The sequence below is a fragment of the Aeromonas sp. MR7 genome, from assembly GCF_963899385.1.
GTDB lineage: Bacteria > Pseudomonadota > Gammaproteobacteria > Enterobacterales > Aeromonadaceae > Aeromonas > Aeromonas bestiarum.
Genome location: NZ_CAWQXH010000006.1, coordinates 1 through 57135 on the forward strand (window position 1 = coordinate 1; position 57135 = coordinate 57135).

The 57135-nt window shown below is 61.4% G+C and carries 50 protein-coding genes and 1 tRNA gene (1 of these 51 only partly in view); 29 read left to right on the top strand and 22 right to left on the bottom strand.

The window, feature by feature from the left end:
* Positions 1 to 30 precede the first annotated feature (30 nt).
* Positions 31 to 107 (top strand) — tRNA-Asp (locus tag AACW87_RS03250).
* Between the two features lie 141 nt (positions 108 to 248).
* On the opposite strand, the gene AACW87_RS03255 is transcribed toward AACW87_RS03250, so the two are convergent.
* Positions 249 to 581 carry a cupin domain-containing protein gene (locus tag AACW87_RS03255; protein WP_043142538.1) on the bottom strand — a complete coding sequence of 111 codons (333 nt, stop codon included), beginning with the start codon at positions 579 to 581 and terminating at the stop codon, positions 249 to 251.
* 227 nt (positions 582 to 808) lie between these two features.
* On the opposite strand from AACW87_RS03255, the gene AACW87_RS03260 reads away from it, so the two are divergent.
* The 5 genes from AACW87_RS03260 (at position 809) to AACW87_RS03280 (ending at position 6044) form a co-directional block, all read left to right on the top strand.
* A complete protein-coding gene (locus AACW87_RS03260; protein WP_241326551.1) occupies positions 809 to 2167 on the top strand; it encodes an NCS2 family permease in 1359 nt (452 codons plus the stop codon).
* Positions 2168 to 2398: 231 nt separating this feature from the next.
* A complete protein-coding gene (dhaK, locus tag AACW87_RS03265) occupies positions 2399 to 3469 on the top strand; it encodes a dihydroxyacetone kinase subunit DhaK (RefSeq protein WP_241326552.1) in 1071 nt (356 codons plus the stop codon).
* A gap of 15 nt (positions 3470 to 3484) precedes the next feature.
* Positions 3485 to 4114 (top strand): dihydroxyacetone kinase subunit DhaL, encoded by a 630-nt coding sequence (gene dhaL / locus AACW87_RS03270; RefSeq protein WP_241326553.1) that lies wholly within the window; start codon positions 3485 to 3487, stop codon positions 4112 to 4114.
* A gap of 1 nt (position 4115) precedes the next feature.
* Entirely contained in the window at positions 4116 to 4832 is a 717-nt protein-coding gene (gene dhaM / locus AACW87_RS03275; protein ID WP_241326554.1) for a dihydroxyacetone kinase phosphoryl donor subunit DhaM, read from the top strand.
* Positions 4833 to 4961: 129 nt separating this feature from the next.
* On the top strand, positions 4962 to 6044 hold the full coding sequence (locus AACW87_RS03280; RefSeq protein WP_043556024.1) for a glycerol dehydrogenase: 1083 nt from the start codon (positions 4962 to 4964) through the stop codon (positions 6042 to 6044).
* Between the two features lie 103 nt (positions 6045 to 6147).
* Here the strand turns inward: AACW87_RS03280 and dhaR are convergent, their stop codons facing one another.
* Together dhaR and AACW87_RS03290 are read right to left on the bottom strand one after the other, a co-directional pair.
* Complete coding sequence (dhaR, locus tag AACW87_RS03285) at positions 6148 to 8058, bottom strand: dihydroxyacetone kinase operon transcriptional regulator DhaR (protein WP_241326555.1); 1911 nt, start codon at positions 8056 to 8058, stop codon at positions 6148 to 6150.
* Positions 8059 to 8112: 54 nt separating this feature from the next.
* Positions 8113 to 9024: a LysR family transcriptional regulator gene (locus AACW87_RS03290; RefSeq protein WP_241326556.1), complete on the bottom strand. Its 912-nt coding sequence runs from the start codon at positions 9022 to 9024 to the stop codon at positions 8113 to 8115.
* Between the two features lie 162 nt (positions 9025 to 9186).
* Here AACW87_RS03290 and AACW87_RS03295 point away from each other — a divergent pair, with 162 nt between their 5' ends.
* From AACW87_RS03295 to AACW87_RS03305, 3 genes are all read left to right on the top strand, one after another.
* Positions 9187 to 10320 (top strand): agmatine deiminase family protein, encoded by a 1134-nt coding sequence (locus tag AACW87_RS03295; protein ID WP_241326557.1) that lies wholly within the window; start codon positions 9187 to 9189, stop codon positions 10318 to 10320.
* 412 nt (positions 10321 to 10732) lie between these two features.
* Entirely contained in the window at positions 10733 to 11563 is an 831-nt protein-coding gene (locus AACW87_RS03300; RefSeq protein ID WP_241326558.1) for a TIGR02391 family protein, read from the top strand.
* Between the two features lie 138 nt (positions 11564 to 11701).
* Complete coding sequence (locus AACW87_RS03305) at positions 11702 to 12361, top strand: hypothetical protein (protein WP_241326559.1); 660 nt, start codon at positions 11702 to 11704, stop codon at positions 12359 to 12361.
* 158 nt (positions 12362 to 12519) lie between these two features.
* Here the strand turns inward: AACW87_RS03305 and ydiK are convergent, their stop codons facing one another.
* Both ydiK and AACW87_RS03315 read right to left on the bottom strand, forming a co-directional pair.
* Positions 12520 to 13611 (bottom strand): AI-2E family transporter YdiK, encoded by a 1092-nt coding sequence (ydiK, locus tag AACW87_RS03310; protein WP_241280837.1) that lies wholly within the window; start codon positions 13609 to 13611, stop codon positions 12520 to 12522.
* Positions 13608 to 14987 carry a bifunctional NUDIX hydrolase/phosphatase PAP2 family protein gene (locus AACW87_RS03315; protein WP_098985010.1) on the bottom strand — a complete coding sequence of 460 codons (1380 nt, stop codon included), beginning with the start codon at positions 14985 to 14987 and terminating at the stop codon, positions 13608 to 13610. Before AACW87_RS03315 ends, ydiK begins: the two co-directional genes overlap by 4 nt.
* 195 nt (positions 14988 to 15182) lie before the next feature.
* Here AACW87_RS03315 and AACW87_RS03320 point away from each other — a divergent pair, with 195 nt between their 5' ends.
* Complete coding sequence (locus AACW87_RS03320; RefSeq protein ID WP_172955256.1) at positions 15183 to 15563, top strand: hypothetical protein; 381 nt, start codon at positions 15183 to 15185, stop codon at positions 15561 to 15563.
* A gap of 54 nt (positions 15564 to 15617) precedes the next feature.
* On the opposite strand, the gene AACW87_RS03325 is transcribed toward AACW87_RS03320, so the two are convergent.
* Complete coding sequence (locus AACW87_RS03325; protein WP_241326560.1) at positions 15618 to 16391, bottom strand: substrate-binding periplasmic protein; 774 nt, start codon at positions 16389 to 16391, stop codon at positions 15618 to 15620.
* 159 nt (positions 16392 to 16550) lie between these two features.
* Positions 16551 to 17732 carry a hypothetical protein gene (locus AACW87_RS03330; RefSeq protein ID WP_241326561.1) on the bottom strand — a complete coding sequence of 394 codons (1182 nt, stop codon included), beginning with the start codon at positions 17730 to 17732 and terminating at the stop codon, positions 16551 to 16553.
* Positions 17733 to 17947: 215 nt separating this feature from the next.
* Here AACW87_RS03330 and AACW87_RS03335 point away from each other — a divergent pair, with 215 nt between their 5' ends.
* Positions 17948 to 18274 carry a YnjH family protein gene (locus AACW87_RS03335; RefSeq protein ID WP_241326562.1) on the top strand — a complete coding sequence of 109 codons (327 nt, stop codon included), beginning with the start codon at positions 17948 to 17950 and terminating at the stop codon, positions 18272 to 18274.
* Positions 18275 to 18912: 638 nt separating this feature from the next.
* Here AACW87_RS03335 and AACW87_RS03340 read toward each other — a convergent pair.
* Complete coding sequence (locus AACW87_RS03340) at positions 18913 to 20361, bottom strand: catalase (RefSeq protein ID WP_241326563.1); 1449 nt, start codon at positions 20359 to 20361, stop codon at positions 18913 to 18915.
* Positions 20362 to 20524: 163 nt separating this feature from the next.
* Between AACW87_RS03340 and AACW87_RS03345 the strand changes: the two genes are divergently transcribed.
* Positions 20525 to 21010, top strand: coding sequence for a GNAT family N-acetyltransferase (locus AACW87_RS03345; RefSeq protein ID WP_043556093.1), 486 nt, complete (start codon positions 20525 to 20527; stop codon positions 21008 to 21010).
* Positions 21007 to 21864: an AraC family transcriptional regulator gene (locus tag AACW87_RS03350; RefSeq protein ID WP_241326564.1), complete on the top strand. Its 858-nt coding sequence runs from the start codon at positions 21007 to 21009 to the stop codon at positions 21862 to 21864. The genes AACW87_RS03345 and AACW87_RS03350 overlap by 4 nt, the downstream gene beginning before the upstream one ends.
* Positions 21865 to 21979: 115 nt before the next feature.
* On the opposite strand, the gene AACW87_RS03355 is transcribed toward AACW87_RS03350, so the two are convergent.
* Together AACW87_RS03355 and AACW87_RS03360 are read right to left on the bottom strand one after the other, a co-directional pair.
* Positions 21980 to 22879, bottom strand: coding sequence for a DMT family transporter (locus AACW87_RS03355; protein WP_043141489.1), 900 nt, complete (start codon positions 22877 to 22879; stop codon positions 21980 to 21982).
* A gap of 622 nt (positions 22880 to 23501) precedes the next feature.
* The gene (locus AACW87_RS03360; RefSeq protein ID WP_043141487.1) at positions 23502 to 23942 is read right to left on the bottom strand and encodes a DUF2214 family protein; all 441 of its coding nucleotides are present in this window, start codon (positions 23940 to 23942) and stop codon (positions 23502 to 23504) included.
* Between the two features lie 109 nt (positions 23943 to 24051).
* Between AACW87_RS03360 and AACW87_RS03365 the strand changes: the two genes are divergently transcribed.
* The gene (locus tag AACW87_RS03365) at positions 24052 to 25662 is read left to right on the top strand and encodes a sensor domain-containing diguanylate cyclase (RefSeq protein WP_241326565.1); all 1611 of its coding nucleotides are present in this window, start codon (positions 24052 to 24054) and stop codon (positions 25660 to 25662) included.
* A gap of 15 nt (positions 25663 to 25677) precedes the next feature.
* Here AACW87_RS03365 and AACW87_RS03370 read toward each other — a convergent pair whose 3' ends face one another.
* From AACW87_RS03370 to AACW87_RS03395, 6 genes are all read right to left on the bottom strand, one after another.
* Positions 25678 to 26337, bottom strand: coding sequence for an HAD family hydrolase (locus AACW87_RS03370; protein WP_098981703.1), 660 nt, complete (start codon positions 26335 to 26337; stop codon positions 25678 to 25680).
* Positions 26338 to 26402: 65 nt separating this feature from the next.
* Entirely contained in the window at positions 26403 to 27410 is a 1008-nt protein-coding gene (locus AACW87_RS03375) for an ABC transporter ATP-binding protein (RefSeq protein WP_043556044.1), read from the bottom strand.
* Positions 27411 to 27415: 5 nt separating this feature from the next.
* On the bottom strand, positions 27416 to 28192 hold the full coding sequence (locus tag AACW87_RS03380; protein WP_241326566.1) for an ABC transporter permease: 777 nt from the start codon (positions 28190 to 28192) through the stop codon (positions 27416 to 27418).
* Positions 28185 to 29084, bottom strand: coding sequence for an ABC transporter permease (locus AACW87_RS03385; RefSeq protein WP_241326567.1), 900 nt, complete (start codon positions 29082 to 29084; stop codon positions 28185 to 28187). The genes AACW87_RS03380 and AACW87_RS03385 overlap by 8 nt, the downstream gene beginning before the upstream one ends.
* Positions 29084 to 29917, bottom strand: a complete 834-nt coding sequence (locus AACW87_RS03390) for an alkaline phosphatase family protein (RefSeq protein ID WP_241326568.1) — start codon at positions 29915 to 29917, stop codon at positions 29084 to 29086. The genes AACW87_RS03385 and AACW87_RS03390 overlap by 1 nt, the downstream gene beginning before the upstream one ends.
* A 9-nt stretch (positions 29918 to 29926) precedes the next feature.
* Positions 29927 to 30973 (bottom strand): ABC transporter substrate-binding protein, encoded by a 1047-nt coding sequence (locus tag AACW87_RS03395; RefSeq protein ID WP_043141471.1) that lies wholly within the window; start codon positions 30971 to 30973, stop codon positions 29927 to 29929.
* 183 nt (positions 30974 to 31156) lie between these two features.
* Between AACW87_RS03395 and AACW87_RS03400 the strand changes: the two genes are divergently transcribed.
* A complete protein-coding gene (locus AACW87_RS03400) occupies positions 31157 to 31975 on the top strand; it encodes a UTRA domain-containing protein (protein WP_241326569.1) in 819 nt (272 codons plus the stop codon).
* Between the two features lie 138 nt (positions 31976 to 32113).
* Here the strand turns inward: AACW87_RS03400 and AACW87_RS03405 are convergent, their stop codons facing one another.
* Together AACW87_RS03405 and AACW87_RS03410 are read right to left on the bottom strand one after the other, a co-directional pair.
* Positions 32114 to 32878 (bottom strand): helix-turn-helix domain-containing protein, encoded by a 765-nt coding sequence (locus AACW87_RS03405; RefSeq protein WP_043556049.1) that lies wholly within the window; start codon positions 32876 to 32878, stop codon positions 32114 to 32116.
* Between the two features lie 438 nt (positions 32879 to 33316).
* A complete protein-coding gene (locus AACW87_RS03410) occupies positions 33317 to 34231 on the bottom strand; it encodes a LysR family transcriptional regulator (protein WP_043556051.1) in 915 nt (304 codons plus the stop codon).
* A gap of 257 nt (positions 34232 to 34488) precedes the next feature.
* Between AACW87_RS03410 and AACW87_RS03415 the strand changes: the two genes are divergently transcribed.
* The 9 genes from AACW87_RS03415 (at position 34489) to AACW87_RS03455 (ending at position 48248) form a co-directional block, all read left to right on the top strand.
* On the top strand, positions 34489 to 34821 hold the full coding sequence (locus tag AACW87_RS03415) for a hypothetical protein (protein WP_103472893.1): 333 nt from the start codon (positions 34489 to 34491) through the stop codon (positions 34819 to 34821).
* Between the two features lie 30 nt (positions 34822 to 34851).
* A complete protein-coding gene (locus AACW87_RS03420) occupies positions 34852 to 35538 on the top strand; it encodes a pirin family protein (protein WP_043141459.1) in 687 nt (228 codons plus the stop codon).
* A 40-nt stretch (positions 35539 to 35578) separates the two neighbouring features.
* The gene (locus AACW87_RS03425; RefSeq protein ID WP_043141457.1) at positions 35579 to 35971 is read left to right on the top strand and encodes a DoxX family protein; all 393 of its coding nucleotides are present in this window, start codon (positions 35579 to 35581) and stop codon (positions 35969 to 35971) included.
* Positions 35972 to 36202: 231 nt separating this feature from the next.
* A complete protein-coding gene (gene recC, locus AACW87_RS03430; RefSeq protein ID WP_241326570.1) occupies positions 36203 to 39595 on the top strand; it encodes an exodeoxyribonuclease V subunit gamma in 3393 nt (1130 codons plus the stop codon).
* The gene (gene recB / locus AACW87_RS03435; RefSeq protein ID WP_241326571.1) at positions 39595 to 43233 is read left to right on the top strand and encodes an exodeoxyribonuclease V subunit beta; all 3639 of its coding nucleotides are present in this window, start codon (positions 39595 to 39597) and stop codon (positions 43231 to 43233) included. Before recC ends, recB begins: the two co-directional genes overlap by 1 nt.
* Positions 43230 to 45338, top strand: coding sequence for an exodeoxyribonuclease V subunit alpha (recD, locus tag AACW87_RS03440; RefSeq protein ID WP_241326572.1), 2109 nt, complete (start codon positions 43230 to 43232; stop codon positions 45336 to 45338). The genes recB and recD overlap by 4 nt, the downstream gene beginning before the upstream one ends.
* A 334-nt stretch (positions 45339 to 45672) precedes the next feature.
* Positions 45673 to 46293 (top strand): hypothetical protein, encoded by a 621-nt coding sequence (locus tag AACW87_RS03445; RefSeq protein ID WP_241326573.1) that lies wholly within the window; start codon positions 45673 to 45675, stop codon positions 46291 to 46293.
* Positions 46294 to 46920: 627 nt separating this feature from the next.
* Complete coding sequence (locus AACW87_RS03450) at positions 46921 to 47571, top strand: hypothetical protein (RefSeq protein ID WP_241326574.1); 651 nt, start codon at positions 46921 to 46923, stop codon at positions 47569 to 47571.
* Between the two features lie 197 nt (positions 47572 to 47768).
* Complete coding sequence (locus AACW87_RS03455; RefSeq protein ID WP_241326575.1) at positions 47769 to 48248, top strand: GNAT family N-acetyltransferase; 480 nt, start codon at positions 47769 to 47771, stop codon at positions 48246 to 48248.
* Positions 48249 to 48481: 233 nt separating this feature from the next.
* Here AACW87_RS03455 and AACW87_RS03460 read toward each other — a convergent pair whose 3' ends face one another.
* On the bottom strand, positions 48482 to 48892 hold the full coding sequence (locus tag AACW87_RS03460) for a VOC family protein (RefSeq protein WP_241326576.1): 411 nt from the start codon (positions 48890 to 48892) through the stop codon (positions 48482 to 48484).
* 57 nt (positions 48893 to 48949) lie between these two features.
* Here AACW87_RS03460 and AACW87_RS03465 point away from each other — a divergent pair, with 57 nt between their 5' ends.
* The 3 genes from AACW87_RS03465 (at position 48950) to AACW87_RS03475 (ending at position 51654) form a co-directional block, all read left to right on the top strand.
* Positions 48950 to 49873, top strand: a complete 924-nt coding sequence (locus AACW87_RS03465) for a helix-turn-helix transcriptional regulator (protein ID WP_241326577.1) — start codon at positions 48950 to 48952, stop codon at positions 49871 to 49873.
* A 202-nt stretch (positions 49874 to 50075) separates the two neighbouring features.
* A complete protein-coding gene (locus tag AACW87_RS03470; protein WP_241326578.1) occupies positions 50076 to 51077 on the top strand; it encodes a sensor domain-containing diguanylate cyclase in 1002 nt (333 codons plus the stop codon).
* A 157-nt stretch (positions 51078 to 51234) separates the two neighbouring features.
* A complete protein-coding gene (locus AACW87_RS03475; protein WP_043141437.1) occupies positions 51235 to 51654 on the top strand; it encodes a hypothetical protein in 420 nt (139 codons plus the stop codon).
* 62 nt (positions 51655 to 51716) lie between these two features.
* Here the strand turns inward: AACW87_RS03475 and AACW87_RS03480 are convergent, their stop codons facing one another.
* The 3 genes from AACW87_RS03480 to AACW87_RS03490 form a co-directional block, all read right to left on the bottom strand.
* On the bottom strand, positions 51717 to 53711 hold the full coding sequence (locus tag AACW87_RS03480) for a methyl-accepting chemotaxis protein (RefSeq protein WP_241326579.1): 1995 nt from the start codon (positions 53709 to 53711) through the stop codon (positions 51717 to 51719).
* Positions 53712 to 53934: 223 nt separating this feature from the next.
* Entirely contained in the window at positions 53935 to 54285 is a 351-nt protein-coding gene (locus AACW87_RS03485) for a hypothetical protein (protein WP_241326580.1), read from the bottom strand.
* A 371-nt stretch (positions 54286 to 54656) separates the two neighbouring features.
* Entirely contained in the window at positions 54657 to 54983 is a 327-nt protein-coding gene (locus tag AACW87_RS03490; protein ID WP_445206843.1) for a hypothetical protein, read from the bottom strand.
* Between the two features lie 451 nt (positions 54984 to 55434).
* Here AACW87_RS03490 and AACW87_RS03495 point away from each other — a divergent pair, with 451 nt between their 5' ends.
* Entirely contained in the window at positions 55435 to 56157 is a 723-nt protein-coding gene (locus AACW87_RS03495; RefSeq protein WP_042873218.1) for a response regulator, read from the top strand.
* 10 nt (positions 56158 to 56167) lie between these two features.
* Positions 56168 to 57135: the 5' portion of an ATP-binding protein gene (locus tag AACW87_RS03500; RefSeq protein WP_043141529.1), read on the top strand. Its footprint extends 418 nt past the window's final position; the window shows 968 of its 1386 coding nt (coding positions 1-968); it begins with the start codon at positions 56168 to 56170; the stop codon falls past the right edge of the window.

Sequence of the window (57135 nt, forward strand, 5' to 3'; positions counted from 1 at the left end):
GACAATTTAGCAAAAAGCTAACCAGACAGCGGAGCGGTAGTTCAGTCGGTTAGAATACCGGCCTGTCACGCCGGGGGTCGCGGGTTCGAGTCCCGTCCGCTCCGCCAGTAAATTGAAAGGCCTTCCCATCGGGAAGGCCTTTTTGCTTTCTGATACCTCAAGTTCATCTGCTCAACTGCCCCCATTTTCCCTTTGCCGTATCAATTCGACTTCATTCAAGGGTTCTTGCCGTCCCTTTCTTATCCACCTCAGTAGAACACGCAGAGCCAGACTGTGGTCATGTCGGGGTGAGTCCACTCCACCCTGTGTTTCTGACGGGCGGGAATATTGATGTGATCGCCCGGGCCCAGCTGTACCGATTGTTGCTCCTGGGTCTGCGGATCGATGAACAGCAGGCTGGCCTCTCCCTGCACGACCAGGACCCACTCATGTTCATCCTGATCGTACCACTCTCCCGGCGCCGTCTGATGACCGTGGGAGAGAATACGCTCGATCCGCAGGTGGTTGGTGCTGACCAGATCCTGAAAGAGTTCGGTAGGCAGTGGCGAGGGAATATCGTTCAGCAGATTGCGCGTGTGCATGGGTCATCTCCCGTCTGGCAGTGCGAATGGTTCTCTGCAGTATAGAGGCCTGCCTCGTGGACGAAGGTGGGAACAGCAGCAAGCGGGCATGCAGATCTGTGCCCGAACGAGAACGATTACTGCCATTTTGATGAAAAAGTCAGGGAATTCGCTGCAATTTCGACAAATTCTTGCTATTTTGCGCGCCACAAAAGCAAACGATTTCCTTCACACTTTCAGGATGAGTTATGGCAAAGCAAGATATGGCCGCCCAATCAGGGAACGGCGGCTTTTTGGACTCTTATTTTTCCATTTCTGCGCGCGGCAGTAGTGTGCGCCAGGAGCTGTTGGCCGGGCTGACCACCTTCCTGGCCATGGTCTACAGCATCATAGTGGTGCCGAACATGCTGGGCGCGGCCGGCTTCGAGCAGGGCCCCGTCTTCGTGGCGACCTGCTTGATCGCCGCTTTCGGTTCCCTGCTGATGGGACTCTGGGCCAAGCTGCCCATGGCCATTGGTTGCGCCATCTCTCTCACCGCCTTCACCGCCTTCAGCCTGGTGCTGGGTCAGGGGCTGAGCATCCCGGTCGCCCTCGGCGCCATCTTCCTGATGGGGGTGCTGTTCACCCTGATCAGCGTGACCGGCGTGCGCCAGTGGATCCTGGACAACCTGCCCTCTGGCATCGCCCACGGCACCGGAATCGGTATCGGCCTGTTCCTGCTGCTGATCGCCACCAACGGCGTCGGCATGGTGATCAAGAACGAAGGGGCGGGTCTGCCGGTTCAGCTCGGTGAGGTGACCTCCTTCCCCGTCGTCATGACGGTACTGGGTCTGGCCGCCATCTTCGGCCTGGAGCGTCGCAAGGTGCCGGGCGGCATCCTGATGGTGATCATCGCCATCTCCATCCTCGGCCTCATCTTCGATCCGAACGTGGCCTGGCATGGCTTCTTCGCCATGCCGAGCCTGACTGGCGAGAAGGGCTCTCTGGTTGGCAGCATGGATCTGTTGGGTGCCCTCAACCCCGTGGTCATTCCGACCGTACTGGCGCTGGTGATGACAGCCGTGTTCGACGCCACCGGTACAATCCGTGCCGTAGCGGGTCAGGCGGGTCTCATCAATGAGCGTGGCCACATCATCAGCGGCGGCAAGGCCCTGACTGCCGACTCCGTCAGCAGCATGGTGGCTGGCGTCGTGGGTGGGGCTCCGGCCGCCGTCTATATTGAATCTGCCGCAGGTACCGCAGCCGGTGGCAAGACGGGTCTGACCGCAGCCCTGGTCGGCCTGCTGTTCCTGCTGATGATCTTCCTCTCGCCGCTCAGCTATCTGGTGCCGGCTTACGCCACAGCACCGGCGCTGATGTACGTCGGTCTGCTGATGCTGGGCAACGTCACCAAGCTGGACTTCAGCGACTCTGTGGATGCGTTGGCTGGCATGTTGTGCGCCGTCTTCATCGTGCTCACCTGCAACATAGTGACCGGCATCATGCTGGGCTTCGTGGCGCTGGTCGTGGGTCGCCTGTTTGCCGCCGAGTGGAAGAAGCTCAACGTCGGTACCGTCATCATTGCCGTGGCACTGGTGGTCTTCTATGCCGGTGGCTGGGCCATCTAAGGCTGCCGGTTGGCGTGAAGGGCTCCTGCGGGGGCCCTTTTTCATGGTTGTGAGGCCGCCTGCAGTTTCCCTCCCGTTTGCCTCTCGCCGTTTCAGATTGAAACGCCAATGGCCTTTCTCCTGTTTCAAATCCGAACCGAACCGGCCGTCATTTTTATCCCGATTTATCCCGTTAGACTGGCTTCATCAACCATTTGCCTACCCGTGCGGTGGCAAGCCAAGGAGTGAGCCATGAAGAAACTGATCAATGCCGTCGATGCCGTGGTCCGTGAACAACTGATGGGGATGGCAGCCGCCCACCCAGAGCTCAAGGTCCGTATCGAACCCCACTACATCACCCGCGCCGACTCTCCCGTGATGGGCAAGGTGGCGCTGGTCTCCGGCGGTGGCAGCGGCCACGAGCCGATGCACGGCGGTCTGGTGGGCAAGGGGATGCTGGATGGTGCCTGCCCCGGCGAAATTTTTACCTCGCCGACCCCGGATCAGATGTACGAGTGCGGTCAGGCGGTCGATGGTGGCGCTGGCGTGCTGTTCCTGGTGAAAAACTACACGGGCGACGTGCTCAACTTCGAAACTGCGGTCGAGCTGCTGCACGGTGACGGGGTCAAGGTCGGCTTCTCGCTGATCGATGACGACGTGGCGGTGAAAGACAGCCTCTACACCGCGGGTCGTCGCGGCGTCGCCACGACTGTGCTGTGTGAAAAACTGGTGGGGGCTGCAGCCGAGGCGGGCTACGACCTGGCCCGTTGCGAGGCGCTGGCCCGCCGCATCAACAATCAGAGCCGCACCATAGGCGTCGCCATGCACGCCTGTACCGTGCCTGCCGCCGGCAAGCCCTCCTTCACCCTGGCGGACAACGAGATGGAGTTCGGGGTGGGCATCCATGGCGAGCCGGGCATAGCGCGCCGCCCCTTCACCGACCTCGATACCCTGGTGGGCGACATGTTCAGCGAGCTGGCGGACAACACCCCCTATGGCCGTACCCTGCGCCATTGGGACAGAGCCTCCGGCAGCTGGCAGGAAGAGCACACCTTCATCGAGGCGCTCAACCGGGGCGATCGTGTCATTGCCCTGGTCAACAGCCTGGGTGGCACCCCGATTTCAGAACTGTATGGCGTCTATGGTCGCCTCGCGGCCCTGTGCGAAGAGGCCGGCATCCATCTGGTGCGCAACCTGATAGGCCCCTACTGCACCGCCCTCGACATGACCGGCATCTCCATCACCTTGCTCAAGGTGGATGACGAGTTGATGACCCTGTGGGATGCCCCCGTTCACACCCCCGCCCTGCGTCGCGGTTGCTAAGGAGCCCTCATTCTCATGCTAAGCAAACATCAAATCGTCAACTGGCTGCTGGATTGCGAGCACATCTTCACCGAGCAGCGTGACTACCTCACGGCACTGGATACCGACATCGGCGATGGCGACCACGGCCTCAACATGCAGCGCGGCTTTACCAAGGTGGCGGAGAAGCTGCCCGCGGTGGCGGACAAGGATATCGGTCAGGTGCTGAAAACCACCGGTATGACGTTGCTCTCCTCGGTCGGCGGCGCCAGCGGCCCGCTCTACGGCACCTTCTTCATTCGGGCGGCGGCCAGCACGGACGCCTGCCAGAGCCTGACCCTGGGCCAGCTTGGCAAGATGCTGGCGGATGGTGTCGAGGGAATCGTCTCTCGCGGCCGCGCCGAGCCGGGCGACAAGACAATGTGCGACGCCTGGTGGCCCGCGCTGGCCGCCCTGCAACAGGCGCAGCAGCAGGAGTTGCCGCTGGCCGAGGCGCTGGACAAGGCGGTGGCTGCCGCGGCGGCCGGCACCGAGGCCACCATACAGATGCAGGCCCGCAAGGGGCGCGCCAGCTATCTGGGCGAGCGCAGCATAGGCCATCAGGATGCCGGAGCCACCTCGACCCTGCTGCTGCTGACCGCCCTGCGTGACAGAGCGAGGTTGTGACATGATAGGTATCGTAGTTGTCTCTCACAGCGCCATGCTGGCGGCCGGATTGAAAGCGCTGGCCGACCAGCTGGGCAGCCCGGCACGGCTGTTGCTGGCGGCTGGGGTCGATGATCCGGACCACCCCATAGGCACAGATGCCATCGCCGTGATGAGTGCGATAGAAGAAGCAGACGACGGCAGCGGCGTGCTGGTGCTGATGGACTTGGGCAGCGCCCTCTTGAGCGCCGAGACCGCCCTCGAGCTGTTGCCCCCTGATTTGAGTTCTCGGGTGCGGCTCTGTCCTGCCCCGCTGGTCGAGGGCACCCTGGCCGCCGTGGTGGCGGCAGGTTCAGGTATGAGCCTCGACGAAGTGGCCGCAGAGGCGCTCGGCGCCCTGGGTCCCAAGCAGGGCATGTTGCCTGGCAGCGCTGCGCAGGTCGCCACTGAGACGGCACCGGCAGCCGATGAGGGTTGGCTGCGCTGCGAGGTGGTGGTCGACAACCCCCACGGCCTGCATGTGCGCCCCGCCGCTCGTCTGGTGGCAGCCCTCAAGCCCTTTGCCGCTGAACTCAAGCTGCAAAAGGGGGATAAAGAGGCCAATCCCCGCAGCCTGACTAGGCTCACCATGCTCAACGTGCGCCAGGGAGACAGGCTCACCCTGCTGGCACAGGGAGAAGATGCCGAGGCCGCCCTGACCAGCTTCAAGCAGTTGGCAGACGAGCGTTTCGGCGACTGATCGCCAACCCGTTTCAAGGCGCAGCGCTGGCTCTGTGTGCCAGTGCTGCGCCACTTAAAGACGAAGGACTCCCCGGCATAGCCGCCCCTTCGCCCCGATTCTTAAGAGATAAAGAGAGAGGGATAAAATATGGACCGCATCATCATCAGCCCCAGCAAATACGTGCAAGGCAACGGGGCCCTCGCCAACATAGGCAACTACGTCAAGGCGCTCGGCGCCAAGCCGCTCATTCTGGCCGATGCCTTCGTCACCAAGCTGATTGGTGACACGGTTGCCACCAGCTTCCACGGCGTGGGCATCAAGCCCGAGTTCGACTGCTTCAACGGCGAGTGTTCACGCCCCGAGATCGACCGCCTGCTGGCCCGCTGCAACCAGACGCCGTTCGACGTCATCATCGGCATAGGTGGCGGCAAGACGCTCGATACCGCCAAGTCGGTCGCCTTCTACCAGAAGGTGCCTGTGGTCATAGTGCCGACCATAGCCTCCACCGATGCGCCAACCAGTGCGCTGGCGGTCATCTATACCCCGGAAGGACAGTTCAGCGAATACCTGATGATCCCGACCAACCCCAACATGGTCATCATGGATACCGGCGTCGTCTCCCGCGCCCCGGTGCGGCTCTTGGTCTCCGGCATGGGGGATGCGCTCTCCACCTATTTCGAGGCGCGTGCCAACAAGGTTTCCGGCTGCAAGACCATGGCCGGTGGTGCCTCTACCCTGGCGGCCCAGGCCATCGCCGAGCTCTGTTACAAGACACTGCTGGCCGACGGCTACAAGGCCAAGCTGGCGGTGGAGCAGGGGCTCTGCACCAAGGCGGTGGAGAACATCATAGAGGCCAACACCTATCTGAGCGGTATCGGCTTCGAGAGCAGCGGGCTGGCCGCCGCCCACGCCATCCACAACGGCCTGACCCAGCTGGCCGAGTGTCACCACCTCTATCACGGTGAGAAAGTGGCGTTCGGTACCCTGGTGCAGCTGGTGCTGGAGAACGCGCCCATGGCGGAGATCGAAACAGTGCTGGCCTTCTGCCGCTCGATCGGCCTGCCGACCAACCTGCATATGATGGGGGTCAAGGAGCTGGACATGGCGCGCCTGCTGGAGGTGGCCAAGGCTTCCACCGCCGAAGGGGAGACCATCCACAACATGCCGTTCAAGGTCACTGCCGAGGATGTGCTGGCGGCCATAGTCACCGCCCACCAGCTGGGGCTGTAACCGCGTCGCTCATTACCTTGCCATATAAAACGGCCCCGCAATTGCGGGGCCATGTTGTTTTATGCCTGACAGGTTTCATCGGGTAACAACAGGATCCCAGTCGTCAGGAGCCGTGGTAGTCCGCAGGATCGATACCGATAAGCTTGAGTCGCCGCCAGAGGGTGGTGCGGCTGATGCCCAGATGCTGGGCCATCTGGCTCACCTGCCCCTTGCAGGCGTGGGCGCAGCGCAAGATGGCCTGGCGCTCCAGTTCGGCCAGGGTGAGCAGCGGCTGCCCCACCACCTCGTCTTCCACCAGCCGATAGCCGTGCCGAATGGCGGCGGGCAGCGCCTCCGGCGGGATCTGCTCACGACTCGAGTGGAGCAGGGCATATTCGACCGCGCTGCGCAGCTCCCCCAGATTGCCGGGCCAGGAGTAGGCGAGCAGGCAGTCGAGGGCCGCCGGGCTGAACTGGCGCACCGGCTCGCGCCCCTGCGCCCCTAGCTGCTGGCTGATGAGGGCCGGCAAGTCGGCGCCGCGCTCCCGCAGTCCCGGCAACCAGAGCTCGCACGCCTGCAGGGCGTAGAGCAGCTGACGCCCGAACTGTCCCTCCTGCACCCTCTGCTCCAGCGCCGCGCTGCTGGTCGCTATGATCCGCACCTTGAGCGGCAGTATGCGGGCCGAGTCGAAGCGCTGGATGCGGCCTGTCTTGAGCAGTTGCAGCAGCGCCGCCTGCATGGGGGCACAGAGACACTCCACCTGCTCCAGCACCAGCGTGCCGCCATGGGCCAGCTCAAACTTGCCGGCCCGTTCCTGCCCCGCCTCGTCGGAACCCATCAGCTCCAGCGCCATCCGCTCGCTCGGCAGCGCCTGACAGTTGAGGGTGATGAGCGGCCCGGCGGCCTGCTCGCTGCCGAAGTGAATCGCTTCCGCCAGCTGGGCCTTGCCTACCTCTTCCTCGCCGCGCAGCAGCATGGCGCCCTGGCTCCGTGCCGCCTGGCGGGCGTAGCGCAGCAGCTTGCGCATGGCGCTCGATTCGCCCACCAGGGCGGAGAGTTCGGGCACCGCCTGGCGCAGCTGGTTGATGGCCCTGAGCCTGTCCAGCGGGTGCAGCAGGGCGATAAAGCTGACCCCGTCCGGCCCGGGCAGCGGCTTGAGGCTTATCAGCGCATTGATGAACTCCCCGGTCTGCACCCCGATCCGCTCCAGCATCACCTCCACATGGCTCAGTGGCGTCTGCCCCTTGATGGCGAGCTGCAACCGCTGCGGCAACAGCAAATGCTGCTCCAGCGGCTGACCGAGGCAGAGCGCGGGATCGAGCCGCAATCGACTGGCCGCCAGCCCGTTGAGGTAGCGCAGCCTGCCCTGCGGGTCCCAGGCCAGCACGCCGTCATCCATGCCGTCCAGCAGGGCGTAGAGTTCGCTCAGATGGTGCTGGGACTCCTGCATCAGTGTCTCCATCTGCAGCAGATGGGCCAGCTCGCGACCGGCGCTGACGGTGAGCGCCAGATCCCCGGCACTCGCCTCTTCCACCTTGCAGATCAGGGCCATGATGGCGACCTGACGGCCGTTGCTGTTGTAGACAGGGCTGGCGCAGCAGTGCCAGGGGTGCAGGGTGCGGTTGAAGTGCTGGGGGCCGCTGACGCAGAGTGGCATCCCCTCCAGCGCAGCCAGGTTGATGGCATTGGTGCCGATGCGCCCCTCGCTGAAGAAGGCGCCGAGCCCGAAGCCCAGCGCCTCCAGTTCTGCCAGCGTCTCGCGATGGCCGGTGCGGGCCAGCAGGCAGCCGCTCTCGTCGGTGAGCAGCAGGACGCAGGGGCGCCCCTCCATGAACTCGTAGAGATCCTCCAGCGCCATCTCGCCTGTGGTGAGCAGATCCCGTTTGCGCTGGCGCAGGCTCTGCAGGGTTTGCCCCTTGGCGCTGTGGGGCGGGTGCCAAAGGGTCGGGCTGGTCTGGTGGGCGCAGCGCAGCCAGGAGGCCTGCAGATAATCGGGCCAGGGCTGGAGCGGCTGGAGGTCAGATGGCGTGGTCACAGCTATGTCCGGCAAAAGAAGAAGCCGTCATTTAACCACGCTCCCCCCGCAGATTCAGTGACCTGCCTCAGAGGGTGGCAATGCCATGCCGTCTAGGTCGGTCGCGGCGTGGGCAAACTGTTGCTCCAGCCAGCAGCAAAAGGCGCGGCACTGAGGGCTGCTCTCGCTCTCCTGATGGACCAGCCAGCTCCACTGCGGCCCCTTGACCGTGCGGGAGGAGAGCGGTAGCAGCAAGCCCTGTTGCCGTGCGGGAGCCGACAGCAGCGCGCTCGCCAACGCCACGCCGAGCCCGGCGCCGGCCGCGTCCAGCAGCAGGCCGGGATCGGAGAAGTTGAGCCCCCGGGTCTGCAACTGCAGATCCTCCCCGCCTTTGAGCGTCCAGTGGTGCCAATCCATCTCCCGCTCTCCATGGAGACTGGTGCGCTCCGCAGGGGGTTGGGCCAGCACGGCCAAAGTGGCAAGGGGGAGCAGAGCGTCCTCCAGCAGTACCCTGTGGTGGCACTCGGCCTGGGGGGCGAGATCCCAGCGCAGAGCGATATCTATGGTCTGCTCGGTCATGACGGGTACCTCGTCGCTGGTAAACAGCCAGAGATCGATATCGGGATGCAGGCGGTGAAAGTCGGCCAGCCGGGGCAGCAGCCAGTGGCGGGCGATGGCTGTGCTGGTATTGAGCACCAGCTGGTTCGGTTTGCGGTACTGCTCCAGCCGCTGGATCCCCACCGCCAGTTGCAACAGCAGGCTCTGGGTTGTCTCCAGCAGGTCCTGCCCCGCATCGGTGAGGGCGACCGAGCGCCCCTGCCGATGAAACAGCGGCTGGCCGAGCAGCTCCTCCAGCGAGCGGATCTGCTGGCTGATGGCCGACTGGGTGAGGTGCAGTTCCTGTGCCGCCTGATGAAAGCTGCCGAGTCTGGCCGCCGCCTCGAAGCCCCGCAGCACATTGAGTGGAGGCCAGTGTTTGAACATCATTGATTAGCTCCGCTTATCACTTATACCGAAAATCGATCGTTTGTCCGCCATCATCGCGGCGGCTAGTCTATTACTCAGCGTGAGCTGATTAACAGCGCTTGTCATTCATATCCTATTTTTGTCATCAATCCGGAGTCGTTCCGCCTCCGAAGGAGCCATCCCATGTCATCCCGACGCCATGTATTGAAACAGCTGGCCGCCATCGGCGCCCTGGCCGGGCTGGGCAGCCTGCCACGGGCACAGGCTGCCAATGTGGCTACCCCTATTGGCTCCCAGGCCACTGCGGTTGGCCGTTACCAGATGCCGGACGAGGCCGCGCCTCAGACTCGGGTCTGGGTTGCCTTTGGCGCGAGCGCCGATATCTGGGGCCGCAATTACAAGGAGGTGCAGGCCACCATAGGCCGGCTGGTGCAGGCCATGACGCCCTATACCGAAGTGAGCGTACTCTGCCACAAAGCCGAAGAGGCGCTGGCCCGCCAGCTCTGCGGCGAGCAGAACACCCGCTTTTTTGTCGCCGAGCTGGACGATATCTGGCTGCGGGATACCGGCGGTGTCTTCGTCCAGAACGAGGAGGGGGAGCTGGGGCTGGTGGATTTCAACTTCAACGGCTGGGGTGACAAGCAGGAGCACGAACAGGATGCAGGTGTGGCCGAGCTGATCAGCCAGCAGGCGGATGTCCACTATCTGCAAAGCAAGCTGACAGGTGAAGGCGGGGGCATAGAGGTGGATGGCAATGGCACCGCCATCCTGACCGAGAGTTGCTGGCTCAACAGCAACCGCAATCCGGGGGTGAGCAAGGCGCAACTGGAGGCGGAGCTGAAAGCCAATCTGGGGCTGCGCAAGATCATCTGGTTGCCGGGGATCAAGGGCCGTGACATCACCGATGCCCACGTCGACTTCTACGCCCGTTTCGTGCGCCCCGGCGTGGTGGTGGTCAATCTGGATAACGACCCGCAGTCCCACGACTACGAGGTGACCCGCCGGCACCTGGCCATCCTCAAGCAGGCCACAGATGCAGGCGGCAACAAGCTGGAACTGCATGTGCTGCCGCCACCGCTCGACGGGCGGGACAACCGCTTCAGCCGTAGCCGTGACTTTGCCGCCGGCTACATCAACTATCTGCCGATCAATGGCGCCGTGCTCGCCCCCGAGTTTGGCGACAAGGCGGCCGATAGTTACTGCCACGAGCTGCTGGCCCGCCTCTATCCCGGCCGCAAAATCGTGCAGATCAATATCGATCCGGTGGCCGCCGGTGGCGGCGGCATTCACTGCATCACCCTCCACCAGCCAGCCTGACCCTTCCCTACCGACTGATAACCCGGGGCGTTGCGACGCCCCGGGTTATTTATCCACGCCATTTTTGTTAACCACGGGCCCCTGACCCGCCTCGGCCCTGCATTTTGACCCGCGATGCCATATGGTGTGTCACCTTGATCACGCTCCTGACTTATTCATGAAGGTGGGGCTGAGTGGTGCTTTCCATTGCCGCTCCTTGCGTGTATTTTTGCCAAGAGGCAAAACTAGAGCCAAAAGAGGATGTTGAGCGCATACATTTAGTACCAGAAATCAGCTGTTAAGTTTTTGCTTTAAAATGAGTTTTTTCGTGACTGTTATCCGGGGGCGGAGTTATATGGAAGGCGCTATTAACGGATTAGTTCCACCGTCCATCTAAGTACTGTTAGGCATTTAGTGGGAATAAAGGATTATGATGACTAGATTAGCAGGCATAGAATATCGAGGGCGAGGAGGGATTTCACGGCACTGCATAGATTCAGTCGTAGAAATCATTCACTTCGGAAGAAAAATAAATGAAGTGAAAATATTAACCTCAGGAAGTGGGTACGACTGTCATCATGCACTTATACTGAACGTCGATACCGATGTAACTATTGCTATAAAGTCTGGATTTACATCAGGCTATTCTGGGGAAGGTCCAAGATCTTTTTCTTATGTACTATCAATACTCAACAAATTTACTCAAGAAATTTATGAGTATTTAGTTCCTTGTAAATTCCTTGAGAGAGTAGATAAGTCCGCGCTTTCCGAAAAGGACTTGAAGTGGTTGTCAGAGCAACCTCCAGTAATGCCTCATAGATGGTATGACTATATTTATGAACAGCACTATTCTGAATTAAATGCAAGGAAATACTTTCCTGCAGAGATCCCACTTTCATTGCTAGACTCTCGGTTACATGAAATTTCTTTCTCATTTAAGAAAAACCCCGATAATGCGTTATTAGCAGGTTATAGATTGTTAGAGCGCTTGATCAAGGACAAGTCTGGTCTAACTCAGGAAACTGGAGCGAAGCTATTCTCTAAAGCATTTCAGGGCGAGGATGCACCTTTATACTGGGATGACCTAGATGGAAGTGAAGTTAAAGGGCGTGCGACACTATTTTCAAGTGTTTTTATGGCTTACAGAAATCGACGCGCTCATCAAGAACCAGATAACGATATCCATGAAGACTTAAGAGAATTCATGCTATTGAATCAACTTTTTATTTTGGAAGAGTCTACTAAATTCCGAAAAAATGCCTAGCTAACGCTTCAATATGGACAACCAAAGCGTGGTGCTCACAGGTGTGTTTACAGCGGTTATTTTTTAAATTTCGTATTTTCTTGGTCAGCTCCTTAAGCAGATGTTAGTTCGAAATGCCTTCAATAAAAGAGGTGAAAATTGAATAAACAAGTAAAAATAATTCTAGGATCTTTTTTTGTTATTTTGTTGTCACCAATATTAGCTTACATATACAAATTTGGTTTTGGCTTTTGGGAGCAATCAAGTGAATGGTCTGATTTAGGTAGTTATGTAGGTGGTACATATACCCCAATTTTATCTCTCATTACACTGGCCATTATATCTACACAAATATTTATACAGCATCAGCAATATCAATATTCGTTGATTCAGCACCAAGAAGATCAAATCAAAGAGTACCTGATTGCCCTAGAAGAAGCACTAACCGTTAATATCGATGGTATTAGCTCTCGTGATTTTCTTGTGAGTCTATTTCGAAATATATCTAAAGATAACGTCAAAGATATCTCTGTCGAGATAATCATGGAGTTTAATCAATGTAATCATAGGCTTTACTCAATGTGGTGTGAGGTCATGAAATGCCTCGTGATCTTAGAAAATATTTCTAACCAAAACGTATATAATAAAGTGGTTTTCGCATCAAACAAAAACAAAGTTATAGCCTATTTAAATCCTCAAACATGTAGAATGCTCGATAGATTCCACTTTATACTAATTTATAAATGTAAAGAACTCGGCATATTTATCGATGCTCAGGCTCCTAAGTATTACTATTCAGACCTGAGAACTGGTGGGTAAATGTGAAAATAGAATACCCGTCTTTCTGAGCAAGTCACAGCATAACCAAGATGCATGTCCTTTTTGGGGTCGTGGCATCAACTAGTTGACACTATCGCCATAAACAAAAGAGCCGCCCATCGGGCGGCTCTTTGCATCAGCTATTTATGGCTGAACCTTCACTCAGCCTTGGGCGTTGCGGCGACGGCAGCCCCCTCTGGCTGGTGGTCACCCTCCTTGATCCAGGCATCTAGCAGGGTGTAACCCACCGCCAGCACCACGGGGCCGATAAAGAGGCCGATAATCCCCATCGCCAGCAGGCCGCCGATGACCCCCACCAGGATGAGAATAAGCGGCAGATCCGCCCCGCGTTTGATAAGGAAGGGGCGCAGGAAGTTGTCCATGGTGCCCGCCAGCAGTGACCAGACCAGCAGGAAGGTGCCCCAGGTGGTGTCGCCGCTCCAGTAGAGGTAGCCGACACAGGCCAGCAGCACGGGGAAGGGGCCGATCTGGGCGACGATCAGCAGGAACATCACCACCACCAGGATCATGGTGTAGGGGATGCCGGCAATCAGCAGGCCGACCCCGGCTACCGAAGATTGCACCAGGGCTGTGACCACCACCCCCATGGCCACGGCGCGGATCGCCTGGGAAGCCAGCACTGTGGCATTGTCACCACGCTCCCCCGCCAGGCGGTGGGCGAAGCGGCGGATCCCGTCGGCTGCCTTCTCACCCGAGTGGTAGAGCAGGCCGCAGATGGCAACGGTCAGCAGGAAGTGGACGAACAGCAAGCCCAGATTGCCGGCCTGGGAGGCGAGCCAGCGGGCAGTCTGGCCAAAATAGGGTGCCAGCTTGGTAAACAGCACCTGACCACCGCTCGCCAGGATCTGCTGCCAGAAGTCGTAGAGCTTGCCGCCCACCAACGGTATCTGCTGCAGCCAGAGCAGCTCGGGCGGCGGCGAATGGCTGATGGTGGTGCCGAGCTCGATCAGCATGGGCGCCTTCTCCGCCACATTGGCCAGCGCCATGAACAGCGGGATGACGAAGATCAGCAGCAGTATGCTGGTCATCACCAGCGCCGCCAGGGCGCGCTTGCCCCACAGCAGGCGCTGGGCCATCCGCATCAGGGGCCAGGTGGCTATGGTGATCATGGTGGCCCACACCAGTGCGGGCAGGAAGGGGCGCAGCACCATGAAGCACGAGATGATGAGGATGCTGAGAAACAGCACCCCCAGGGTTATCTTGGCCAAGTCCACTTTTTTCATATTCATAGCAATCCCTTGTCGGGGCCGGAGCCCTTGGGTAGCGGGTCAGAGTTCATGAGTGAGAGTATCCACCAGAGGCCGGCGCTCAACCAGAGCCCCAGGCAACCATAGAGTAGCCACTGGCCGAGCAGGATGAGCCAGGAGCTGGTCAGCCAGAATGGCAACGCCCACAGCAGCGCCCCGAGGGGCAGGCCGCCGAGCAGGGTGATCGCCAGGGTGTACCAGGGTTTTTGCCGCTCTCGCGGCAATGGCAGCCGCATGCCGAGGGTCAGACCCAGACTGAACATGGCCAGGCCTGCCAGCGCCGAGGATTGGCTCCACCAGGCGGCCAGTGTGCAGATGAGGCTGAGCCCGCCCCAGATCCATGGCCGGGCAGCCATGCCGGACAAACCGGAATGGATCGTCAGCATCAGGGCGCCCAGCAGCAATCCCGCCGCCACATCCGACAGGAAGTGGACGCCGAGCCAGACCCGGGCCAGCCCGGTCAGGGCCGCCAGCAGCAGTGCCAGCGAGGCGCCGCGCCAGGGGTTGGCGGGCCAGCACCATCTGAGCAGCAGGCCCCAGAACAGCAGAGCCGAGGCGGCGTGACCGCTCGGCATGCCAAAGCCCTGGGCACTTACGTGCGCCAGCGCGGGATCGAGATGGAAGGGTCTGGGCCAGCCTGTGCCCTCTTTGGCTAGCTGAACCAGCAGGGTGAGGGTCAGCATGGCCAGCAACAGCTGACGCAGACGGGGCCAGCCCAGCAGCGGCAGCAGCAAGGGTAGCAGGGCAAGCTGAAAGGCGGCTGAACCAAACAGATTGCTGGCATCAAGCCAGGGTGCACTGGCCCCGATCCAGCGCTGCAAGCGCTGTATCAGCGGGACTTCCGCCCGGTGCAGAGCATTGCCTTCACCGCTGAAATCCGGCAGCCACAGCACCGGGCTGTCGGGGATGTCGGCCAGCTGGGGGGCCAGCCAGTCGAGCTGCGCCGGAAAGCGGCGCTGCCCGTCAGGCAGCCGGGATGGGGCTATCAGCCTGGCGTTGAGGATCTCGCCACCCAGGTTGGGGGCCCGCAGCAGGGAGACGAAGCCCGAGCCTGTCTGCGCCCGGATGGGTTCCAGCGTCTGGCAGGCAAACAGCACGGCGCGCTGCCATGGTCCCAGCTCGGCGATGATCCGGCCGCGCAGACCTGTCTCTTCAAACAGCTCGCGCAGTGCCGCCTGTTGCGGCGTCTCGCCTGCATCTATGTAGCCGCCGGTCAGGCTGTAGCGGGAGGAGACCCTGTCCTGTACCAGCAACAGCTGTTGTTGATGTTTGACCACGCAGACGGCGGCCGTGGGGGCGGCCGAGACAGGCAGTGTCAGCAGCAGGGCGCAGAGCAGTAAAAAACAGGAACGGAACATGGTGCCTGAGCGTTGGGGGACTATGGGCGCAAGGGTCACAGAAATCAGATAGTTGGGCAATGGTTTCCTGCCTGGGGCCCACCGGATGGCGGGTTTGGCTCTGGCCCAGCCTGCGCACAAGGATTGCCCTGTGGTGAGGCAGTCCCTAGTATTGGCAGCTATGTTATTTTCATGCAGCAAACCTTGGGACCTTCCATGAAACAGTTTGGTTTTTTTCTGGGCATCGCCATCGGCGTCATTCTGATACTGTTCGGCAGCATAGTCATCTTCCAGGCCTTGCCCGCCGCCCTGGACGTGCTGGAGATGCCGAGCCGCATCCCGTTCGTGCGCGAGGTCTACACCTGGCTGATGACCAGTGCCAACGGCCTCACCGGCCAGCTGGAGCAGAATTTCCTGGAGGCGTTCCAGACGGTACTCAAGCTGATACTGCTCATCACCTTCATGTGGGTCTGCGTCAAGCTGGTCAACATGGGCGTGCTGATCATCCGTGCCGGGGTGGACCTCATCCGCACCGCCATCGAGCACAGCGAAGGTGCCCAGACCAAGAAGTCCGAGCACGACAGCCACTTCCAGTAAGCAGGCGACACCATGAAACAGGCCACCTTCGGGTGGCCTGTTTGCATCTTGTGTTCACTCGATCGTGGGCAGGTGATCCGCCGGCGGTGACTGCACCACATCCTGATAGCGGGCGATAAGCCGCTTGAAGGCCTCCCCCTGTCTGACCTTGTCGAGCGCCTGTTGCAGGCGGGCGATCTGCTGTTTGTCGGCGGCGGGGTTGAAGGCAAAGCAGTTGTCCTGCTCCGCCAGGGTGGCGACCGTGACAAAGGTGTCCGATGGAAAGCCCAATTGTCTGGCCTGATGGAACAGCATCACCTCGTTGCCGGCCACCAGATCGGTACGGGCCATGATGAGCTGGCGCACCACCTGATCCATCCGCTCCACCGCCATCAGGTTGGCGGGGCTGATGCCCCGGTTGAGCAGCAGTTGTTCCCCCACATCCGCCTGCATGACGCCGATCTGCAGCCTGGCGAGATCGGCCTTGCTGGCCACCCTGGGGGCATCCCGCTTGCGGCCCACCAGCGACACCCGGGAGTGGCTGATGGGGCAGACCCAGAGAAAGTGGGGATCCCGCGCCTGGGTGCGGGCCGTGGTGAACAGCACGGCATCCGGCTGCTGGGTCAGCAGATACCAGGCCTTGGCCCAGGGCATGAAGTGGATGGGTTGTTCCGGTTCCCCCATCTCCTGCCACATCAGCCGCAGCAGCTCGACCGCCAGCCCAGTGCTCTTGCCCTGCTCATCCTGACCATTGAGCGGCATGTTCTGCTCGGAATAGTAGGTGAATGCCGAGACGGGCAGGGCCGCACCGAGACAGCAGCAGATCATCAGGCTGAGCAGACGCGACATGGCAGCACTCCTTGCAACAAATCGTCCTTCCAGTTTAGGGGGCTATGTCGAGAAGTTCATGATTTCACGCATCCGGTAGCGTGGATGGCGAGCAGCTGTGACGGGGAGCTAGGGGGAAGGAAAACAGCTAGGCCATCTTGCGATGGCCTGGGGAGGGACTTACTTGAGCAGGGCTTCCATCTCGGCTTCGGCAGCGGCGCGTGCGGCCTCGGCCGCCGCCGTCGTTGCGGTCGCACTGGCGCTGCTGACCGCCTGCTTGGCGGGTTCGGTCACGGTCTTGCTGGCCTGCTGCTGTACCGTGGCGTTGGCGCTGCTGACGGCCTGCTTGGCGGGCTCGGTCACGGCCTTGCTGGCCTGCTGCTGTACCGTGGCAGTGGCGCTGCTGACGGCTTGCTTGGTGGGTTCGGTCACGGCCTTGCTGGCCTGCTGCTGTACCGTGGCGCTGGCGCTGCTGACCGCCTGCTTGGCGGGTTCGGTCACAGCCTTGCTGGCCTGCTGCTGTACCGTGGTGCTGGCGTTGCTGACGGCTTGCTTGGCGGGTTCGGTCGCGGTCTTGGCGGCCTGCTGTTGTACCGTGGCAGTGGCGCTGCTGACGGCCTGCTTGGCGGGTTCGGTCACGGCCTTGCTGGCCTGCTGCTGTGCCGTGGTGCTGCTGACGGCCTGCTTGGCGGGTTCGGTCACGGCTTTGCTGGCCTGTTGCTGGGCCGAGGTGGTGGCGCTGTTCACTACTTGCTTGGTGGTGTCGGTCATGGTCTTGCTGGCGCCCTGCTGCAGGGAACCCAGCACGCTGCCGAATACCGAGCTGGTAGTGGCGGCGCCGGTCAGGCTCTTGGTCGCCGAGCCGGTCAGACCGTTGGTAGCGCCGGAGAGTGCTGTGGCCGTCGGGTTGCCCTGCGCCTGCCAGTTCTGCATCTCGCTTGGCCAGCTCGGTGCGCCTGCGGCCAGGTTCTCGCCAAATACCTGGGGTGTGCCATCGCCCTTGAGCAGCATGACGGACATCTGGTTGGTCTGTGAGTTCCACACCATGCCGGCCTGCTTGGCAACGTCCGGCACGGGGGCGTAGCGGGAGACCACATAGAACAGCGGACCCTCCTGCTGCAGCTCGTTGGCTGTCTTGAGCAACTGCATGGTGCTGTCGTAATTGGGACCCAGAATGCCGGTCATTCGATCCTTGATCATGGGCTGTTCGAACAGGTTGGCTTCGTTGGGGTCGAAACCGACCAGCGGCTTGAGCAGGGCCCACATCAGTTGACTGGTAGGGCTCATCAGCAAGAGAGGGGCGACGCAGGCGGACAACATCAGGCTCAGGCAGGCCGCCTGGAGCAACGGCATGATACGCATTGGGATAATATCCAAATAACGATTTGATTAATAAGGTTATATTCGTCGAGAACCGACAAATCCACCGGGGTTTTCCTGCGCCGTTTTTGACGGGTGTGAGCAGGCGCTGGCAGGCTATCATATTGGCTTGGGAATGCCAGTCGGCGTATGGCTTATTAATCAAGTTTGCGCCGTTTCCGGTCGCTTTCATTCCGTACTGAGCAAGGAGTGACACCATGAATGCAAGCAAGTGTGGGGTGGGTTGCCTGCTGCTGGTTTGGCTGGGCAGTGCGACTGCCGTCGCCGGGCCAGCCGACGTGACACGGGTGCAGGCGGGAACCGAGCTGGTGCTGCCGCTGGGGTCGCTGCCGGAGCGAGTCTGCTGGTATCAGGATCAGAAATATTCGCTGGGGGCCAGGATCCAGCAGGGCGACAGCTGGCTGGAGTGCGCCCCACAAAACGAGCTGGAGAGCAACGGGCCACTGGCCTGGCGCGAGCCGGAAAGGGCGTCGGATGCGGCCGGGAAGGCGACGAAGAGCGGCACCATCAGCGTCGGTCAGTGAGGCTTTTCTTGATCCAGCTAAAGACATGGACGTGACCTCTATCGCATAATGCGGCTCTTTTCCTCTCTTGGCTGGAACCTAAGAAATGGCTCGTCGCTCTTCCAATGCACAACGTCGTCGCAGTAGCTGGTGGTACAAACGCTTGTTGGCAAGGGAGCGGGAAGAGCGCGAAGCGCGTTCCGTCCGGGATTGATACCGCAGTGAAAAACGGAGCCTCGGGCTCCGTTTTTTATTCATCACCGCAGGCGGGTAACGGTGCCGCTCTTCCAATGCACAGCTTGGTTGCCGTAACGGGTGGTACAAACGCCTGTTGGCAAGGGAGCGGGAAGAGCGCGAAGCGCGTTCCGTCCGGGATTGATACAGCAGTGAAAACAGAGCCTTGGGCTCTGTTTTTTTATTCATCACCGCAGACGATCACTGTGACGCTCTGCCTATGCACAGCATGCTTGCCGTAACGGGCGGTACAAACGCTTGTTGGCAAGGGAGCGGGAAGAGCGCGAGGGCGCTGCGTCCGGGATTGATACCGCAGTGAAGAACGGGGCCTCGGGCTCCGTTTCTTATTTATCAAATACCGTCATGACGAGAACGGGGGCCAGCAGGCCCCCGTTTTGCTTTTGCAGATGTTGGCTGCCTGCGACTTAACGCTGCAGGGCGGCCAGCGCCAGCTCGACCCGCTTGGCGTACTCGGGGTCGGCCTGCTCGAAGTGCCTGAGCTGGGCCGCGACTATGGCGTCATCCTCCACATTGATGAGGGAACGCGCCAGGTTGGCGGCGAGGCGCGAGCGTTGCCCCTCGTCCATGATCCGGAACAGGTTGCCCGGCTGGCTGTAGTAATCGCTGTCGTAGTCGCGAAAATCGTAGTGCAGGGCGGCTCCTTCCAGACTCAGCGCCGGCTCGTGCTGCTCGCTCGGTTGCTGGGTGCCGAAGCGGTTCGGCTGGTAGTTGGGGGTGGCGCCGCCATTGCTGTCCGCCCGCATGGCGCCGTCGCGGTGGGCACCGTGGTGGAACGGGCAGCGCGGTGCGTTGACCGGCAGCAGGCCGTGGTTGACGCCGAGGCGATAGCGCTGGGTGTCGCCGTAGGAGAACAGGCGGCCCTGCAGCATGCGGTCCGGCGAGAAGCCGATGCCGGGCACCACGTTGGCCGGGGTGAAGGCGGCCTGCTCCACGTGGGCGAAGTAGTTGTCCGGGTTCTGGTTGAGCTCCAGCACGCCGACCGGGATCAGTGGGTAGTCGTTGTGCGGCCACACCTTGGTGAGGTCGAACGGGTGGATCTTATAGGTCTGGGCTTCGGCCTCCGGCATCACCTGCACATAGACCTTCCAGCGCGGGAAGTCGCCCTGCTCGATGGCGTTGAACAGATCGGCCTGGCTGGTCTCTCTGTCCTGACCGACGGCATTGGCCGCCTCTTCATCTGTGTAGAAGCTGTGGCCCTGTTCGGTCTTAAAGTGGAACTTGACCCAGAAGCGCTCGTTGGCGTCGTTGATGAAGCTGAAGGTATGGCTGCCGTAGCCGTTCATCTCCCGCAGGCTTTTGGGGATGCCGCGGTCGCTGAAGAGGATGGTGACCTGGTGCAGGGATTCCGGATGACGGGACCAGAAATCCCAGGCGGCGGTGGCGCTGCGCAGGTTGGTGCGCGGATCCCGCTTCTGGGTATGGATGAAGTCCGGGAATTTCAGCGGATCGCGGATGAAGAAGACTGGGGTGTTGTTGCCCACCAGATCCCAGTTGCCCTGCTCTGTGTAGAACTTGAGGGCGAAGCCGCGCACGTCGCGCTCGGCGTCAGCCGCCCCCTTCTCACCGGCCACGGTGGAGAAGCGCAGGAACACAGGGGTCTGCTTGCCGACGGCGTTGAACAGATCCGCCTTGCTGAACTGGCTGATGTCATGGGTCACGGTAAAGGTGCCGTAAGCGCCCGAGCCCTTAGCGTGAACCACCCGCTCTGGGATCCGTTCCCGATCGAAATGAGCCAACTTTTCCATCAACCAGATGTCTTGCATCAGCACTGGGCCACGGGGGCCGGCGGTGAGGCTGTTGTTGTTGTCGACAACGGGGGCGCCATTGGCACTGTGCAGGGTCTTGTCGTTCATGGTGCTTCTCCTTGTTGGTGAGCCTTGAGTCTATAACAAGGAAAAACCCCGGAACCAATGGGCCTTCCCTCGCCCTTTGATAGGCATCACAAATGGGTGGGGCTGGGGGGATGACCGGACCCTTCTGATGCTGCATGATGAGGTTTTTGAGAAGGAGCCTTAGATGCAGATCACCATTCGTCACGCCGAACCGGCCGATGCTCCCGCCTTGCGGGATCTCTATGCCATGCCCAACGCCCAGGCGGGCACCCTGCAACTGCCGTATCCGACCTTGAGCGTCTGGCAGAAGCGGTTGGAGAACGGCAGCGTGGTGGCGCTGGTGGCCGAGGTCGACGGCCTGCTGGTGGGCCAGCTCTCGCTGCATATCGAGCCCAATCCCAGGCGCAAACACGTGGCCTGCATCGGCATGGGGGTGCGTGATGACTGGGCCGGCAAGGGTATCGGCTCGGCCCTGTTGGGGGCCGCGCTGGAGATGGCCGACAACTGGCTCAACCTGCAACGTGTCGAGCTCACCGTTTATACCGACAATCCGGGGGCGCAGGCGCTCTATCGCAAGTTCGGCTTCGTCGAAGAGGGGCTGGCCCGCGGCTTCGCTTTTCGGCAGGGTGAATACGTGGATGCCCTCTACATGGCGAGGATCCGGCCATGATCGACTACCGCCGCCGGCTCATCCCTGTGCTGCGGGCGCTGGAGCGAGATCCTGATCTTTCCATCGAGGCGCTGGCGGATCGGGCCTGCCTCTCCCTCTACCATTTTCACCGGGTGTTCACCGCAGTGGCGGGCGAGGCGCCGGGGGAGATGTGTCGGCGCTTGCGCATGCAGCGGGCGGCCTGGCAGCTCTGCTACACGGACGCCAGCATCACCGCCATCGCGCTGGGGGCGGGCCTTGCCAGCTCCCAGGCGTTCGCCAAGGCGTTTCGCCGCCATTACGGTTGCACCCCTGGTGAGTTTCGCCGCGACAAGCGCAAGAATGGACACCTGGAGAGCAAGGATGGACACGCATGGGAAGGTTCGTCCCCTTATGCTGAAGGCCACTCATCAGCAAGGAGCAACACCATGAAAACTGTCGAGATGGACGCCCGTACCCTGGCCTATATCCGGGTCACAGGCCCCTATGGCGAGGGGTATGATGCCGTCTGCGGCCGCCTGTACCAGTGGGCGGCCACCCGCGGACTCGAGCAGGGGGAGTGGATCTTCATCTACCACGACAACCCTGAGGTGACGCCACCGGCCCAGTGCCGCACCGATATCGGCGTCACTGTACCTGCCCAGACCCGGGGCGAGGGGGAGGTGGAAACCCAGCTCATTCCCGCCGGGCGTTATGCCCAGTCCCGCTACCTCATCACGGATCGCAGCCAGTACGGGCCGCGCTGGCAGGAGCATGTCGGCGACATAGTGGCGGCCGGACTGGAATTTGGCAGCGGCCCCTGTTTCGAGCTCTACCACAGCGTGAGCAACGATCCCCTGCGCGACGATGTCAGCTTCTGCTCCAGCGTGCGTTAGGCATGTGGCCACAAGTGGCAATAAAACGAGGCGCCCGTGGGCGCCTCGTTTCATGTGAGATGGGTGACGCCGTCTCGACACAGTCGCACCCGTGAGAGCAAGATGTCCGCCCGCATCAAGGCTGGCTCGGCACCTTGTCCCGACGCGACTTCCACCACCAGCGCAGGCGGATCTGGGAGATCAACATGCCTGCCAGCATCAGGGCGCAGCCCACCATGGCGCGTTCATCCAGGGTCTCGCCGAGCAGCAGCACACCGCCGATGGCGGCGAAGACTGTCTCCAGGCTGAGGATGATGGCGGCGTGGGCCGGATGGGCGCCGCGCTGCCCCACCACCTGCAGCGTGTAGCCGATACCGACCGAGACCAGACCGGCATAGAGCAGCGCCTGCCAGCCCGCCACGGCGCCGCTCATGGTCGGTGTCTCCATGGTGAAGGCAACCCCCAGGCTGAGCAGGCCGCACACCAGGAACTGGACGCCGGCCAGGCGGATCGGCGCGACCCGGCTCGAGTAGTGATCCAGCACCAGCAGATGAATGGCCCAGAACAGGGCGCCGATCACCTGCAACAGGTCGCCGTAGCCTATGGTGAACTCCTCGGTCACGCTCAGGTAATAGAGTCCGGCCATGGCGATGAGGGCGCCGACCCAGGTGTTGGCCCCGGTCTTGTGACGCAGGGCCAGGCCGATGACGGGCACCAGTATGATGTAGAGGCCTGTGATGAAGCCCGCCTTGGCGGCCGTGGTATAGAGCAGCCCCACCTGCTGCAGGGAGGCGGCGCTGAACAGCACGACACCGGCGAGCAGGCCCCCGGTCAGCAGCAGGCGGCGATCACCGGACTGACCGGTGGGTTGGCGTGACTTGAGCCACCACAGCAGCGGCAGCAGGGAGGCGGCACCGAGCAGAAAGCGCAGGCCGTTGAAGGTATAAGGCCCCATGTGATCCATCCCCAGCCGCTGGGCGACGAAGCCCAGCCCCCAGATGGCTGCGGCCATCAGTAACATCATGTTCGAACGCATACGAATTCATCCCTGAAAAGGTGGCGGGCAGGCGCCCGTCCGCAAAGCTCCAGCCACCAAGATAACCGTGCTCGGGGGGATTTGTCTTTAACGCTCGCGAGTTTAGTCCGCAGGAGGGGCAGCGAGGGGAAAAGGGTGGCAGCCGCAAAATGGCCGAGCAGGGGCCGGATTGATCCGTATGGCTGCTGAATAAGCGTCGCCTTCAGCTGCTGGCAAGTCTGGCCAGCAGGGGGAGCAGGGGGAGCAGCAAGTGCCCTGCTACCCAGGCTCAGGATCAGCCGTTATTGCGGTTTTATGGCGGCTGCTTTCAGCTGTTGGCGAGTTTGGCCAGCAGGGGGATCAGGGTGAGCAGCAAGAGCCTTGCTGCCCAGGCTAAGGATCAGCCGTTATTGAGGTTTCATGGCGGCTGCTTTCAGCTGTTGGCGAGTCTGGCCAGCAGGGGGATGAGGGTGAGCAGCAAGTGCCTTGCTGCCCAGGCTCAGGATCAGCCGTTATTGCGGTTTCATGGCGGCTGCCTTCAGCTACTGGCGAGTCTGGCCAGCAGGGGGATCAGGGTGAGCAGCAAGAGCCTTGCTGCCCAGGCTCAGGATCAGCCGTTATTGAGGTTTCATGGCGGCTGCCTTCAGCTGTTGGCGAGTCTGGCCAGAAGGGGAATGAGGGCGAGCAGCAAGAGGTTGCCGCGCAGGATCCAGATCACCCAGAACTGCTGCTGGATGGAGACCATGGGGGCCCGACCCTGGCGAAGGGAGCGGCGCCAGCGATAGAAGAGGCGGCTGGGGTAGCCAAAGCTGATGGCCATCACGAAGAACAGCAGCAGCTTGGTGCGATAGCCTGGGTTGGCGAGCAGCACGGCGGGCTCGTCGGGGTGGGCGAGCACCTGCAACACCCCCGTGATGAAGATGAGCAGCAGGGCCAGCGCCGCCAGGCCGTCGGCCAGCAGCAGCTTGCGCACCTGTTCGATGGACATGCCGCGCCGGAACAGAAAATACTCTGAGGTGATGGCCCCGGTCAGGGTGATCACGGCGCAATAGTGCAGCGCCATCAGCAGATCCGGGTTCAACATCCGTGTCGATTACCTCTTGTTGAGCACATAACCAGCTTCCTTTTGGACGCCATCCCGTGGTGCTGATATTCTGACACTACATCATGTTTGACGGTAGCAGGAGTCCGGGTTGGATAAGCGTGTTGTCTCCAAGAAAACCTGGTCCCTGGTTGCCCGGATGCGGCTGGGCTTGCTGCTGCTGTTCATTCCCGTGCTGATGCTGGGCGGCATCTACTATCTGCACATGGAACGCAGCCTGCAAAACGAGTTGCAGCAGCGTCTGCTCGCCACCAATCACCAGTTGCGTCACGTCTTCATCGAGCCCTATCTCCAGGAGATGGAACGGCAGTTTACGCTTATCTACGACCAAGTGAAGGTGGAAGATATCAGCGGCCCCCGCCTGTACAATATCGAGACCTATCTGAAGGAGTGGCGGCTCTACAAGGGGGTGATGGCCGATCTCATCTACATCTATGTCGGCACGGCCGAGCGCCAGATGCTGATCTATCCCAAGTGGGAGGCGGATGCCAACTTCGATCCCAGGGTGCGCCCCTGGTACCTGCTGGCCAGCCAGCATCTGGGCAAGATAGTCTGGACCGAGCCCTACTACGACTACACCAATGGCAACCTGGTGATCGCCCTGGCGCGGGCCCTGACCGATACCAGCGGCAAGGTGCGGGGGGTGTTTGCGGTCGATGCCATCCTGGCGCCCTTCTCGGCCCAGCTGAACCGCCAGGCTGACAACGGGTACCAGATGATAGTCAACCAGTCCGGCAAGGTGCTGGTGCACCCGGATCCCGCCCAGTTGCTCAAGCCCATGACCCATCCCCAGTGGCTCTCCCGCTTCAAGCAGGGGGATGGCATCTTCCTGGACAAGGCCTCCCAGCTGTTCGTGGCCTACAGCAAGTTGCCTGAACGCAACTGGGTGCTCATCAGCGTGCAACCGGCGGCCAGCGTCCAGGCCGCGATCGACAGGGTCTCCCTCAATGTGCTGCTGATGGTGGCGCTGGCCTGCGTGCTCTACTTCGTGCTGGCACTGGTGTGGTCCCGCTATTTCCGCCGCATGCTCGACGAGATCTCCTCCATGATCCGGGCCAGCCGGACCCAACCCGATGACGTGCCCCAAGGCGGGATGCGTGAGCTCAAGGACGTCTACGCCGAGCTGGCCGAGGTGGGCAAGGATTATCACGAGGCGCGCCAGCAGGCCCATCTGGACAAGCTGACCGGCCTCTACAACCGCCGCTTCTTCGACGAACGCCTGACCAGGCTGTTGCTCGAACACCAGCCTTTCTGCCTGGCCATGGTCGATCTCGATGACTTCAAGCGGGTCAACGACAACTATGGCCACCAGACCGGGGATGTTGTTCTCAAGCGGGTGTCCAAGCTGGCCATGCGGCTACTGGGGGATCATGGCTGGGTCTGCCGTTACGGCGGGGAGGAGCTGGTGGTGCTGATGGTCAACCCGGATACCCACTTCTGCCTGATGCTGATGGAGCAGTTTCGCAAGGGGGTGGAGTCACTGGACTGGCGCGAGCCTGGCCTCAGACTCACCTTGAGTGGCGGGCTGGTGGCCAGCCATGAGGTGACGCACGGCCAGACGCTGCTGGAGGTGGCCGATGCCGAGGTCTATCGTGCCAAGCGCGATGGCAAGAACCGCATCTACCTGGGCAAGCCGCAGGAACTGGTGGCCGGAGAGGGGAGCTTGCCAAAAGGCAGCCTGTTGAGCAACGAAGAGGCCTGAGGGCCTCTTCTTCATTCAGCCGACCAACTGCCAGTCCAGGGTGGGCCAGGCCTGCTCGACGGCGACCTGACGCAGGCCGGGAGCCGGATTGACCGCATGGGGATGGGTCACGGCCCGCAGCAGTGGCAGGTCGTTGTGGGAGTCGCTGTAACCGTGGCTCTCCTGCCAGAGGTTGTCGTTCCCGGCGAAGAGCTGGTTGATGCGGGCCACCTTGCCTTCCCGAAAGCTGAGAGTGCCGCGAGTCTGGCCGGTCAGCATGCCCTCTTCCTCATCCAGCAGTATGGCGACGCAGTGATCCATCCCCAGCATCTGCGCCATGGGGGCCACCAGATGCTCGCCGGAGGCGGAGATCAGTACCAGCTCGTCACCGCGCTCCCTGTGCCACTCGATGCGCGCCAACCCTTCCGGGTAGATGCGCGCCCGCAGCACCTGCTCGGCGAAGTGCTGGCACTGCTGGCCGAGCCACTGGCGCGACTTGCCCGCCAGCGGCCGCAGGGTGAAGGCCATGTACTGATGCATGTCCATCTTGCCCTGATGGTAGAGGGACATCATGGCCTGCTCCTCGGCAATCATGTCCGCCGGGGCCAGCTCCTGGGCCACCATGTACTCCAGCCAGAGGCTGGCGGAATCCCCGGCAATCAGGGTCTCATCCAGATCAAACAGTGCCAGTGCCATGACGGCTCCTTGGGTTGGTGGCCGGCACCTTGATGCCGGCGGAAAACAGAATGGGATACATGGCCTTATGCTACCTCACACAGCTGATCCCGGGCCACCGCCAGAGTGACACTTGTGCCTGCCGGCAGCAGATCCCGGGCCGAGCGGTTGAGGCAGTCCACCGTCAAGAGCCCCGCCTCGCACGCCACCTGATAGCGGATGACGTTGCCGAGCAGCTGCTGCTGGCGAACTATGCCGGGCAGGCTGGGCTCGCTACTGGTCGCCCCTGCGGGCAGCAGTGTGATGGACTCCGGCCTCAGCGCCAGCTTGCCTTGAAAACGGGGGCCGAACAGGGACTTGCCCTGCTCTGCGTTCAGCAGGTTGTAGTTGCCGATAAAGCTCGCCACAAACTCGCTGGCGGGGCGGGTGTAGATCTGCTCAGGCGTGCCGCTCTGGACTATGGATCCCTTGTTCATCAGGAAGATCCGGTCCGACATGGTCAGCGCTTCTTCCTGATCGTGGGTGACGAAGATGGTGGTGAGCTCGAGGCGCTGCTGGATCTCGCGGATCTGCAAGCGCAGGCTGCGGCGGATGCGGGCATCGAGGGCCGAGAGCGGCTCGTCGAGCAACAGGATCCTTGGCCGCACCACCAGGGCGCGGGCCAGGGCGACCCGCTGGCGCTGGCCACCGGAGAGTTCGCTCGGATAGCGGCGCTCTAAGCCATCCAGCTCCACCAGACTCAAGGCCTCCTGCACGCTGGCCGCCAGCTCCCGTCCCGGCTGGGGCTTCATCTTGAGGCCGAAGGCCACGTTGTCCCACACCGTCATGTTGGGGAAGAGGGCATAGCTCTGGAACACCATGCCGATACCGCGCTTCTGGGGTGCCTGCCAGGTGATCTCTTCACCGGCCACCCGCACCTGACCGCCATCGACCGGGGTCAGCCCGGCCAGCGCCCGCAACAGGGTGGATTTGCCGCAGCCTGAGGGGCCGAGCAGGGTCACCAGCTCCCCCTTGCGGATGCCGAACTCTATCCCCTCGAACACCTTGGTCTCGCCGTAGGATTTGTGCAGTTGGGTTACTTCTAGATGGAACATATGGATCACCGATGGAATCTGTTTGCCGCCCAGGTGAGCAGCAGGGTCAGCAGGAAGTAGCTCATCACCAAGGCGCTGGTGAAGTGGCCCGAGGTGGCGCGCATGTTGTAGAGGTAGACCTGCAGTGTCTCGTAACGGGTGCCCACCAGCATGTTGGCAAACACGAACTCCCCGAGCAGGAAGGAGAGCGACAGAAACAGCGCCGCCAGCAGCCCCTTGCGCAGGCAGGGGATCACCACCAGCGCGAAGGCGCGGGCACTGCTGGCCCCCAGCAGGTGGGTGGCATCCATCAGATCTTTCAGCGGTACACCCTGCAGGCTGTTGGCCAGCGCCCGGTACATGAAGGGCAGCACGACTGTGAACCAGGTGCCGATCAGGATCCAGGGCGTGCCGACTATGGGTAGCGGACCGTCGGCGTAGATCTGCAGCAGCCCCACAGAGGAGACCACGGGCGGCACCGCGAAGGGGAGCAGGATCAGCAGGTTCATCCAGGGATCCAGCCTGGGGAAGTAGTAGGCCACCACCAGCACGGTCGGCACCAGCACTAGCGTGCCCAGCAGCAGGGTGGCGAAACAGACCAGCAGGCTGCGGCCAAACGCCGCAAGAAAGCGCGGGTCGCCCCACAGCTGCAGATACCAGTCGAGGGTGAAGCCGTCCGGCAGCAGGGTCGCCCCCCAGCGGGTGGAGATCGAATAGAGAAAGGTGGCCAGCAGCGGCAGCAGCAGGGTGGCGACCAGCGCCCCCAGCACCCACCTTGGCCAGCGGGGTGTCAGGTCATGCATGGGATTGCCCCTTGTTCACATAGCTCTTCTTCAGCAGCCACTGGTTGGCGGCCGTCACCACTCCCAGCAGCACCATCAGGATCACCGCCAGCGCCGCCGCCAGATTGGGCTCGAGGAAGATGTCGCCTGAGACCAGGCTGGCCACGCGTATGGTCACCAGGTTGAAGTTGCCCGTGGTGAGGGCGTAGGCGGAGGCATAGGCCCCCACCGCGTTGGCAAACAGGATGATGAGGGTGCCGAGCAGGGCGGGAGTGAGCACAGGCAGCGCCACGTGCCACACGTACTGTCTCTTGCTGGCGCCCAGCAGGGCGGCGGCCTGGGGCCAGTCATCCTGCAGCGCATCGAACGCCGGATAGAGCAGCAGCAAGGCAAGCGGGATCTGGAAATAGGTGTAGATGAGGATGAGGCCCGACCCCGAGTAGAGGTTGAAGCCGTCGATCCAGCCCCAGGATTTGAGCAGCAGGGTGACGGCGCCGTTGATGCCGAGAATGATGATGAAGGCGAACGCCAGGGGCACGCCGCTGAAGTTGCTGGTCATGGTGACAAAGGCCAGCAGCAGCCGCTTCACCCGCTCGCCGCTGTGGCGCAGCGCAGCGGCGCCCAGAGTGCCGATGACAAGCCCCGCCAAGCTGGCGATGCCGGCGATGCGCAGCGAGTTGGTGAAGGATTGCAGGTAGAAGGGGGAGCCCAAAATTTCCCGGTAATGGTCGATGCCCCAGCCATCCGGGGTCTGGAAGCTGCCCACCAGCACCCACCCCATGGGGGCGAGCTGGAACAACATCATCAGCAGGATGAAGGGGAGCAGCACCAGGGCGGGCAGCCAGTGGCGGCGGGCTCCGTGCAGGATCTTCACGGGTTGATCCGCCGCGGTCCTCGTGGTGGCAGGCATCATCAGTGCACCTCGCGCATAAAGGCCGCCTTGAGCAGCTGTGGTGCGGCTGGCTTGTCGTGGGGAATGCCCAGCAAGTCGGCCATCAGGGCGCAGAGCTGGGTCTGGGCGATCGTCGCGCCCTCCGGCCACTGGGCCACAAAGGCATCGCCAAACAGCCAGAGCGGCACGCTGCGCTCTTCTGGCAAGGTGCCGCCGTGGCTGAGATCCTCGTTCATGCCGTGATCCGAGGTGATCACCACCTGATACCCTTCTGCCAGCCACTGGGGCAGCAAATCGGCCAGCAGGCTGTCCATGCGGCGCGCCTGGTTGCGGTACTGGCGGGAATCCAGGCCAAACTTGTGGCCCGCATCGTCCACTCCCATGGGGTGGATCAGCAGAAAATCGGGATCATATTGGGTTCGCAGCCACTCGCCATCCATCAGCAGATGGCTGTCGGGGTAGTTGTCATTCCAGTAGAAGCAGCCGTGCTGGATCGGCAGCTGCTCGTCATGGGTGTAACGATCCCGCAGCGCCAGCCAGGGGCTGCGGTTGTAGAGTTCGCTTACCCAGTGATAGGCGGCGGCGGCGGTGCTTTTGCCCGCGGCCCGGGCGAGATGGAAGATGGAGTCGTGCTGGCTCAGGCGACTCACCCCGTTGTGGGTGATGCCGCTGGTTACTGGCGGTACGCCGGTCAGGATGCACTCGTAGAGGGGCCGGGAGAGGGAGGGCAGGGCGCAGCTCAGGGTTGTATACAGGCCGCGCTCTGCCTCCACCATGCCTGTGAGGTAGCCCATGGTGTGGGCTACCTCGGCAGACAGGCCATCCACAAGTACCACTATCACCTTGTGTTGCACTGGCACTCCTTACTGCATGTTGATCATGACGGTTTCCTGCCACTGGCGCGGCAGGGCCTTGGAGCTCTGCTCCCAGGCGGCATGGTCGCTGACCGGCTTGGCGTTGGCGTACTGCTCGGCCGGCAGCAGCTTGGCTTTCACATCGTCCGGCAGCACCACGTTGCTGCGGATGGGGCGGGCGTAGCCACGGGCCAGGTTGATCTGACCGGCATCGGAGAGGATGTATTCCCGCGCCAGCTTGGCGGCGTTGGGGTTCTTGGCCCACTTGTTGATGATGGTGGTGTAGCCGGCGATGACGGAGCCGTCGCTCGGGATCACCACATCAAACTTCTTGGGGTCTATCTTGTCGCGGTAGTTCAGCGCGTTGAAGTCCCACAGCACGCCCACTTCCACCTCGCCCTTCTCGATATTGGCGATGGAGGGGTCGTTCAGCGACAGGCGACCCTGCTTGGCCAGCTGGCCGAACAATTCCAAGGCGGGCTTGAGATTCTTCTCGCTGCCGCCGGTGGCATAGGCCGCCGCCAGCACGCCGTTGTTGGCCTGGGAGGCCACGCCCACGTCACCCAGAGTCACCTTGTAGTCGCCGCCCAGCAGGGATTGCCAGCTGGTGGGGGCGGCCTTGACCAGATCCTTGTTGATCAGGAAGGCGATGGTGCCGGTATAGGCCAGCATCCAGTGGCCGTCCGCATCCTTGGCCCAGTTCGGAATATCGGCCCAGGTGGAGGGCTTGTAGGGCTGGGTGACCCCCTGCTTGACCGCGACCGGGCCGAAGGCGCCGCCCACGTCGCCGATGTCGGCGGTGGCGTTGGCCTTCTCGGCGGCGAACTTGGCGATCTCCTGGGCCGAGCTCATGTCGGTATCCTGATGCTTGATGCCGTAGATGTTGCCCAGCTGCTGCCAGGTGTCCTTCCAGTTGGCCCAGCTGTCGGGCATGCCAATGCTGCTGAGCTGGCCTTCACCGCGGGCGGCTTTCTCAAGATCCGCGATGTTCTCGGCGGCAAACAGTGGCTGACTGATGGCCACCAGGGCCAGTGCACTTGCGATCACGCTTTTCATCATCCCATCCCTCTGGACTAGGTCAGTTAAGGTTCGAGAGGGATGCTAGAGGGGAAATATGACGGTGGCGGGGCGCTTTGATGGCAGTTTGATGACAATCGCCCTGTCACGGCACTGTCATCCACAGCGGTTACAACTCAGGGCCGACAGCCGCTGGTCTACTCCAGACGGACGCAAACCGGAATGACCGACAGGGATGTGACAGTGACAGAGCGATTGAGCGAACAGGGGGTGGCCGCTGGCCGCAGCCCCTCCAAGTGTGAACAGATTTGCCAGACTCTGCGCCGCTATATCGGCAGCGGCCAGCTGGGGGCGGGGCAACAGCTGCCCGCCGAACGGGCCTTGAGCGAGCGTTTCGCCACCACCCGCATCACCATCAAGGAGGCGCTCTCCAGCCTGGAAGCGGACGGCCTCATCTACCGGGCCGAGCGGCGCGGCTGGTTTGTGGCGCCGCCCCGGCTCACCTACGACCCCGCCATCCACACCCATTTTCACCAGTGGATCGGCGAGCAGCAGCGCATTGCCGAGACCCGGGTGCTGGCCCACGGCAGCGCCCTGGCCAGCAGCGAGCTGTGCCGCTGGATGGGGCTGGATCCCTTCACCCCGCTCTACGAGATCCGCCGCCAGCGGTTGATCGACGGTCGACCCGTGCTCCACGTCAGCCACCACCTGCTGGCCAGCCGCTTCCCCGATATCGCCAGCGCGCCGCTGGCCAGCTCACTCACCGAGCTCTATCAGCAGCACTATGGCATAGGCCAGGGCGGTGCCAGCCTGGAGATCACCCCCTCGGCGGCACGGGGCACCATAGCCCGCGCCCTCAATCTGGCGGAAGGGAGCGCAGTGCTGAGGCTGGTGCGGGTCAACTATGACGAGCGAGGGGGGCTGGTGGATTGCGATATCGAGCACTGGCGGCCGGATGCCATACGAATTCATCTCGACACCCGGGCGCTGTCGCATGCATTCAGCCCCTCAAAATGTCCCCATATGGCGGAGTCACAATGAATCAGCGCGCACTGGCGGGCACAGTGGCGACAGGTATCTGTCGGGGGACGCGGGCGCTGCGGCCGATGGCTGCAAGCCGATCTGAATTGCCGCTTTCGAGCTGACCACAGCAGACGGATCCCGCAGGATCCGCCGGGATCAGTTGTCGATATTGGGGATCAGGTCATCGAAGCTCTGGTAGCCGCAGTCCGCCAGCTGCAGCGACATTGTGTAGGTCTTGCTGCCCTCGCGCTGGCCGATGGCGGGGCGGTTGAGCTTGAGCTCCTGGTGCCAGTACTCCTTCATCCGCTCGATCAGCGCCATGGCCTCGCTCTCGCCCAGATGGAGCTGGCACAGCGCCATGTAGTTGTTGGACTTGTGCATGTTCTCCACCAGATAGTCCCCCAGCACGGACATGGCTTGGCGCGCCTGCTGGCGGGCGAAGCGGCTGTGCTGCTCGAAGCTGATGCGCTCGCTGATGAGGAAGTGGTAGCTGTTGTCTATGCCGAGCTGCAGGATGCCGAGCTTCTCCAGCTTGCGCAGGTAGAGGTAGCAGGAGGCGTCTGTCAGGCCGTACTCCCGCTTGAGATCGATCAGCGTCTTGTCGCGCCAGAAGATGTTGGCGAGAAAGGCGTAGAGCCCCGGCTCCTTATGGAATGCCTCGTCCTGCTCCTGGGTGAAGACGGCGCGGCGGCTCTGGGCATCCTGGGTGCGGTCCAGCAGCTCCTCGAACGAGAGCCCCACCAGGTGGCAGATTTCCAGCAGGGTATCGAACGGCAGGGAGGGTTTGTTCATCATCCGCTTGACGGTGGCGATGGAGACCCCCATGGCTTCTGCCAGGGTCTGATAGCGGATCCCCTTGTCGGTCAGGGTCTTCTTCAGGGTGTCGAGAATATTGTTGGCCAGGGTCTGGCTGTAGGTCATGCAACTATTCCTTTATCTGCATCTTTATGTTGTGTCAGAAACTGGGTTCTTTTTTAGTTATGGGCTCAGATACTGACACTTAAAAAAACCAGAGGAAATAAACCCGTCGTAATCGGTTGAAATGGCCAGACCAGTCAAGGGTGAAGGTTGCAGATAGTGATACTCTGCGGTGCATATCCTTCAACCATTCAACATTTTGCTGGTGGCGCATAAAACATCGCGCATAATTCAAAACGAATCGGATTCAAGACCTTCCTGGTTGAGAAATCGATTGTTTGCTTCCAATTTAAGGGTTTTTTAAACCGCAAGGTTTTTATTCTTTCCTGGCATTGAGCGGAACTCGCAAGAGGTCCGCTTTTTTCTTTTCCCCGAATTTGCGCCCGCCGTCAAGCGGAGGCGATCGCCGCCTCCATCCGTCATGGCTAAGGCTTCCCGGCTTCACTCCCCCTTGCAGGGAAACAGCTTGGGGATCTCCCGCACCAGCCAGCTCTTGGCCTTGCCCATGGTATCGCGCCGCCAGGCCAGTACGACCTGGATCTGGTGACGATACTCGGGGCTGATCACCTTGAGGCGGCCCGCCTTGATGTCCTCCTCTATCCAGCTCAGCGGCATGGTGCCGACGCCTATCCCCGCCAGCAGGGCATCGCGTTTCTCCGCCATGGTGCTGACGGTGAGGCGCGGCTGCTTGTCGAGCAGGCGATAGGTGAGCACCGGCTTGCGCAGCGCAGAGTCCGCCACCGCGATGGCGCGGTAGCGGCGCAGCGTCTCGTCCGCCAGGGGCTCGGGCTCCTGGTGCAGCGGGTGATCCGGGTGGGCGACGTAGAGCATCACCTCCTCCTGCAGCGCCTGATGCTTGATGCCGGTCAGCATGATGTCGGGGTTGAGGGAGGAGATGAGCAGGTCGGCCCGGCCATCTTCCAGACACTCCCAGCTGCCCGCCAGCACCTCGGCGCGAAACCTGAGCCGGGTATCCGTCAGCTCGGCCAGCCTTTCGACCAGGGGATAGAGCGCCTGCAGCGGCACCAGGGCATCGACGGCTATGGTGATGTCTGTCTCCCAGCCACGGGCCAGTGCCCGGGTCTCGCCCACCAGATGCTCGGCCGCCTCCAGCAGCACCCGGCCCCGCTCCAGCAGCATGCGGCCGGCCGGGGTGAACTTGGTTCTGTGGCCGCTGCGGTCGAACAGCATGGCGTCCAGCTCGTCTTCCAGCTTCTGTACCGTGTAGCTCAGCGCCGAGGGGACCTTGCCCAGCTCGTCTGCGGCCGCCGCGAAGCTGCCACGGCGATCGATGGCGTCCAGCACCCGTATGGCTTCCAGGGTCAGCGCCCGTTCCTTGTTCGATTCCTTGGCCATTTCATACCTTCAATTTTTTTGAACATGTTTGCCAGTTTATCTCGCTAACAACTTAGGCCAAGTGTCTTTAATATTCAATCAACGCTTAGGCAGGAAGGCCAAGCGGCCAAATAAACAGTAGTTCCGGGCTGGGGCATCACAAAGAGTGATGTCTGATGTCGGTAAAAGAACAACACACTATTTGAATAACCTCTTGCATGGATGCATTGATTCTGGCCGAACAGGCCTTGGCAATGACATAAAAACCAAGAGAGTGAATGAACATGAAAAACGTAATCAAGATGCTGGCCGTTGCAGGCCTGATGACAGCCGGTTTTGCTCAGGCTTCCGTCCCCGCTGACCTCAATGCCGCCCCAGGCGTGCTGTTCGTCAACTGGCACGCGAGTGCCGCGGTGGAAGGCAAGGCCAACCCCATGCTGGAAGTGCGTGACGAGTCTGGCGACCTGGTTGCCTCCGTGCATGCCAACCTGATGGGCAGCCAGCAGGTACAGATCCCGAGCCGCACCCAGGGCAACCTGACCGTGAGCCTGGGTGAGCAGAGCAGCGACTACCGGATTCCGTTCGGCATCGGTAGCGGCAAGCAGCGTTAATCAACCGTATCGGTACGTGAGGAGCACACCATGATGAAATTGAGAGCCGCAGAAGCGCGCGGCAAGGCCAACTTCGGCTGGCTGGATGCGCGCCACAGCTTTTCCTTCGGGCACTACTACGACCCGGACTGGATGGGGCATTCGGTGCTGCGGGTCATCAATCAGGATCTGGTGGCACCGGGTGGCGGATTCGCCACTCACCCTCACGCCAACATGGAGATCCTGACCTGCGTGCTGCAAGGCACCATAGAGCACAAGGACAGCCTCGGCCACGCCGAGCAGATCCCGGCAGGGGATTTCCAGCTGATGAGCGCAGGGTCCGGCATCCGGCACAGCGAGTACAACCCCTCGCAGACCGAGCCGCTCTCCCTGTTGCAAATCTGGATCGAGCCGAACGAACACGGCACGACCCCCGGTTATCAGCAGAAGAAGATTGAAGCCAACCCGGGATTGACGCTGGTGGCGTCACCGGATGGCGAAGCGGGATCCTTCAGGATCCGCCAACAGGCCCGCGTATGGCGGTTGCAGCTTGAACCCGGTGAGAGTCTCGCCTGGGCGCTGGCCGGCCGACACGGTTACCTGCAGATGATTTCAGGGGAGCTGACCGCCAACGGTCTGGCTGCCCGACCCGGCGACGGGGTACTCAGTCGTGATGAACCCAAATGGGATCTGGTGGCAATGAGTGCCAGCCAAGCCCTGTTATTTGACCTACCCTGAAGCAGTCAGCGGTGATTTGACATACAACGAGGAGTTTGAAATGGACAAGATGAAAGATGTGGCACTGCTGGTGGGTCGCGTACTGCTGGCACTGATGTTTGTGATTGCAGGCTGGGGCAAGATCGGCGGCTATGCCGGTACCCAGGGTTACATGGAAGCCATGGGCGTGCCCGGATTCATTCTGCCGCTGGTGATACTGCTGGAGCTGGGTGGTGGCCTCGCCATCATGCTGGGTCTGTTCAGCCGCAGCATCTCTGTGCTGATGGCCGGTTTCACCCTGATGGCCGCCTTTATTTTCCACTATCAGCCTGCGGATCAGATGCAGATGCTGATGTTCATGAAGAACGTCTCCGTGGCCGGTGGTTTCCTGGCCCTGGCGGCGGCCGGTGCAGGGGCCTTCAGTCTGGATGCCCGCCTCGGCAAGAACTGGTAATACCTGGATAGTGAGAGTTTTCCAACGCCTTTTGGCCGGTGCAGCAGCACCGGCTTTTTTATGCCCGCCATTGACCCTTTCCCGCCCCGCATGATGGCGACGTGATCTGCGGCAACAAGCGCCTTTTGCATCTTACCCCCCGATCCCCGACAATCCCATTTCGTGTGAAGTGACGGGAATGACTCACCTTTTCTCGCACCCACCCCTCATTTGAATTGGCGGGAGTCGTCCATGTTTACCCTCTACCACTCCAATCAGCTGGATCTGCTCAAGGAGCTGCTGGTGAGCCGCATCCGGCAGGCTCCTCTCTCTCACCCCTTCGATCGGGAGCAGATCCTGGTACAGAGTCCGGGCATGGCCCAGTGGCTCAAGCTGGAACTGGCCAAGGCCTTCGGCATCGCCGCCAATATCGACTTCCCGCTGCCTGCCAGTTTCATCTGGGATATGTTCACCCGGGTGCTGGCGGACGTGCCGCGCCAGAGCCCCTACAACAAGGGCGCCATGAGCTGGCAACTTATGACCATTTTGCCCGCCCTGCTGGGCAGGCCCGCCTTCGCACCGCTCGCCGCCTATCTGGGGGGCGGGGATGACGAGGATCCTGTGCAGGATCCCGAACAGGTGCGACTGTGGCAGCTCTGTCAGAAGGTGGCGGATCTGTTCGACCAGTATCTGGTCTACCGGTCGGACTGGATCGCCCGCTGGGAACAGGGGGAAGGATTGGGGTTGGAGCTGGCCGGGGTGAGCGGGCAGGACTGGCAGCCTGAGCTATGGCGCGAGCTGGTGGCCCGCACGTTGGCGCTCTCTCCGAGCGGCTACCACAGAGCCAACCTCTACGAGGAGTTTATCCACGAGTTGCAACGCACCGCCGATCTGCCGGGCAAGCTGCCGCAGCGGGTGTTCGTGTTCGGCATCTCGGCGCTGCCGCCGCGCTATGTGGAGGCCCTGCTGGCCCTCGGCAGCCGACCCGAGGTGGAGGTGCACCTGTTCGTCACCAACCCCTGCCGCTACTACTGGGGGGATCTGCTGGACAGGAAAACCCTGGCGCGCCTCGAGAACAAGCTCAAACCAGGTACAGATCTCGAGACCCTGCAGGGCCCCGCCAACCCGCTGCTCGCCTCCATGGGCAAGCTGGGGCGCGACTACCTGCATCAGCTGATGGAGCTGGAGGTGCCGCAAATCGAGGCTTTCGTCGATATCGACGAGCTGGATGCCAGGGGCAATGTCAGCCTGCTGCGCGCCATCCAGAAGGATGTGCTGGAGCTGGCCGAACGGGGGGCGGGGCAGTTCGATCTCGACAGCAGCCACCACAAGAGCCCGATCGATCCGGCGGATGGATCCTTGCAGATCCACGCCTGTCACGGCCCGATGCGGGAACTCGAGGTGCTGCACGATCGCCTGTTGGCGCTGTTCGAGCAGGACCCGTCCCTCAACCCGAAAGATGTTGTGGTGATGATGCCGGACGTGAACAGCTACGGCCCCTACATTCAGGCGGTGTTCGGGGCGCGCGGCCAGATCCCCTTCGCGGTATCGGATCGGGCGGCGAGTCAGGAGAGCCCGCTGCTGCAAAGCTTCCTCGCCTTGCTCAAGCTGCCCAACGCCCGCTTAGGCGCGGGCGAGCTGCTCGCCATTCTCGAGGTGCCCGCCGTGCTGCGTCGCTTCGAGCTGGATGACGACGAGTTCAACCAGCTGAGGGTCTGGGTGCAGGAGACCGGTATCCGCTGGGGGCTGGACGATGGCTATCCCGCCCGTTTCGATCTGCCGCCCATGTCCGGCAACAGCTGGCTGTTCGGCCTGCGCCGCATGCTGCTCGGTTTTGCCATGGGGGATGGCGAGCCGGTGGCGGGCATCCTGCCCTGTGCCGACAGTATGGGGGGGCAGCAGGGGCCCTTGGCCAGCATATTGCCCTATGCAGAGATCGAGGGTCAGCAGGGGCTGGCGCTCGGCAAGCTCGCCTGGTTCGTCGACTCGCTGGCCGAATTCCTGCCCCGGCTGCAACAGGCGCAGCCGCTGGCACAGTGGAACGCCTGCCTGCTGGCGCTGCTGGAGCGCTTCTATCTGGCCGACGAGGAGGAAGAGCGTCAGCTCCAGCTTATTCGCAGCCAGCTGGCCGACTGGCAGACCCAGCTCGGCGAGGCTCGCTTCGATCAGCCCATCTCGGCCTCCCTGCTGCAGGATTACCTCGGCAGCGTGCTGGGGGAGTCCCGCTCCAGCCAGCGCTTCCTCGCCGGTCAGGTCAACTTCTGCACCCTGATGCCGATGCGCTCCATCCCCTTCAAACAGGTTTGCCTGCTCGGCATGAACGACGGCGTCTACCCGCGCACTTTGGCCCCCATGGGCTTCGATCTGATGGCGGTGGCTGGGCGGCGCGGGGATCGCTCCCGCCGGGATGACGACCGCTACCTCTTCCTCGAGGCGCTGCTGAGCGCCCAGCAGGGGCTCTATATCAGCTATCAGGGCTTCAGCGCCCAGGACAACAGCGACAAGGTGCCATCCGTCTTGCTGGCCGAGCTGATCGACTATGTGCGTCAGGGTTTCGTGCTGGCGGGGGATGAGAACCTCGACGATGAAACCTCCGGCAAGCGACTGCTCAGGCACCTGATGGTGCCGCACCCGCTCACCCCCTACAGCCGCAACTACTTCCATCCCGAGCCGGGGTCGCGGCTGTTCACCTATGCCGCCGACTGGCTGCCCGCCCTCAATCCGGTGCGCGGCGCCGCCAACTTCCAGAGCGGCGAGCTGCCGCTGCCTCCCGAATGGGGCAAGGAGCAGGGGCTGGAGCTGGCCGAGTTGCTGCGCTTCTATCGTCAACCCACCAAGTATTTCCTCAACCGCCGCCTCAAGGTGTGGTTCGAGTTGAACGAAGCCAACATAGAGGACAGCGAGCCGTTCGAGCTGGACGGTCTGCAAAATTATCAGCTTAAAGACCTGCTGCTCGGTGCTCACTTGGCTGAGGGTGATAGTGCGGTGCGCCGCGAGCGGTTGCAGCTCACCGGCCTGCTGCCGCAAGGCTGGTTCGGCAGCCTGCTGCTGGACGATCTGGATGCCGAGATGGGCAAGCTGGCGGAGCGTCTGCGCCCCTGGGTCAGTGAAAAACAGGCGGTGGAGATAGATATCTCGCTGGCACAGGGCCAGCTGCAGGGGTGGATCGACACTCAGAAGGGACGCTTGCTGGTGGTGAAACCCGGCAGCTTCAACGGCAAGGATCTGCTGCTTGGCTGGATCCAGCACCTCTGCCTCTGCCTGAGCAGTGCCCCCGGCGACACCCTGCTGTTCGATGCCAAGCAGAGCCTGCGACTGCCCAAGCTCTCGGCCGACGAGGCGCGCCCCAAACTGGCGGCCCTGGTGGCGCTCTGGGCCCAGGGGATGAAGCGGCCGCTGCCCTTCTTCCCCAACACCGCCTGGGATTGGCTCAAGGCGATGGAGAAGGATCCGGACAAGCCGGAGGCAGCCGACAAGGCGGCCCTCACTCGCTTCAACGGCGGCTATATGGTCAATGGCGAAGGGGAGGACGTTTATGTCGCCCGCTGCTTCCCCGAACTGGATGAGGCCGTGCTGGCCCAGCTACAGGCGCTGGCCCGCGAACACCTGACCCCGCTGCACCAGGCCCTGGAGGAGTTGCAATAATGGCCAACCCGCTCAATACGCTGCGTTTTCCCCTCCACGGTGAACGACTGATCGAGGCCTCCGCCGGCACCGGCAAGACCTACACCATAGCCGGCCTCTACCTGCGCCTGCTGCTGGGCCACGGCCCGATTATTGAACAAGACAGTGGCGAAGAGGGGGCCGATGCCGGTCAACCCAGCGCCCACGAGCGGCCGCTGTCGGTGACCGAAATCCTGGTGGTGACCTTTACCGAAGCGGCCACCGCCGAGCTGCGGGGACGGATCCGCGCCCGCATCCACGAGGCGCGCCTCGCCTTTATGCGTGGTGAGAGCAAGGATGTCCTGCTGACCCAGTTGCTGGAAGAGGTGGAGGATCACGAGCTGGCAGCCCGCCGCCTGCTGGCTGCCGAGCGGCAGATGGACGAAGCAGCGGTCTTTACCATCCACGGTTTCTGCCAGCGGATGCTCAAGCAAAATGCCTTCGAGTCGGGCGCCCTCTTCGAGACCGAATTTCTCACCGACGACAGCCAGCTCAGGCTGCAGGCGGTGAGCGACTACTGGCGATCCGAGTTCTATCCGGTGGATAAAACCCTCGCCAGCGCCGTGCGCGACCTCTGGCCGAGCCCCGCCGCCCTGCTGCGGGAGATGAACGGCTGGCTCGACAACAGCGAGCTGGAGATCCACCCGGCATTGGGGGACGAGACCCTCGCCGCCCGCCATCAGGCGGCCATGGCCCGCATTGAGGCGGTGAAGAGTGAATGGCTGGCGCAGATGGACGAGATCCGCCGCCAGACGGATGGGCAAGTAAGCCGCTACACCGGCAAGAACTACGAAGGGTGGCTTGCCAAGATAGCCGACTGGGCACAGGACGAGGGCAGCGGTTACGCCATTCCCAAGGAGCTGGAGCGCTTCGGCCAGACGGTACTGGAGGAGAACCTCAAGAAGGGGGGGGCAATGCCGACCCTGCCGTTGTTTAGCCAGATCGATGAGTTGCTGGCGAGCCGCCCCGGTATTCGGGATCTGATCCTGCAACGGGCGGCCAAGGTGGTGCGCAGCCGGATGCAGGCCAGCAAGCGTCAGGCTCATCAGCTCTCGTTCGATGACCTGCTGAAAGATCTCGACGGGGCGCTCGGCTCCAGCCTGGGCGAGCGGCTCTGCGAGCGCATTCGCGCCACCTACCGGGTGGCGATGATCGATGAATTTCAGGATACCGACCCCCAGCAGTACCGCATCTTCCATCGCCTCTATGGTTCACAAGAGAGTGGCGGCCACCAAGACACGGCGCTGTTGATGATCGGTGACCCCAAGCAGGCCATCTACGGCTTTCGCGGCGCCGACATCTTTACCTACATTCAGGCGCGGCGAAATGTGAGCGCCCACTACACCCTCGGGCGCAACTGGCGCTCCAGCAGTGCGCTGGTGGGGGCGGTCAACGGCCTGTTCGAGCGGGCGAAAGATCCCTTTATATACGAAGCGGATATCCCCTTCCTGCCGGTGGAGGCACAGGGCAAGAGCAAGGCGCTGCTGCTCGATGGCGCTACCGCCCCCGTGCTCCACTGCTGGCAGCTGACCGGCCAGCCCACCTTCAATCGGGGGGATTACCAGAGCAAGATGGCCCGCGCCACCGCCGCCGAGATCCACCGCCTGCTGACCCTGGCCCGTGAGGGCAAGGCAAAGATAGGTGACAAGGCAGTGAAGGCCGGGGATATCGCCGTGCTGGTGCGTACCGGCGCCGAGGGCAAGCTGGTGCAGCAGGAGCTGGCGCGCCTTGCCATCGCCTCCGTCTATCTGTCGAATCGCGAGAGCGTGCTGGAGCAGGTGGAGGCGCGGGAGATACTGCTGATTCTGCACGCCTGCCAGAACCCGAGCGAAGAGCGCAGCCTGCGGGCGGCGCTGGCGACCGGGCTGTTTGATCTGGATGCCAAGGCGCTCGATGGGCTGGCCAGCGACGAGCGGGCGTGGGAGAGCGCGGTGCAGGAGTTTATGGAGTACCGCAAGATCTGGCACCGCCGCGGCGTGCTGGCCATGTTGCGGGCCCTGCTGCACAAGCGCAATCTCGCCTCCTCCCTGCTGGCGAGCCCCTATGGCGAGCGGCGGCTGACCAACTTTCTCCATCTTGGCGAGCTGCTGCAACAGGTGAGCAGCGAGCTGGACGGGGAGTACGCCCTGCTGCGCTGGCTGGGGGAGGCGGTGAGCCGCCCCAACGGGCAGGATGCGGAGCAGGTACTGCGCCTCGAATCCGAGCGCAAGCTGGTGCAGATAGTCACCATCCACAAATCCAAGGGGCTGGAGTATCCATTGGTGTTCCTGCCCTTCATCTGCAGCCACAGAACCGCCGAGACCCCGCTCTATCACGAGGCGGACGAGGCGGGCAATCGCACCATTCTCGATCTCACCGGCGCCGAGGGATCCTTGGCCGAGGCCGACCGCGAGCGCCTTGCCGAAGACTTGCGGCTGCTCTATGTGGCGCTGACCCGGGGCGTCTACGCCACCTGGCTGGGGCTGGCGCCGGTGCGGGCGGGGGCAGGCAAGTCGGAGAAGACCGACCTGCACCACACCGCCATCGGCTACCTGCTGCAAAAGGGCGAAGAGGGGGATGCACAGACGCTGGCGACCGCCCTCACCGAGCTGGCGCAGGCGCTGCCCGGGGTGGTGGTCTGTGAGCCCTCGCTCACCCGTCCGGCCCCGCTGCCGCCAGAGGAGGAGCAGCTGGGCGAGCCGCAGGTGCGCCATTTTAGCGGCTCCCTTGAGCGGGACTGGTGGATCAGCTCCTACTCCGGGCTGGCGGCGCAGGGTCACGGCCACAGCAAGGGGGTCTTGGCCAATCCCGGCTTCGATGACGAGGTGGTGACCGAGGCGGCCGCATTGGCTTCCGAGCAACCGGAGGAGGCGCCCCAGCCCTCCATCTTCACTTTCCCGAAAGGGGCGCGCCCCGGTACCCTGCTGCACAGCCTGTTCGAGACCATCGATTTTCAAAGTGCCGCTGGCGAGTCGCTGACAGAGCATATCGCCACTCTGCTGACGCAGGACGGTTTTGACGAGAGCTGGGCCCAAGTGCTGCAACAGCAGGTGGAGGCGGTGCTCGATACCCCGCTGGATACCGGCTTTGGCGAGCCGGTGCGACTGCGGGATCTGGCGCCCGAGCGCAAACAGGTGGAGCTGGAGTTCTTCCTGCCCATGGGGCGGGTGACGGCACCGGCGCTGACCGCGCTCTGCCAGCAGCACGACCCGCTATCGCGGGGCAACAAGCCGCTGAGCTTTGCCACAGTGCAGGGGATGCTCAAAGGCTTTATCGATCTGGTGTTCGAGTGGCAGGGGCGCTGGTATCTGCTCGACTACAAATCAAACCATCTCGGCATGAGCCCCGCCGATTACAGCCGTCCGGCGCTGGAGCGGGCCATGTGTGATCATCGCTACGACCTGCAATACCAGCTCTACTCGCTGGCGCTGCACCGGCTGCTCACCCTGCGCCTGCCGGGCTACGACTTCGAGCAGCACTTTGGCGGCGTCTTCTATCTGTTCCTGCGCGGCATGCCGCAGGGGGGCATTTTCCATACCCGCCCGAGCCGTGAACTGGTGTCGGGGCTGGATCGGTTGTTTAGCGCAGGCAGTGAGCTGCCAGCAGCGGGATCCCAAGCATTGAACGAGGTAGAGGCATGAGCGACACCATGATCAGCACGGCGACCAGCGCCATCATGATCGAACGGTTGAAAGCACTGGCGCTGGCGGGGCGTATCCGCCAGCTGGATCTGCAATTTGCCAAGCTGGTGGCCGACCTGGGCGGCAGCCCCGAGCTGGTGCTGGGGGCGGCACTCGCCTGCTTCGAGCTGGGGCGCGGCCATGTCTGTCTGCCGCTGGAGATGCTGGCAGCAGGATCCTTGCGACCGTTCGGGCTGGATCCCCAGCAGAGCCGGGATCTGCTGCTGGATCTGGCGGATCCTGCCCGCTGGCCCGCCCTGTTTGCGGCAAGCCCCCTGGTTGGCACCGAGCAGGATGACGGGGTCACCCCGCGCTGGCCGCTGCGGCTGTGGCACGGGCGACTCTACCTCACCCGTTATCACGATTTTGAGCTGGGGGTGGCCCGCCACCTTCGAGCCTTAAGTGAACGCGCCGAATGGCCGGAGATAGCCCCGGCCCTGTCGCGGCTGTTTGCCCGCGACTACGGGCTGGTGTTCGGGGCGCTGCTCAAAGTCCGCCTAGCCCCCGACTTCTCGGCCCGCCACTTTATCGAGAAGTATCTCGACCTGGTGTTCCCGAGCGAAGTGGATTGGCCCGCCATCGAAGGGCTGTTGGCCAGCGCCCAGGCGGCGAGCGATCTTGGTAAGCTGGATGCGCTGGTGCCCGAAGCGCTCTGCTGCAACGGCCAGAAGCTGGCGGCAGCCACTGCGGCGGCGCGCCCCTTTGCGGTGATCTCCGGCGGCCCCGGCACCGGCAAGACCACGACTGTGGCCAAACTGCTCGCCATTCTGGTGGAGACCGGCCTGCAAGCGAGCAAGGCCCCGGCGATCCGGCTGGTGGCCCCCACCGGCAAGGCGGCGGCGCGCCTCACCGAGAGTATCGGCTCTGCCCTGCAGGCCCTCGATCTGCCCCCCGAATGGGTCGAAGCCATTCCCACCGAGGCGGGCACCCTGCACCGGTTGCTCGGGGTCATTCCGGGGCGCAGCCAGTTCCGCCACCACGCAGGCAACCCGCTGCACCTCGACCTGCTGGTGGTGGATGAGGCCTCCATGGTCGATTTGCCGATGATGGCGCGCCTGCTCGATGCGCTGCCCAGCCACGCCCGCCTGATCCTGCTCGGCGACAAGGATCAGCTCGCCTCGGTGGAGGCGGGGGCCGTGCTCGGCGATATCTGCAGCTTTATCGAACAGGGGATCAGCCCCGCGCAGGCGGATTGGCTCTCCCGCCAGACCGGCTACCGCTTGCAGGGCACGCCCGCAGGGGCACCGGTGCGCGACAGCCTCTGTTTGCTGGCCAAGAGCTGGCGCTTTGATCAGCACTCCGGCATCGGCCAGCTGGCGCGCGCCTGCAACAGCGGCGATGCCACGGCGGTGGAATCGGTCTGGGGCATGGGCTTTATGGATATCAGCCTGCACCTCTGGGCCGGGGAAGCCTACGACGCCCTGATTGCCCAGGGGGTGGCCGGTTACGGCAGCTATCTGAAGGCGGCCCGTGCGGGGGAAGCGCCCGCCGCCGTGTTCAAGGCATTCAACAGCTTCCAGATCCTCTGCGCCCTGCGGGGCGGCCCGTTTGGCGTCGAGGGGCTAAACGAGCGCCTCGAACTGGCCCTGTCACGGGCCGGGCTGATTGCCCGCGATGGCGACTGGTATGCCGGTCGCCCTGTGATGGTGGTGCGCAACGATCACGGGGTCGGCCTCTACAACGGCGATATGGGGCTCTGCCTGCCCGATGAAAGTGGCCGCTTGAAGGTATGGTTTGAGCAGCCGGACGGCACCCTGCGGGCGCTTTTGCCCAGCCGTCTGCCGCCCCACGAGACCGTCTACGCCATGACCATCCACAAATCCCAGGGCTCGGAGTTTGCCCATACCGTACTGGTGCTGCCCGACAGCCCCAGCCCCTTGCTGACTCGCGAGCTGGTCTACACCGGCATCACCCGCGCCAAGGCGCGGCTCGATCTCTACGGCGATCGCGCCCTGCTGGCACAAGCGGTACGGAAAAAGACCGAGCGTTATTCCGGATTGGCGGAGAGGTTGGGCACAGAGGTTGGGGGAGTGAAGATGGAAAAAATGAGGCTGAAGCCCACATAGATTTACCCCATACCCCATGAGCACATCGAGCACACTGAGCACGCCGAGCACAGTGAGCACAGCGAGCACAGGAATGGTCACTAACTCATTGATTTAAAATGGCACCGTTGCCATCTAATTTTCAACTCAAAAATGAGTTGAGTTGGAGCTAACGTTCTCGGTTATGGTTGCAACCATTTATTGGTATGTAAATCATGAAGGGTAGATTCTAAGTCTTTGATAAGGAAGGTGTTTCTGTAATATCTTGGTTGTCAGAAGGCTATGGCTGATTTCACAGATTTCCGTAGCTTCTTCTACTTAGTACCCCAACACGAGCGCAATATAGGAAGTTAACATGACGAACAAACAAGCTGATCCGTCTTTAGAAGCGCAATCTAGTACTAGTTTGTCAGCTTTCAAATTAGATCCATCCACGTTATTAAATTTAACAAAAGTTCAGAAGACTAAAAAAAAGAGCAAAGCTCATCGGAATGCCATGAAGATGAGAGAAAAAATGTGGCCTGACCTTGATGAGGACACCTTATGGCAGCGGAATTTGCATGATGGTTACTCATCCATTCCTAGAACTATGTCGATAATGATGAATATCATTGATGATTTAGCAAAAAGGCATACAGGGAAATCAGTCCCAGCTGGTAAGACGTATTTTGGTCTGTGGTGCAGGGTTTGGGATGAAAATATGTTGATCATTGAGAATGAAGCTAGTTATGCCGTAGAAGCAGGATACCTAGGTGAAAGAAATGTCAGCACTTGGCGTAAGCATATGAAAACATTGCATGAGCTTGGCTTTATTGATGTAAAAGGAGGTGCGTATGGACCATACAACTTTATTCTTTTGTTAAATCCATATTTAATTATGAAAAAATTGGAAAATAAAATATCCCCTCAATCTTTCAGTCTGCTTTTGCAAAGAGCAATTGAGATTGGGGCAGATAAAGACCTTACAGATAAATAGAGAGGCGATTATGAAAGAAAATTACAGACTGATTTTTTTACTGGCAATTGAAATTGTTCGTTTGATTCGACTTGTATTTAGCATGTTTAGATATTTTTAATCCGTGAACATGAATGTAGCCGAATGTTCTTTACTGACTATTTTATTTAAGATGTTGGGCTTCTCAGGCTCAGCACCAACCTGCCGATTGTGTAGGTTGTGGCTGGGCGTAGCGAAGCCCAACGTTTACCGCGAAATATCATTCTTCCTCCCCTCATCCCCAGCCCTTCTCCCGCAAGAGGAGAAGGGAGATTGGGCTTCTTTTGATATATTTCGCATCACTGCTTTATCTGGCATTTGTAGGTTCGATTAGCGAAGCGTAATCGGACGATCGTGTAATTGGTCAATCTGGTAATCGAATATCAGACAATTCAATATCGCATCATAGAGATATGTGCAATCCGCCACTCCCGAACCTCGCCCGATTGCCAACGCCATATCCCCGATGCGGCATGATCCCCTCTCCCTCTGGGAGAGGGCAGGGTGAGGGCGAGTAGGGTGCAAAGAACAAAGTGAATTGCACCGCCCATATTTATCTTGCAAAATGGTGGGATACTTTTCGTTTTTAATGATAAATCAGGCAGTAAAATGACAGTTCATAGTTTTAAAAGCGAACGGCGCAAGGAAAGGTTGCTTGGTGTTGGTGTTATATTGTTATCTGTTCTATGGCTGGCAAATATATTATTTCAATGGTTTTTGTCAGATAATACAGTGATTGCTGACTCGGTTCCAGAGTTGCTCACCTATATTACTATAAGTGCACTATTTGGATTGGTCTGTGCGATATTTACTGCTTTTCGATGTCCCGGGCGCGACGCATTAAAACATATCACAAAAGCCTTTGGCTATTGTTCTTTTATGATGTTTATATCGTCATGGAGTGGCTATGATATGTATGTCTATTTTTATCCAGATAAAGTGCTCAGTTATGATACGAAATATAAAGTAGTTCACCCCGGACCATCCAAAGGTAAAAGCGGGCGTTGTGAAGCAGGCTTAAAGATAAAAGATAAGCATACTGGGCATTGGTTTAATATTTGTTACAGTAATAATAAGCTTGGAAAGGAACGGATTCGGGATTATGGTGAGGTATGGGTGAAAACTCGGGTTAATGAGGCTGGGTCATACTTGGAGAGCTACAAGGTATATCCAGAAAAATCTTATTTTTCTATCCCCTCACCGCCAACCGCTCTCCAGCAAGTAAATAAAGGGATAATCTCGTTCCCGCGCCCAGATTAAGCTCCTCTAATTGAACCTGTGTGGCTGGCGATCATATTTCCGATGCTGCTGTATCCCCTCTCCCTGAGGGAGAGGGCAGGGTGAGGGTGGGTAGGGTGCAAAGAACGAAGTGAATTGCACCGCTGCTATTTATCTGCCAAAAGGTGTAATGCGCTTCGCTTATTACATCCTACTTACACACGACAGGATCTTATTGCTTGCGACTTGAATTTAACACCATCGATCTGGATCGGGATTACGAGCTCTGTGTGCAGGCGCGCAGGGATGCCTATTTTTGCAGCGTTCATACCCATGACGGCTTTGCCGACTTTATCGGTGGTTATCGGGAGCGGATCCGCGAAAGGCTGGGGCAAGCGCAATGGCATTACCTCCATGTCTGGGTGGGTGAACAACTGGTGGGCCAGCTGGAATTTCGCAGCTTTTCCGATGAACCCGAGACCGGCTATGTGCAGCTGATTTATCTGTTCCCCGACTATCGTGGCCGCGGTCTGGCCGCGCAGTTGCAGGCCTATATTCGCCAGCAGTTGCTGGGGGCTGGTTGTAAATGGGCGATCCTCTCCGTGAGCCGCACCAATGTGCGGGCGCTGAACCATTACCGGCGTTCGGGCTGGACATTTTTGCGTTCCAATCCAAAACACGAAGAGACGGATTTTTATCGACTTGAACTGGCAAAATAATCTCGTATGTTGGGCTTCGCAGGCTCAGCACCAACCTACCGATTGTGTAGGTTGTGGTTGAGCGAAGCGAAGCCCAACGTTTACCACGTAATCTCTTTTTTTCGCCCCCTCATCCCCAACCTTTCTCCTCCTTTTTAATAAACGGGAGAAGGGGGCAATGCCGTTACCGCTGTCCGATTACGCTTTGCTAATCGAACTTACAAGAGGGCCAGGGTGAGGGGCCAACCAAGGGGCTAAACAGTCAGCTCCAGCCGGTTGCCTTCGGGATCCAGGAAGGTGCTTTCGTAATAGCCGTCGCCGGTCCAGCGGGGGCCGTCCAGGTATTTGACCTCGGCGCCCTTGAGCAGCTTGAGGCGGGTTGTCATCTTGTCCACCGCCTCCGCGCTGCCGAGGGAGAAGGCAAGATGGGCCAGCCCCTGCAGCGGGTATGGTTGTGGGGAGTGCGGGCCGAGATCTGCCGGGAGCAGAGTGGGGATGTGCATCAGCTCCAGGCTGGCGCCCCCCTCGAAGCGCACGAAGTAGGACGAGAACTGCTTGGTCGGGTTGTGGTAGCGCTCATTGGCCTGCCCGCCAAACAGGGTGCAGTAGAATGCCTTGAGTGCCTCCAGATCCTGCGCCCAGATGGCGACGTGATGTATGTGCATGGCTGGTCTCCTGTGACTTGATACCGACCATGCTATGCTGGGCCTTGAATGTTCGACATGGCTGAGCCCGTCCTGATGATGTCTGAAACTGCCAATCCTGAAGTCATTGAAGTCTCCCCCGACTGCCGCGAACAGATCTGCTGTGACAGCCTGTTGCCCGCTCTTGCCCAAGAGCGGGTGTGGCTGGCTGGCCATTCCCGCCTGCGCAGCCACTACCGGATCGAGCGCCGCCTGGCGGACGTGCACTGTTTTCTGCTGACCCTGGGGGGCGAGGGGGAGGTGCTGATCGGCGATCGTCTAGAGCGACTCAAGATTGGGGAGTGGGCCCTGATCCCGGCGGGGGAACCGCTCTGCTATCAATTGCCTGAGCCGCAGTTGCCAGACAGATGGTCGTCAGCGCCGGGCGGCGACTGGGAGCTGGTATGGCTGCTGCTGCACAAGGACTCCCCCTGGGATGCCTTCGCCAGCCACCCCAGGCTGGGTTGTACCTCCCAGCAGGCCAGTTTGCTGCACACCCTGGAGAACCTCTATGCGGAGCAGGAGCGCCACCAGGACCCGCTGCTCAGCGCCCTGCTGGTAGAACAGCTCGGTTTTTATCTGCGCCGCCTGCTGCAAAAGGGGGAGGGGCAGAGTCGCGGCGAGCGGCTGGCGCTGCGTCTCGAGCTGATGCTCAAAGAATCCCTGGCCGAGTGCTGGGACATAGGGCGGATGGCCGACGCCCTGCACCTCTCGCAGCGCCAGCTCTATCGCCTTTGCCAGCAGCACTTCGCGCTGGCTCCCATGGCCTTGCTGCAACGGCTGCGGTTGCAGCGGGCGGCTCTGCTGCTGGCCAGTCGCGGCGAGCCGGTGAAGCAGCTGGCCCAGCTGTGCGGCTTCAAGAACGAGTACCACTTCTCCACCGCCTTCAAACGCCAGCATGGCCTGGCTCCCAGCCATTATCGCAGCCTGCATCATCCCGGATTTAAAACCGGACAAGGGTGAGATCCTGAGCCACACTGGTTGCTACTGTTGTTGTTCATACGAACCCGATAGCGGCCGATAACCCTGTTAACCAGAGGTGGATCGTGCGCCGGCAGGCAGATATTGGGTTGCGCTTCATGGCTGTCGTCTCTTCGTTGTCGTTTTCCACTCATCAGGTTTGAATCCCCCGCCTCGGCGGGGCTAGAGGGCAAGGATGGTCTCTATGCTGCAAGACAGTGACACGATCAGGATCTCGGACGTCAGCGAAGCCGTGGTGCACGGCATTCTGGAGGTGGTGAGTGACGGGATCTGGGACTGGAACGCCAACACGGGTTTCGTCTATCGCAACCCCGGCTGGTATCAGATGCTGGGCTACGAGCCACACTCCCTTGGCAACAACGTCTTCACCTGGGAGAGCGTGATTCACCCGGATGACATGGATCGGGTGATGGCCTGCTTCGATGCCTATCTGAGCGGCACGGCCGCCGACTACCGGGTCGAGTATCGCTGCCGCAGCCGGGATGGCCTCTTCATCTGGATTGAGGATTGTGGCCGCATCATAGCCCGCAACCCGGATGGCTCTGTGGCCCGCATGATAGGCGCCCATCGCAATATCCATGCCCAGAAGCTGTTGTATGAGCAACTGGAATCGCGCAACCAGTCGCTGGAGCAACAGATCGCCGAACGTACCGCCGAGCTGGTGCGGCTCAACGGAGTGTTGCAGCAGAAGGCGGAGGAGAACCGCCAGCTGGCGGAGACGGATGCCTTGACCGGGGCCGCCAGCCGCTATCGGCTGGAGCGGGTCATCAAGCAGGAGTGCGGGCGCTCCAGGCGCTTTCATCAGTCCTTCTCCGTCATCGCCATGGATGTAGATGACTTCAAGCAGATCAATGACAACTACGGTCACAGCGCCGGGGATCAGACTCTGGTCAACATAGTGGCGCTGGTGCGGACGCACATTCGTGAGATTGACCTCATAGCGCGCTGGGGCGGCGACGAGTTCATGGTGGTGCTGCCCAATACCGGTCTGGCCGATGGCAGGCTGGTTGCCGACAAGCTGCGAGAGCTGATCGTGCAGTCGCGGGTCTGTGAACAGCTCGACATCACCCTGAGTTTCGGGCTGGCCGAATACCTGCCGGACGAGCCCATGAGCCAGCTGATGGTGCGGGTGGATAGGGCGCTCTATCAGGCCAAGCTGGCGGGCAAGAACCAGATCTGCGAATAGTCGGATCCGCGGCGGCCATCGGGCTGCCCCCGGCCTGCCAGCTGTCGGATTTTTCTCTTTTCCCCCCCGAATGCGTATTGACCGATCGATTGCCTTGACTCCGCCTGAGGTCACTGGTCTGATGCGCGCTCTTTAATCCCCCATGAGACATGAATCGATGAAAAAGCGCATCCTGATTGCCCTGACTGCACTGCCCCTGTTCGCCCACGCCGGCCTGATGGATTCCCTGACCGATACAGTGACCAGCAGCGTTACCAGCAGTGCCAAAGAGATGGCCGGTACCGCCATGGACAGCGCCTCCAACGAAGCGATCAAGAAGGCACTGGACATCAAGGAAGGCGGCTCCAACAAGCAGGCTATCAAGGACAAGCTGGGCGCTCCGGCCAGCACCAAGACCGAAGCCGGTCTGGAAGTGTGGACCTATGACCTGAGCGCCCTGAACAAGGTATCTCCCATGCTGGCAGAGACCTCCAAGACCCTGTTCAAGGATGCCGAAGCCGCTCAGAAGAGCGTCGTCATCAAGTTTGAAGGCGAAACCGTCAAGACCCTGAACCTGGCCGACAAAGCCAAGGCCTGAGTCTGAACGACGTGCATGAAAAAGGGGCCCTCGGGCCCCTTTTTGCTGGCTGGCATTCCTCATCACACCTTGAAGCGGCGCACCAGCGCCAGCAGCTGGCGATTGGAGCTGAGCAGTGACTCCGCGCTCTGCTCCGTGTTGCGGCCATTCTCCACCAGCAGGTTGAGCATGTCGCGAATGCTCACCATGTTGCGGTTGATCTCTTCGGTTACCCGGCTCTGCTCCTCGGCGGCGGTGGCGATCTGGCTGCTGAGATCGTGGATCTGCACCACAGAATCGGCCATGTTGTCGAGCCCTCCCGTCACCTGGCCCGTGGTATCTGCCGCCGCCTGACAGCTGTGCTTGGTCTGCTCCATGGCGACCACGGCTTCGGCCACCCCCTGAGTGAGGCGCGACAGCATGCTGCCCACCTCGGCCGTGCTCTTCTGGGTGCGGGCCGCCAGGGCACGTACCTCGTCCGCCACCACGGCGAAACCACGGCCCTGTTCACCGGCCCGCGCCGCCTCGATGGCGGCATTGAGCGCCAGCAGGTTGGTCTGGGCGGCTATGCCACCTATCACCCCGAGTACGCTGCCGATCTGCTTGGCATCTTCCTGCATCTCCAGCACCTTGGCGGCGGCGAAATCTACCTCGTCGATCAGCGCCACCACGCTGGCGGAGGCCGATCCCACCACCTTGCGGGAGTTGGCTGCCTGGCCGTTGGCTGTCTCGGTGAAGCTCGCCGAGTCGCTGGCGTGTTGTGCCACGCTGTCGGCGGTGGAGCTGAGCTCGGTGAGGGCCGTGACCACCTGATCCGTCTCGGCGGCGTGCTCGCTCAGGATCCGCCGCGCCTGACCCGTCTGTTGATCGAGCTGTGCCAGTTCGCGGGTGATGAGGTCGGTGGCATCTGTCACCTGCACCATCATCTGCTGCAGATAGGCGATGAAGCGGTTCACCGACAGGGCGATATGATCCAGCTCGTCGTGGCCCTTCACCTGGATGCGGGCGGTCAGGTCCGCATCGCCGGCGGAGAGGGCGTCGATATTCTGCTTGAGGGTCTGCAGCCGGCTGCCGAGCTGGGTGATGGCCAGCAGCATCAGCACGAACAGCAGTCCGACCAGGGGCAGCTGGATCGCGGCCAATGTGGTGAGCACGTCCTGGCTGTCCTGGGTCAGGGTGCTGGTCGGCAGGGCCGTGGCCAGCAACCAGGGGGTGCCCTCTATGGCTTGCAGCAGCAGGGTCTGCTCTTCTCCCTGATCCTGGAAGCTGGTACGCAGTAGCCCCTTGCCCTGGCTCTGGCCGAGCAGGCTGGCGATGGCGCTGGCGAAGGGGTAATCGGTGTGGGCGGAGAGGTTGCCGAGCACAACGTCACCGCTCAGGCGAGCATTTCGGCTCAGGATCTTGCCGTCAGCCTCGACGATCATCACCTGACCGCCGATCTCCTGCTCCTTCCTGGCCACCAGGTCGTTGAAGAAGCCCAGGGTCACATCTATGGTCGACACCCCGAACAGGGCACCATTGCGGTAGATCCCCATGGCGCAGTTGGTTCTTGGCTGCTGACTGGCGCCATCCTTGTAGGCGGCGGCCCAGACGCACATGCCCTGGGGCGCCTGCTGCCCCGCCTTGTGCCAGGGTTGCTCGAAGTAGTTGGGGGCCTCGGCCGAGTTCCAGTAGGTGTTGGGGATCAGCTTGTTGGCCGCATCCCTGTGGTAGAAGGTGCTGAACTTGGCGCGGCCCGCTTCCCGCTGATCCGGCAGTGGCCAGATGCCGCCGCCAAACACCATGGCATTGCCATATTGATCGATCAGCGCCGGCAGCAGGGCATCGATTTGCTCGCTCGGCAGCTGGGCGACCAGCTGGGTGATGCTGCGGGACTGGCTCTGCACCCCGTTGAGCTGATCGCGGATGTCGGTCGCTATCTCGCTGACCCGCAGCGCCACATTCTGCTCACCGGCCTTCTGCAGCGCCGGCTTGATCCAGATCTGGATGCCGATCACCGTCAGGGCACACACCAGCGCCATGAATCCCACGAAGACGGCTGTATATCGTCCCTTGATTGTTCCCAGACTCCACCCCATAACGACTCCTGTCTATTGTTGGCACTGTCTTGCATGGCCTTGTTATTTGAGTCGCCATTATTAGCTATTTCGAACATAAAACGTTTGTTATCGCTCACAGAACCCGGAGCAGAGGCGAAGGGAAATGAGGGATGGCCGGGGGATCGCAGAGGGCGAGCGGCCGAGCGGGAGGGAGAAATGAAAAAGGGTGGCCGAGGCCACCCTGTTGCAGGTCGAGATGCGTTTACTGGTGCGCTTCGGCGAACTGCTTCATCGCCTCGGCGTGCTTGGTCATGCCGTCGGCACGCAGCGTCAGGTTTTTCACAAACTCGGCCTTCTTGGCCGGGTCTTCGATCTTGTCGTAGCGCTGTTGCAGGTTGGTCTGGATCTGCTGCGGGGTCATGTTCTGCATGCGGGCCATCTTGTCATGGCGGCTACCGTGGTGCTTGCCGCCCATCATGCCGCCGCCATCCATGGGGCAATCGGTCATCACGCCGGCCTGGGTAGTGGCGACGGCTTCGCTGGCGGCATAGGCGCCAAGCGGCAGGCCAAGGATCAGGGTGGCGGTCAGCAGGGTTTTGGTCAGGGTTTTCATGGTCTATCTCCTTGCGGATTGAGTTCGGATTCGGCTTGCTCGCCTTGACCCTAAGTAAACACCAGGCTGGTGTCTGAACTTTGCCAGTTGAAGCCTATTTTGTAGCAGAGTGTGACACTGTGAGGCGGTATGGTGGGTGAACGAAAACCGGGTCTGTCATGGCGTGCGCCAGCCATCGAGCATAGGCCTGCCACCCTGAAAAGCCAGCGCCAATCCGCCTGGCAAAATATGCTTCGGCCAGGGAACGCAATAGCGTCAGAAGGGGGCGGAAAAGAAAATACCCCGCCTGACAGCGTCTCCGGCGGGGTATTTCATGTCACCGGTCAGGCAACATGGTTATCGTGAGAAAACCACAGCGTGAATAGCTCGGCTCAGCGCTGGCGGCCGCTGCCAACGCTGTAAGGCATGCGATAGCTGTCGCTCTCACCGTCCAGGCTGAGGGTGAGATTGCCCTGGGCTCTCATCGGCAGTCGTACCTGCTGCATCCCTTTCAGCTCGGCGGGTACCCGCTTGAGAACGTCGCCGGAGGCGTTGCGGATCATCAGGGTCGGGTGGGCGTTACTGCTGCTGGCGTCATCGTGCCAGTTGACGAACAGCAGGCCGGGGGCGACGCTGACGTCGGCCGGAATGGCTGCTTGTGCCATGCCGATCTGGGCCAGTCCGGCCAGTGCAAACAGGGTCAGGGTTTTTTTCATCATCATTGTCTCCTTGGTATGGCTCGCCGAAGGATGCCGGCGTTGTGTGTCATGGTGCCAGGCACTGCCCGAACAATCGGGCGCTGCCTGGCATCATGGGGAAGGGAAGTGTGTCTCGCCGGGCGGGCAGGGGCCGGCCTCATCGTCATCCGGAGGGGAAGCTTGCGTCAGGCTGCTGGTTTGTGCGGGCTGATGCGGTTTGGTCGCCGCTCTGGCAAGGGCCTCGCTGGCGGCATAAGCCAGCATGAAGGGCGTGGTAAGGGCGAGCATGGCCTGTCTCCTGCAATGGACGAGTTTGGTGTGTACCCAGTAAACCCTCGCCTTGTGTCTCAACTTTGCCGAGTGACCGCTTTTTTGTAGCAGAGTGTGGCATCTTGCTGATCTGGCACACTTTGACACAAACCGTCCGGCAGATTTTCGTATACTCGTGCCAGCTCTAACAGGAGAGGCCCTCATGAACCAAAGCAGCACCCACATTCTGGTCGTCGACGATCACGGCGAGATCCGCGATCTGCTGAAACGCTTTCTGGAGCAGCATGGCCTGCGGGTCAGCTGTGCCCGGGATGGCAAGGAGATGAAGCGGTTGCTGGAGGAGCGGGAGTTCGATCTGCTGGTGCTGGATCTGATGATGCCGGGAGAGGATGGCCTGACCCTGTGCCGTGAGCTGAGGGCCAAATCCAGCCTGCCCATCATAATGCTCACCGCCATGGGGGAGGAGACGGACCGCATCATAGGGCTGGAGATGGGCGCCGATGACTATCTCGCCAAGCCGTTCAATCCGCGCGAGCTGCTGGCACGCATCAAGGCGGTGATGCGCCGCACCCAGGTCGAGCCGCAACCCGCCCCCGAGACCCTGACCCGGGATCTGCGTTTCGATCGCTGGCTGCTCGACATCAATCGCCGCGAACTGGTGGATGAGGAAGGGGTGGGGCTGAGCCTCTCCACCGCCGAATTCGACCTGCTGCGGGTGTTTCTGGAGCGCCCCCAGCGGGTGCTGAGCCGGGATCAACTGCTGGATCTGGCCCGGGGCCGCGAGGCGGTGGCCTTCGATCGGGCCATAGATACTCTGGTGAGCCGGTTGCGGCGCAAGCTGGAGCGGGATCCCAAGAATCCCGAGCTCATCAAGACCATCTGGGGCGGCGGTTATCTGTTCGCCGCCGACGTGACCCAGGTGTGACGCCGTGGTCATGATCAAGCGACTCTGTTCCCGACTGTGGCCCAAGGGGCTGACCGGCCAGATCATACTGGTGGCGCTGGCCGGGCTGGTGCTGATCCAGCTGCTCAGCATCCAGATCTACCGCTCGGATCGGGAGGAGGCGCTCGGCTATGTCAACAGCCGCAACGCCATGCAGCGCATCGTATCTGTGGCGCGGTTGCTGGCCCTCTCCCCGCCTTCGCTCTATGACGAGATCCTCAAGGCGAGTCGCAGCGAAACCCTGCTGCTGCGGCTCGCCGACGAGCCGCTGCAACCGGACAACCGCAGCCCCCGCTTCGAGCAGCAGGTGCGTTCCCGGCTCGGTTATCCGCCATCGCTGATGGTGGAGATCAGTGCCGAGCTGAAGCAGGACGCCCAGCGCAGTCGCGCCTGGCAGCACCACACCCGCATGATGAAGGACCGCAAGGGGATGCCGCCACCGCAGGACATGCGGCTCTATGGTTCCATCCAGTTGCCGCGCGGTGGCTGGTTGCAGTTCAGCTCCCTGGTGGACAAGGAGTCGGCAAGCTGGTCCTGGCAGACCACCTTCAACCTGATGCTGGTGGCGAGTCTGGTGATAGGCCTGATGATCTGGCTGTTCCGGCGGGCCACCCAGCCGCTCAAGCAGCTGGCCGCCAATGCGGATCGGCTGGGGCGCGGCGAAGACATAGAGCCGCTGCGGGAGGCGGGGCCGACCGAGATCCGCGAGTCGATCCAGGCGTTCAACCGCATGCATACCCGCCTCGATCGCTTCGTGCAGGACAGAACCCGGATGCTGGCGGCCATCTCCCACGACCTGCGCACCCCCATCACCAGTTTGCGGCTGCGCACCGAGTTTCTGGACGAGGGGGAGGACAAGGAGCGGATCCAGCAGACCTTGCAACAGATGGAGCAGATGCTGGCGGCCACCCTGAGCTTCGCCCGGGAGGAGGGGCAGCAGGAGGCGACCCGGGAGCTGGA

Excerpts from the sequence above, each read along its gene's own strand:
- AACW87_RS03355 (WP_043141489.1), bottom strand. The coding sequence starts at position 22,879 with ATGCGTTCGAACATGATGTTACTGATGGCCGCAGCCATCTGGGGGCTG.
- AACW87_RS03315 (WP_098985010.1), bottom strand. The coding sequence starts at position 14,987 with ATGTTCCGTTCCTGTTTTTTACTGCTCTGCGCCCTGCTGCTGACACTG.
- AACW87_RS03335 (WP_241326562.1), top strand. The coding sequence starts at position 17,948 with ATGAATGCAAGCAAGTGTGGGGTGGGTTGCCTGCTGCTGGTTTGGCTG.
- AACW87_RS03290 (WP_241326556.1), bottom strand. The coding sequence starts at position 9,024 with ATGATGTTCAAACACTGGCCTCCACTCAATGTGCTGCGGGGCTTCGAG.
- AACW87_RS03495 (WP_042873218.1), top strand. The coding sequence starts at position 55,435 with ATGAACCAAAGCAGCACCCACATTCTGGTCGTCGACGATCACGGCGAG.
- dhaM (WP_241326554.1), top strand. The coding sequence starts at position 4,116 with ATGATAGGTATCGTAGTTGTCTCTCACAGCGCCATGCTGGCGGCCGGA.
- AACW87_RS03370 (WP_098981703.1), bottom strand. The coding sequence starts at position 26,337 with ATGGCACTGGCACTGTTTGATCTGGATGAGACCCTGATTGCCGGGGAT.
- AACW87_RS03255 (WP_043142538.1), bottom strand. The coding sequence starts at position 581 with ATGCACACGCGCAATCTGCTGAACGATATTCCCTCGCCACTGCCTACC.
- AACW87_RS03385 (WP_241326567.1), bottom strand. The coding sequence starts at position 29,084 with ATGATGCCTGCCACCACGAGGACCGCGGCGGATCAACCCGTGAAGATC.
- AACW87_RS03340 (WP_241326563.1), bottom strand. The coding sequence starts at position 20,361 with ATGAACGACAAGACCCTGCACAGTGCCAATGGCGCCCCCGTTGTCGAC.
- AACW87_RS03350 (WP_241326564.1), top strand. The coding sequence starts at position 21,007 with ATGATCGACTACCGCCGCCGGCTCATCCCTGTGCTGCGGGCGCTGGAG.
- AACW87_RS03375 (WP_043556044.1), bottom strand. The coding sequence starts at position 27,410 with ATGTTCCATCTAGAAGTAACCCAACTGCACAAATCCTACGGCGAGACC.
- AACW87_RS03415 (WP_103472893.1), top strand. The coding sequence starts at position 34,489 with ATGAACATGAAAAACGTAATCAAGATGCTGGCCGTTGCAGGCCTGATG.
- AACW87_RS03465 (WP_241326577.1), top strand. The coding sequence starts at position 48,950 with ATGGCTGAGCCCGTCCTGATGATGTCTGAAACTGCCAATCCTGAAGTC.
- AACW87_RS03405 (WP_043556049.1), bottom strand. The coding sequence starts at position 32,878 with ATGACCTACAGCCAGACCCTGGCCAACAATATTCTCGACACCCTGAAG.
- AACW87_RS03420 (WP_043141459.1), top strand. The coding sequence starts at position 34,852 with ATGATGAAATTGAGAGCCGCAGAAGCGCGCGGCAAGGCCAACTTCGGC.
- AACW87_RS03485 (WP_241326580.1), bottom strand. The coding sequence starts at position 54,285 with ATGAAAACCCTGACCAAAACCCTGCTGACCGCCACCCTGATCCTTGGC.
- AACW87_RS03280 (WP_043556024.1), top strand. The coding sequence starts at position 4,962 with ATGGACCGCATCATCATCAGCCCCAGCAAATACGTGCAAGGCAACGGG.
- AACW87_RS03475 (WP_043141437.1), top strand. The coding sequence starts at position 51,235 with ATGAAAAAGCGCATCCTGATTGCCCTGACTGCACTGCCCCTGTTCGCC.
- recC (WP_241326570.1), top strand. The coding sequence starts at position 36,203 with ATGTTTACCCTCTACCACTCCAATCAGCTGGATCTGCTCAAGGAGCTG.
- AACW87_RS03445 (WP_241326573.1), top strand. The coding sequence starts at position 45,673 with ATGACGAACAAACAAGCTGATCCGTCTTTAGAAGCGCAATCTAGTACT.
- AACW87_RS03410 (WP_043556051.1), bottom strand. The coding sequence starts at position 34,231 with ATGGCCAAGGAATCGAACAAGGAACGGGCGCTGACCCTGGAAGCCATA.
- recD (WP_241326572.1), top strand. The coding sequence starts at position 43,230 with ATGAGCGACACCATGATCAGCACGGCGACCAGCGCCATCATGATCGAA.
- AACW87_RS03460 (WP_241326576.1), bottom strand. The coding sequence starts at position 48,892 with ATGCACATACATCACGTCGCCATCTGGGCGCAGGATCTGGAGGCACTC.
- ydiK (WP_241280837.1), bottom strand. The coding sequence starts at position 13,611 with ATGAATATGAAAAAAGTGGACTTGGCCAAGATAACCCTGGGGGTGCTG.
- recB (WP_241326571.1), top strand. The coding sequence starts at position 39,595 with ATGGCCAACCCGCTCAATACGCTGCGTTTTCCCCTCCACGGTGAACGA.
- AACW87_RS03300 (WP_241326558.1), top strand. The coding sequence starts at position 10,733 with ATGACTAGATTAGCAGGCATAGAATATCGAGGGCGAGGAGGGATTTCA.
- AACW87_RS03480 (WP_241326579.1), bottom strand. The coding sequence starts at position 53,711 with ATGGGGTGGAGTCTGGGAACAATCAAGGGACGATATACAGCCGTCTTC.
- AACW87_RS03380 (WP_241326566.1), bottom strand. The coding sequence starts at position 28,192 with ATGCATGACCTGACACCCCGCTGGCCAAGGTGGGTGCTGGGGGCGCTG.
- AACW87_RS03425 (WP_043141457.1), top strand. The coding sequence starts at position 35,579 with ATGGACAAGATGAAAGATGTGGCACTGCTGGTGGGTCGCGTACTGCTG.
- AACW87_RS03360 (WP_043141487.1), bottom strand. The coding sequence starts at position 23,942 with ATGTTGAACCCGGATCTGCTGATGGCGCTGCACTATTGCGCCGTGATC.
- AACW87_RS03260 (WP_241326551.1), top strand. The coding sequence starts at position 809 with ATGGCAAAGCAAGATATGGCCGCCCAATCAGGGAACGGCGGCTTTTTG.
- AACW87_RS03450 (WP_241326574.1), top strand. The coding sequence starts at position 46,921 with ATGACAGTTCATAGTTTTAAAAGCGAACGGCGCAAGGAAAGGTTGCTT.
- dhaK (WP_241326552.1), top strand. The coding sequence starts at position 2,399 with ATGAAGAAACTGATCAATGCCGTCGATGCCGTGGTCCGTGAACAACTG.
- AACW87_RS03470 (WP_241326578.1), top strand. The coding sequence starts at position 50,076 with ATGCTGCAAGACAGTGACACGATCAGGATCTCGGACGTCAGCGAAGCC.
- dhaL (WP_241326553.1), top strand. The coding sequence starts at position 3,485 with ATGCTAAGCAAACATCAAATCGTCAACTGGCTGCTGGATTGCGAGCAC.
- AACW87_RS03395 (WP_043141471.1), bottom strand. The coding sequence starts at position 30,973 with ATGAAAAGCGTGATCGCAAGTGCACTGGCCCTGGTGGCCATCAGTCAG.
- AACW87_RS03320 (WP_172955256.1), top strand. The coding sequence starts at position 15,183 with ATGAAACAGTTTGGTTTTTTTCTGGGCATCGCCATCGGCGTCATTCTG.
- AACW87_RS03345 (WP_043556093.1), top strand. The coding sequence starts at position 20,525 with ATGCAGATCACCATTCGTCACGCCGAACCGGCCGATGCTCCCGCCTTG.
- AACW87_RS03295 (WP_241326557.1), top strand. The coding sequence starts at position 9,187 with ATGTCATCCCGACGCCATGTATTGAAACAGCTGGCCGCCATCGGCGCC.
- AACW87_RS03400 (WP_241326569.1), top strand. The coding sequence starts at position 31,157 with ATGACCGACAGGGATGTGACAGTGACAGAGCGATTGAGCGAACAGGGG.
- AACW87_RS03330 (WP_241326561.1), bottom strand. The coding sequence starts at position 17,732 with ATGCGTATCATGCCGTTGCTCCAGGCGGCCTGCCTGAGCCTGATGTTG.
- AACW87_RS03325 (WP_241326560.1), bottom strand. The coding sequence starts at position 16,391 with ATGTCGCGTCTGCTCAGCCTGATGATCTGCTGCTGTCTCGGTGCGGCC.
- AACW87_RS03490 (WP_445206843.1), bottom strand. The coding sequence starts at position 54,983 with ATGATGAAAAAAACCCTGACCCTGTTTGCACTGGCCGGACTGGCCCAG.